Here is a 57,671-nt window from a genome sequence, read left to right on the forward strand (position 1 = left end):
CCAAAACCCAGGCCACCTCAAGAAGTATGCCGAGCGACTGGGAATCGATCCCGCCAACACTCCCTCCAAAGACACGCCTGGGCAATTGAATCCGTTCTACTGCGCCATGGTCGAGGAACTGGATTACTACGTCGGGAAGGTGTTTGACTACCTGGACGAAACAGACGACCCGCGCTGGCCGGGGCATGCGTTGAGCGAAAATACGTTTGTGATTTTTACGTCCGACAATGGCGGGATGGAGGGTGGACCTTCTGAACGATACACCGACAACCAGCCGTTGGCTCGTGGCAAAATCTCAGCGATGGAAGGCGGGACGCGAGTGCCGTTGCTGATCGCAGGGCCGGGTATTTCCCCTGGCGTGCAGACCGATGTGATGGCCAACGGACTCGATTTTTATCCCACCGTATTGGCGATGACAGGAACGCCGATACCGCCGCAAAAAAATCTCGATGGATGCGATCTGCTGCCGCTGCTGCAGAAAGACCCCCAGGATCCACGGCTCGTCAAACGCGCTGATGGCACGGTTCGCGACACCATGGTTTGGCATTTTCCACATGGCAGTGCGCTGGAAAGTACGATTCGTGTCGGCGACTACAAACTGGTCCGCAACTATGATCATGTGAACAATCCAGACACTGCGCCGTTGGAATTGTTTCGGCTGTACGATTCATCCGGCGGCACCACACGACGTGTCGATATCGAGGAATCTCGAAACCTTGCCCAATCGATGCCGGAACTGACCGCGAAAATGGATGCCCAGCTCACGACTGCGTTAACGGAAATGCAGGCCAGCTATCCCTATTACAACCACGCCTATTCGGGGCCACTACCGAACAAGGACAAACTTTGCACGGTGGAGACTGAAACGCGGAACGGACGGCATGTCAAATTGACCTATCGCGAGAACGGAGCCCGCGTCACGCAGGCTGATTTGATTTACTCACTAAATGGTGGCCAGCAGTACGAAGAATGGTTCCGGATGCCCGCCACGCTGCAGGGGAACAACACGGTCACCGCTGAGCTTCCTGCCGGAACGACACATTACTATCTCAATCTGGTTGACGAGAATCAATTTCTTCGCAGTTACCCCGAGGTTGAAGGCAACAAGAGGAGCAAGTCATTTGCCACTGCGGCACTCAGCACGAGCAACAAGAAAACGGACGCATCGAAGCCCGCCGCCAAAAAGGCCCAAAACGATCGCAACATTCCTTTCAACCGCTGGGACACAAACAAGGACGATCATTTGTCGCTGGACGAGTACCAGAGTGGTCTGACGGGGCGACCCGACCTCGAACAACGTTTTCAACGATTCGACAAAGACGGCGATGGGAAGCTTAGTCGCGAAGAGTTCGTTGGGAAAAAACAGTGACCTTTCAAACGGGGTCGGCGATGTTCAGACGGCAATCTCGGAACTTGGAATTCAATCAAACATGACCTTCCGGAACATTAACTCTACGATCCAAGCTTCACTCTGCTTGGTGATTCTTCTTTTTGCGTCTCATCTTGGATTTGCAGCGCAACCAAATGTGTTGTTTCTGTCCATCGATGATCTCAACGATTGGGAAGGCGGCATGGGGGGGAATCGCCAGGCCAAGACGCCCCATCTGGATCAATTGTTCGAACGAAGTGTTTTGTTCACGAACGCCCATTGTTCACAAGCCGTGTGTGCGGCATCTCGCAATTCACTATTGAGCGGCATTCATCCGAGTACTTCAGGATGGTACACATCAACCGCCTCGATGCGCAAGACCTATGACCAAGTGATGGGCGAACACAAGATGTTGCCGCAACATTTTCGCGACAGCGGGTATCAGACCTTTGCCGCGGGCAAAGTTTTTCACCAGGGCGTTTCAGACTACAAAGAGCGAACGCAGGATTTTTGGGACGAAACGGCGCCTGGTTACAAAGTCCCCAAACGACTCTTAGCTCGCGGCGATGGATACGGCGGAAAACATTTTTACCCGTTCCCAAAGAACGGCAGCCAGATCATTGATCGCTATGGTCAAGGGTTTTCGGACGGAAACTCGCTGTGCTACGGAGCACTGGATCGAGACGACATGCCGGGCGGAAAAATGTTTGACGAACTAATTGCCGATTGGGCTGTCGAGCAACTCGCACAGGAACACACCAAGCCCTTTTTCATGGCAATCGGTTTTGTCCGACCACACGTCCCCTACACCGCACCCAAAGAGTTCTTTGATCTCTACGATTTGGATGATATTCAAGTGCCGGAGGTCCCCGACGATGAAATGTCGGACGTTCCCATCATGGGCAAATCGATCGCGTACGGAACGATCAAAACGGGTGACCACTACGCCGTTGTTAACTTGAGTGATACGTATTGGAAAGAAATGGTCTATGGCTACCTAGCCTGCGTTTCGTTTGTTGATGCCCAGGCGGGTAGAGTTCTTGATGCACTTTCAAACAGCCAGTACGCCGACAATACGATTGTGGTTTTGTGGTCGGATCACGGCCAGCATCTGGGCGAGAAAAAGCATTGGCGGAAACAGTCGCTGTGGGAAGAATCGACTCGCGTGCCACTGTGCTTCCACGTGCCTGGCGCCGCGGCCGGCCAGCGTCACAACGCAGTGAGTCTGCTGGATGTCTATCCAACGCTGGTCGAACTGTGTGATCTGCCGCCAGCACCCAAGTTGGAAGGTGAGAGTCTGGTTCCACTCATCATCGATGCCTCGGTCAGTCGCGAGCATCCAGTTCTGAGCAGTTGGTACTATGGTAATTACGCCGTGCGTAGTGACCGCTGGCGCTACATTCATTACCGCGATGGTAGTGAGGAATTGTACGATCACCAAAGCGATCCAGGCGAGCACACCAATCTTGCAAGCAGCCCTGAATTCGAATCCGTCATCGCAGATCACAAGAAATGGTTGCCGCCAAACGGCGCCTTGCCTGCGGGCAAAGACAAATGGGAAGGCGACAAACTGGATCGACGCATTCGCGATTGGGAACAAAATGACTCGATTCCCGATTGGTTGAATTAAGGCATGAACGGATCGGTCCTAAGGTGTCCGAATCCGTGTGCCGGCGATATGACCGCTGCGATATTTTCAGCCGCTGGGCGCTAGCCCACGGTTCGGTGTCACCAACATTGCAAAATCCGAGGAACCCGGCGCTAGCACCAAACCCCAAGTCAATCTTTCTTCGTGATCAACATGCTCGCCCGGCAAGCAACACAGTCCCACTATCAACCCCACAGCCCCAATCAATGAGTCTCCGAATTCTTCCTGATGCCAAGAAATTCGTTGGTATGAAGATCAAGTAAGAATCATGGAACCGAATATGAAACCTATATACACGGCGTTATTGGCAATGGCTTGTTCTATCGGAGTCTTTCATTCGAATGTACCGCTTGCAGCGCAGGAGACAGAGGAAGCGGTGCAGGGATTCCGTGACGATTTGGCTTTCTTGAAGAAACACACTGACATCATCACGTTGACCGACGGCGATGCTGCCGTGGCCGTCGCACCGGCCTATCAAGGTCGCGTGATGACCAGCACGGTGGATCGCGAAAACGGCGTGAGTTTCGGTTGGATTAATCGCAAGGTGATCGAGGCAGGGCTGCTGTCGGACGAAGCACGAAAAGGAAAATTGGAAGAACACATCTATATTTTCGGCGGCGAAGAACGTTTCTGGCTCGGCCCCGAAGGTGGTCAATTTGCATTGTTCTTTAAACCCGGAACCCAATTTGAGTTTTCCGATTGGACAACACCACCGGCGATTGACACCGAACCGTTTGAAGTGCTGGAGCAGACCAACACATCGGCCAAGTTCAAGCGAGATTGTGAGCTGACAAATTTCAGTGGCACGCAATTTTCGATGGGAATCCAGCGCACCGTGCGTCTGCTTGATCGAGTTGCCATTGCCAAATCGTTGCAACTGGGATCCATCGACGATTCGATCAAGTGCGTGGCCTATGAGACGGATAATCGGTTGACCAATCGCGGACAGAATGCTTGGACGGCTGAAACCGGTTTACCGTCGATCTGGATTTTGGGCATGTACAACCCGTCACCTCAAACGACTGTCGTGATTCCCTTCAAACCCGGTGACACGGCGGATCTTGGTCCCAAGGTGAACGACACTTATTTTGGCAAGGTTCCGCAGGAATACCTGCAGGTCGACGACGACATTTTGTTTTTCAAAGGCGATGGAACACGTCGTGGCAAGATCGGGATCTCGCCGGAGCGTTCAGTGGGAGTTGCGGGCAGCTACGACGCTGACGGGAGAGTCCTGACGATTGTGACCTACAATGTTCAAGACGCACCCAATGGATTCGTCAATTCGATGTGGGAGATCCAGAAAGAACCGTTCCAAGGCGACGTCGTCAATTCGTACAACGACGGTTCACCCGCTGCTGGGGAACCACCGCTGGGGCCGTTTTATGAATTGGAGACCTCTTCCCCCGCGGCCGCGCTAAAGCCGGGCGAAACCCTGAAACATGTGCAACAGACCATACATTTTCAAGGAAGCGAATCTGCTTTGGATCCGATTGCCAAGCAACTCTTGGGCGCGAGTCTGGACCAGATTATCAACAGATTTGATTCCCAACCTGACGCGTGAGTTATGAAGCCAGCGTTTTCCAAAGCCCAGCGGGCGACTAAATGACTGCCGGCGGCTCACGCCGCCAGCACTTCGTGTATTCACTCGCCCGCCCCGCGGGAGAGTGAAGGGATTGAAGTGGCAATTGCCGGTCCACTTGGGTTGAAAAGGATGAAAAGCGCAACTTCAAAACTGACGCGTCGGGTTACCAAAACCAACACACTATCGAATCGAACCAACCGCCAAGGGCAATCGATGAAACTTGAAAACCATCACCAAGGTCGGCGCACGTTTTTAAAGGCGACGGGCGTTTCGATCGCTTTGCCGTGGATGCAGTCTGCCGTTTCCGCCGCCATGCCAAAGTCCGACGCGTCGATGCGGATGGTTTGCATTAGCAGCGCGTTAGGAATGAACCCCGAAGCTTTCTTTCCGACGTCGTTCGATGATGACTATGAACTTTCGCCGACACTGCGCCCGCTGGCTGATTTGAGAAACGATTTCACGGTGTTCTCGCATATGGATCACCCCGGCATTTACACCAAGCATGCGGCGATGAATTCGTTGCTGAGTGGCGTTGATGCAAAGAAATCCTCCGCCGGCGAAAACTGTTCGATGGACCAGGTTGCGGCAGCGCATGCCGGTTACCAGACGCGATTTCCATCGGTTCATATTTCGCTCGGTGGAAGCCAGGGGGCGTCCTGGACAGCCTCGGGTATCAAAGTGCGGGAAGAGTCTGATCCGTTGGATCTGTTTCGGAAATTGTTTGTGAACGATCCCCTGGCTGCCCGCCAAGCCCGTAAGTTGGAACTCGATCAGCAGGGTAGTGTTCTGGATCTCGTGCGCGGACAGGCAAAGCGACTCGCAAAGAGCGTCAATCCGACTGATCGCGAGAAGCTGGACGAGTATTTGACCGCAATCCGTGAAGCCGAATCAAGCATTCAAGGCATCCAGCGCTGGCAGGACGTGCCAAAGCCAGCCGTTGCGTTTGATGATTCGGTGAATGCACACGGTTCGATGGATTACCCCACACTCTCGCCGTTGATGTTCGACTTGTTGTTCCTTGCGATACAGTCCGACAGTAGCCGAGTCTTTACCGCTGGTTTTGGGATGCACAACCACGTCATCGAAATCGATGGAGTCAACACTGGCTACCACGGATTGACTCATCACGGCAATTTACCGGAGCGACTGAAACAACTGCGTATCATCGACGCATTCTATATCGAGCAGATGGCTCGCTTTCTGTCAAAGCTGAAAAACACCAAGACGGCGGGCAGCAATCTGCTGGACGAGACGATGGTGTTCTTTGGAAGTGGTCTAGGCGATGCCTCACGGCACTCCAACCGCGACTTGCCGATCATCCTTGCCGGAGGTGGATTCCAGCACGGCAAACACGTCAATGCCTTGCAACACACCGGCACGCAAACGCCGCTGAACAACCTGTTCACGACCATGCTGCAAAAGTTTGGCGTCAAAATCGATCGCTTCAACAACGCGACAGGCACCGTGAGCTTGTAGCGAATTACGTCCGCCCACACCTCGATCGTTCGACGATCCTTCCAGCGCACCCGTTCCAATGAAAACGACTGCATTTGTCTTCGCCATTCTATTGTTTGCACCGGTCGCTCAGCCGATCGCTGCTGAACCAACCTCTGCTGAGCAGCAGAAACCAAACATCGTTGTCTTCGTCGCCGATGATATGGGCTGGGGTGACTCGTCGACCTACGGCAACGAGCTCATCAAATGTCCCAATCTGGATCAATTGGCGTCACAGGGTGTGAAGTTCACACAATTCTATTCGGCCTGCGCTGTCTGTTCGCCATCGCGGTCGGCGATTTTGACCGGGCGGACGCCTTACCGAAATGGCGTTTGGCGACATCTTTCTGGAAACCATGAAGCCCATTTGCGTTCCAGCGAGATCACCTACCCAAAACTGCTGAAATCGATCGGCTACGAAACATGCCACGTCGGAAAATGGCATCTCAACTCCAAACTTCAATTCAACAATCCAGATTTCCCTCAACCCGGGCAGCACGGATACGACCATTGGATGGCGACTCACAACAACGCCGATCCCAGTCACAAGAACCCAGATAACTTCTACCGTAACGGTAAACCCGTTGGTGAATTGAATGGCTATTCCGCACCCCTGGTTGCCGCCGAAGCCTCTCACTGGTTGACACAGATCCGCGACAAGTCAAAACCATTCGCCTTGTCGGTGTGGGTGCATGAACCCCATTCGCCCATTGCGACTGATCCAAAGTTCTCGGGCATGTATCAAGGCCATCAGAACAGCAAGTACATGGGCAATATCACACAGCTTGATCACGCCTTGGGGCAGGTCATGCAGACGCTTGATGACGAAGGCGTCAGCGACAACACGCTATTCATATTCACGTCGGACAACGGTCCTGTCGCAAAATTTGGTGGCACGACTGGCGGATTACGCGGTGGTAAACGCAGCGATCATGAAGGTGGCATCCGGGTGCCAGGCATCGTACGCTGGCCGAACAAGATCAAGCCCGGATCGACGAGTGATGTTCCCGTTGTCGGAACAGATATCTTTGCCACAGTGCTGGATGTCACCGGCATTCCGCTTCCGACCGATCGCACCATTGATGGCGTCAGCATGGTTCCGGCATTGGCGGGCAAGCCACTCAAGCGAGAGCTCCCGCTGTTCTGGCGAACCCACGTCTCGCCTCCGGGCGACCGAGTGGCACTACGGATCGGCGACTGGAAATTGGTGGGCAACGACACGCTGACAAAATTCCAGCTCTACCAAATTCAGCAAGACTGGAAAGAGGAAAACGACCTTGCCGCCGCGATGCCGGAAAAGACTGAAGAGATGAAACGAAAGCTTTTTGCGGTGTGGAAGTCCATCGAGACCGAAGGACCCAAAGAGTGGTGGGAAACCGAACGCCAACCGCCAGCTCGGGGCGGCACGCTGAACTACTGATCGAGCACTTGCGCTGAACACGCAAACAACTCAGCAATATCGGTGTTCCAATGATCCTTTACTCATGAAGCACAACGTGAAAACATTGGCCTTGTTCGTCTGCCTCGTGATGCCCGTCTTTGCCACGGCGGCTGATGATGTTGCATCTCATCAGCAGTTCTTCACGACGTATTGCGTGCAATGTCATGCAGCACAGGATCCGCAGGGCGACGTTCGGCTAGACGATTTGTCGAAGCTTGATCTTACAACTTGGAAGCAGGTCTACGAACAACTTGCCAGTCAGACGATGCCACCGGACGAGAACCCGCAACCCACGGCTGCTGAACAATCGCTGTTGATGGAGTACGTTCTGAATCTCGCGCAGCAGGATTCAAGTGTGCCGTCGACCGGTTTACGGCGGCTAAACAAACGGGAATACGGCAACACGGTTCGCGATCTGCTTGGTCTTCGGCACGGCACATTTGATCCAAGCGAGTACATCTACGACGATGAGATTGATGCAGGGTTTGATACCAATGCTGAATCGCTTGTGATCTCTAACGAGTTGCTGCTTGAATACATGAATGCTGCTGAAAAGAGTCTTCGCCAGGCTCTGTTTTCTGCATCTTCTGAGCGACCGACATCTCAAGTTGTTCGAGTGGATCTGTCAAAAATGAAAGGCACCTCGCGTCGCTACATCAAGACAAACTCCGAGTACGCAATCATTCGTAGCGGCGGAAAGGCACAGCTTTTCGATGGTCAACCGTCACGCACGATGAACACTCCGGGGCGGTACACCATCACCGTGACCGCATCAGGCGTCGACCGTGATCGCTATCCGGTGAAATTCCAACCCGCCCATGGTCCGTTGATCATGGGATTTGGTATCGAGCAGGATACGCTTGCGAGTGTTTCCGCTACTGGGGTGCTGCTGAAGACATTCGAGTTGGATGATGACATTCAACAGACATTCACGTTTGATATCTGGATCGACAAAGGCCACTTCCCGTACATTTCGTTCGTCAATGGACCTGGCAAGCCGATCACGCAGATCCGCTCCAACATACGTCGGCGAAAACTCAAGCCATCCGCAATGCGGGAGCCGTTCGTCGGCCCAGGGATCAAGGTCAGTCAGTTCACGATCGAAGGTCCGTTCCACGACCAGTGGCCGCCGGAGTCGCTGGTCACCACTTATGATTCCAAAACGATTCCTGATCTGAAGAACCAAACGGCACGTGAGTGGCTGGTCGGTCGTTTCGCGATGCGGGCTTTTCGCCGCCCGGTAAGTCGACAAGAGATGGTTCCCTATTTCGAATTCCTGAATCGGACACAGACTGCCACCGGGAATTGGCACGAAGCGGTGATCAAGACGTTTGCCGCGATGATGGTGTCACCGGACTTTCTGTACCTGCGCGAAGAGCAAACGGAACTCGCTGCTTTCCCGCTGGCAAGCCGCTTGTCGTACTTTTTCTGGAGTACGATGCCGGACGCCGAGTTATTCTCGGTCGCCAAATCGGGACAGCTAAACGATCCGGGTGTATTGCAGCAACAAGTCAAACGACTACTCGACGACCCGCGTTCGGAACAATTCAGTTCAAGCTTTGCCAATCAGTGGCTGTCGCTCGACAAACTCGGCAGCATGCCTCCAGACGCCAAGGGTGAATTTCGCCAGTACTATCGACAGAATCTTGAGCCATCGATGCTCGAAGAGACACAGCGGTTCTTTCAGCACGTGCTGCACCAGAATCGCAGCATCCGCGAATTCATCGATGCGGATTACTCCTTTGTTGATCAGGGACTCGCGGACCTGTACGGCGTTCCATTCGATGGCGAAGACGCAAACGAATTTCAACGCGTCACTTTTTCCACCGATGCGAAACGCGGCGGGCTGCTGGGGCATGGCAGCATTCTTACCCTCAGCGCGAATGGAGTTGAAACGTCGCCGATCGAGCGTGGCGTTTGGGTGCTAGCCGATTTGCTGGGCACTCCACCGCCGCCGCCACCCAAAGAAGTTCCCGCGCTGACGCCTGATTTGAATGGTGCTCTCACCATTCGCGAAATGCTGGAAAAGCACCGCAGCGATCCCGCCTGTATGGAATGTCACCGACGGATGGATCCGCTCGGATTTGCGCTCGAAGCGTACGATCCCATCGGCCGCCTGCGAACAGAGTACTCCAGGCGACAGTCGGTCAGCACGCATGGCACCTATCTGGGCAACGAATTTGCGGACATCACCGAACTCAAAAAGATCCTGGTAAATGAGATCCGCCCGTTCGCCCGCAACATGATCATCCGCATCGCTGAGTACGCCAAGGGCCGAAAGCTTGTCATCGCGGATTATGCGACGGTGCAAGAGCTGCTCGACCAAGCAGCAAGCAACGAATTCAAATTCAAAGATATTGTTCTGAGCATTGCATCAAGTGATCTGATGACAAACCGCTAATAACAAGATGATTGTAGAACTGGCATGGTGAACATGCCTGGTCCGGATTTTTAGAACTGGCCACCGTGCCGAACCACGAAGAAACACAACGGGAGAAGCGATGAAACCAAACTATTGTCTCAATCGGATGATTGCACGACTGACCTCGTGTTGCTGCATTATGTTTGCGGTCGCGTTTGCCAGCGTTTCCCGCGCCCAGGATACAGCGATCCCACAAGTCCAGGCAACCTATTCCGAGGCGACGGGGATTGGGCCTCAGGACGGTGTGATGCGCCGCGACCCCAGCGATATCATCAAGGTCGGTGATTTGTTTTACGTCTGGTACTCCAAAGGGCCACAATCCTCGGGCTATAACGCGACGATCTGGTACGCAACTTCGGCCGATGGGCACCAGTGGAACGAACGCGGCATGTCGCTACCCAAAGGGCCGCCCGGCAGTTGGGACGAACACAGTGTTTTTACACCCAATATCTTGGTTGCCGAAAATCGTTACTGGCTTTTTTACACGGCCGTTCCCGAGCCATTCATCGGTAAGGGCCCACAGACCACTCCGACTGCCATCGGGGTGGCGGTCTCTGATTCAGCGGACGGACCTTGGCAGAAGATCGACTCCAACCCGGTCTTGAAAATCAGCGACGACCACGACGATTTTGACAGTTTGCGTGTCGATGACGCCTGCTTGGTTGTTCGCGACGGCAAGTACTGGATGTACTACAAAGGCCGTCAATGGAATAAAAGCCCGGCGGAAACAAAACTAGGCCTAGCCGTCGCCGACAAACCAGCAGGCCCATATGTCAAACACTCTGGCAATCCCCTGATCGCCGGAAATCATGAAGTGTTGGTTTGGCCGCAAGGCGAGGGTGTGGCAGCGATGATCGGAACCGTCGGCCCAAAATCGATCACACGTTCGATCATGTATGCAAGTGATGGACTACGATTCACCAAGACCCATGATGTTGCGAATGTCCCCACCGCAGCGGGTGCCTACCGCCCCGAAGCCTTCACCGACAGTGGCACAGGCGAACCGATCCAGTGGGGCGTGCACATCGGCAAACAAAAACAGTTCCTGCCGTTCATTGAGCGATTTGAGTTGAAATTCTCTGACCATCAGCGGCGAAACACTCCATGAGATACTTTTCATTCCAAACCCATTTTGTGTTTCTCTTTTTCGTGACCGGCCTTGTTGGATTGGTCACACAGGCCCGTGCGGATCATCCGCCACCAAACTTCGTCATCATCTTTGCTGATGATCTGGGTTACGGCGACCTGGGTTGTTTCGGATCGACGACGATCAAGACGCCGAACATCGATAAAATGGCGGCCGAAGGTATGCGGCTGACCAGCTTTTACGCACAAACGGTTTGTGGCCCGTCACGAGCCGCGCTGATGACGGGCTGCTATCCGTTGAGGGTCGCGATTCATCACAACAAAGTGGAAGTTCATCCGGAACTACATCGCGATGAAATCACTCTCGCGGAAGTCCTGAAACCGGCGGGTTACACTTCCGCCGCGTTCGGCAAATGGGATTTGGCAGGGCACAAGTCAGGCCACTATGTTCCATCGCTGCTGCCCTTGCATCAGGGTTTCGATGAATTCTTCGGAACATCGACCAGCAACGATTCCCACGTTGACCTGATGCGTGGTGATGACGTGATCGAAAAGCGCGCCGACATGCGACATCTGACTCGTCGCTACACGGACGAAGCAATCAACTTCATTCGGCGCAGCAAATCACAACCGTTTTTTGTCTACCTTGCCCACACGATGCCACACGTGAAATTGGCGGTCTCAGACGCTTTCGCCGGGAAATCCGCTGGCGGTCTTTATGGTGATGTGGTCGAAGAGATCGATGCGAATGTGGGACGCATTTTGGAAACGTTGAAGAACGAAGGACTCGATGAAAACACGTACGTCATTTTCACCAGCGACAACGGGCCCTGGTACTTCGGTCGCAGCCCCAGCCACCTGAAACGATTTGGCAAGAATGCAGTGGCACACGGTGGATCAGCCGCACCCCTTCGCGGCGCCAAAACATCGACTTGGGAGGGCGGCTTGCGCGTCCCTTGCATCATTCGCGCGCCCGGCAAAATTCCCGCGGGTTCTCAATGTGACGAAATTGCATCAACCATGGACCTGATGCCGACCTTTGCCAAGCTGGCTGCAACGAACGCTCCCACGGACCGAGTCATCGATGGGAACGACATTCGCGATCTGATCCATGGCGTGGCCGAGTCGAAGAGTCCGACCGAAGCATTCTACTATTATCGACGGACTCGGCTTGAGGCCGTGCGGTCGGGCAAATGGAAGCTCCATCGTGCGCTGCCCATCGATAAGGCCTGGGAGAAGTTCAGCAAAGCCGAAGACGTGGTCCAGACGGACCAGCCATTGTTGTTCGACCTGGATGCGGACATCGGGGAACAGAAGGATGTCGCCGCGGAGCACCCGGAAATCGTGGCCGAACTTTTGCAACTGATCGAGAAAGCCCGAGTTGACATCGGTGACGGTGAACAAGTCGGCAAAAACGCTCGCTTCTTTGATCCACACCCCCGAAATCTGTAATCACACCAACCGTGGCGACTCAGGCATCGCCAAATTGGCTGAAGGCTGCCGTTTACAAAGGCGAGCCCGCTGGCACGCCAAATGCCCAGCGGGTCACCGAGATCATTGGAAAGATCTGATGTCCTGGTCCGGGCGATGGATGTTTTTCCAACGCTCAGCCAGGCGGTGCATGCCCCAACCCTGGCTGCGCTCTCTGGCTGTCGCAAATCTTTAATGCTGCGACGCGTTTTCTCAACATTACGTGGCCAGCTGCAGCGACAATGCGGTGCTAAGGTGCGTTTCGGGCACATTGAGGTGACGCAATTTTAGCTCGCATCCGATTGACGCAGACACATCGCCCTGTCTGAAGACTGTCAGTCCGTCATTGGAAGCGGCGATACACAAACGAACGAACGAAGGACGGCTAGCTGATGGGACGCATCTTTCCGTTGATTGCAGTAGCGATCTGTTGGGCCGGGGGGGCGTTGTTGTCGTATGCGGCAGAGACACCAAAACAGAAGCAGGCGGCCAGTGGTTTGAGCTGGCCCGATTCTCATTGGGATCGGGTGCCTTTGAACATTCATTTTGGCAAACGGTCCAGCGACTTGACGGACGTTGAAATCGATTTCATTGCCAGCCACAGCAATTTAATTGCCTTGGAAAAGAGTCACGGGCTATCTGCCCATGGCAGCACCGAAGCGGGCATTGCTGATTCCGCGCGGCGAATTGTGGCTCGCAATCCTGATGCGAAAGTGCTGTTCTATTTCAATGCGTTCATTAACTGGCCAGGCTATGACGCATTCAAGACCTATCGTCCTGAATGGACGTTGCGAGATGCCAACGGCAAGATCGTCTCACATCGATCGGGGACACCTCGTCCAGATCCGTCGGACGCAGATTTCCGCGAGTGGTGGTCGGATGTGGTCGCTCAGGCGAATCGAACGGCGCCGCTTGGTGGCGTCTTCATTGACGCGCTGCCCCAGGCGTTGTCGCCGGCACTCGTGACGCGAATTGGCGAAACCAAGGCGCGACAGGTGATCGCTGGGCTGCGTGAAATGATCGCGCTGACGAAACGCAAATTGGGGCCTGACCGTTTGGTTCTCGTCAACGGACTCAGGACAACTGATTTTCGAGAGCTGCTCGATTGGGATGGCATCGATGGTGTCATGATCGAGCACTTCGGTGGATTCAATACCGCCGCTCCAGCCGACATCAAGGCTGACCTGGATTCGATCGAGTTGGCTGCGGCAAAGGGGAAATTCGTCGTCGTCAAAGGCTGGCCCGGATTCAACTGGCTAGACAAAGACATGATGAAGCGCCCGCAAGCGGAACTGTTAAAACTGGCGCGTGACCAGATCACGTTTCCGCTGGCATGTTTCTTGATCGGTGCGCAAAGTGGAAGCCACTTTTGTTACTCCTGGGGCTACACCGATCGACATGGCATGTTGGCGCCTTACCAAGAATTTGATCGCGCACTCGGTTCGCCAAAGTCGGCTGCATTGTGGGACGGACTGACCGCCACGCGAGAATTCGAACACGCATCTGTCTGGGTCGACCTTAACAAAAAAGAAGCCCGCATTGATTGGGATTCCAAATGAACATCTCTCATCATCTGAAAACATTTCTGCTGTACGGCATGTGCGCTTTGCCTCTGCTGTTTGTATCCACCGCAGTGGCGGCGGAGGATACCAAGCCGCACGTCGTGATCGTCGTGGGCACACAGCACTATTCACCCGAACTCAGCATGCCACTGCTGGCACAGGAACTGCAGCGATTTGGATTTCGCACAACGGTCGTGATGGGAGAAGGCAATCCAGAAAAGAAAACCGAGAATGTACTGCCGGGTATCGAAGTGTTGTCGGATGCCGACGTAGCCATTTTCTTCATGCGGTTCTTGAAGTTACCGGATGACGAGTGGCAGCCGATTGAAGCGTACCTGCGATCTGGCAAGCCAGTGATCGGTCTGCGAACAGCCAATCACTCGTTTAAGTATGCGCCGAATCATCCACGATTTTCTTGGAACGATGATTTTGGACGCCGTGCATTGGGCACGCCCTACATTGTGCATCAGTCCGGCGCGACAGAAATCAGCGTGATCGACAAAGCTCGAAAGCATCCGATTTTAACGCATGTTGAGAAATCGAATTGGGAGTCTCCCGGGACGCTTTATCTGACCCGGCTTGAAGCAGGCTGTATCCCGCTAGTGATCGGAACCGGAACGGGAAAGCCAAGGCTGCTGCAAAAGCCGTTTGGGCCGATCATGGTCAATCAGAGTGAAGCCGATATCGTCGCCTGGGCCTGGCAGAACGAATGGGGCGGCAAAGTGTTTGGCACCACTTTCGGACACCCTGGCGATTTTGCCGAAGAATCATTTGTGCGAATGCTAGTCAACGCGGTGCATTGGTCTGTTGATCGTCCGGTGCCGGATGCTGACCAGACAATCACGACCTGGGAAATCGAACGAGCCGATCGTTAACCATGAAAACAACCCCCTGCACCATTGCGATCCTGCTCGCTTGTCTTGCGGTTCCATCTGCTGTCGCCGAATCGCCGATCAAGTCGGGCGACCGGATCGCGATCGTTGGCAATACGTTTGCCGATCAATTGCGAATTCATGGTTATCTCGAAACACAGTTGATGCAACACTGGCCCGATAACCCGGTTTCGATCCGAAACTTGGGGTGGGGAGGTGACATGCTGACCGCTCGCGACCGACCCACGGGATTTCCAACCGAGCAGGAAACGCTCACAGAACATCACACCGATGTGATCGTCGCCTGTTTCGGAATGGGCGAATCGTTTTCTGGCGCGGCGGGGCTGTCTGATTTTCGCGATCAAGTCAATGCGTTCATCCAATCCCATGCCGGTAAAAAGTACAACGGTGAATCCGACGTTCGTTTGATTTTGGTTTCGCCAATTGCTCACGAACAACTGGGGGAATTGACGCCTGGCCAGGAGCAGCGCGACCAGGACTTGGCCCTCTACAGCAAAGCGATGGGGGATGTCGCTGTCGCTGCGAACGTTCCCTTTATCGATTTGTATCAACCATCACGTTACCTGATGGACGAGCGGCAAGGACCGAAACTGACAACCAACGGAATCCATCTGAATCCCTACGGCTACTGGGCCATCAGCCATTTCTTTTTTCGCGACCTAGTGCGTGACGATCTGGATTCGATTCAAGGGGCATCGATTCAGGGGCCATGGCAGATGTTCATTGACGCAGCCGATTTGGTGACGACAACTCGCGCCGTCGATGTCTCCGGTTTGACACGTACCGACCAGGGATTGGCGTTTCGCGTGACAGAGCGGGTCGCTCCGACGTTGCCGCCGCCCAGCGATCAGAAGCTTCCGCCACCACTGAATCATCTGCGTGACTCGTTGACGATCACCCACCTGCAACCTGGAAATTACCAACTGTCGGTCGATGGGAAACCGGTGACTACCGCGAGCGCTCAAGAGTGGGCTGGCGGTGTAGCGATTGATCAATCACCCGCTCACAGTGCAGCAGATGGACTTCGCCGTTCGATCAACGACAAGAATCTGCAGTTCACGTACAGTTGGAAAGCACTCAATCAAGTTCACATCGTCGGCGAAAGAAAGGGATCACCCAGTGGAAGGGCGCTGCCATCGGAAGTGATCGAGTTCAACAAGATCGCAAACGAACGCGACGCAAAACTTCGGCTCGGAATGCAACTCCAAACACGTGACTGGCGTTTGAATCGTGTTTTGGAATAACCCGCCAGACGCAATTCAGCGAAACACTTTTACAGTTGCCATGCTATGTAGTTTTTTCGCAACTCACTCTCCCGCCCCGCGGGAGAGTGAAGAGATCGAAGCGGCAATTTGCCGAGTCATTTGAATTGAAAAAGCTGTTTCGTGCACCTTCAAAACTCACGCTTCGGGTTACCAAGAACCAATGCCCTACGCAAAAGCGCAACTGCAAATCGCGTGAACTACAAACATCAGTCAATCGCAAGAACCGGTGAAACAATCAGGCGTCCAATGGCGATCGACCAAAACAGCATGACAAATTCGACCAACGCTCATCAAGCCAACAAGCCGATGGATACTTTATTTTCCCGTTTCGTTTGCTCGGTTCTACTGGTATGCGGCACGTTCGCTGGTTCGGGGGCCGCGCAAGACGCATCCGGTATCAAGAATATCAAGGGCGCAGACCTGGACCTGATGAGCAATCATGATCCAGCGTCAGAACTTGAGAATTTTGAGTTGCTCGACGGATACCAGGTGAACTTGTTCGCGTCGGATCCGATGCTCGCCAATCCCACCCACATGCACTGGGATTCTCGAGGTCGACTGTGGGTGTCGTGTTCGTGGGCCTATCCGCAGCTCAAGCCTGGCGAAGTCGCTAACGACAAAATCATCATCCTCGAAGATACCGATGATGACGGCGTCGCCGACAAATCCACCGTCTTTGCCGATGGACTGTACGTGCCAACCGGTTTGGAACTGGCCAATGGTGGATGTTATGTCGCACAATCACCTGACGTGTTTTTTCTAAAGGACACCGATGGGGATGACGTTGCCGATGTGAAAGAATTGGCACTCACAGGGTTCGGGATCGAAGACAGTCACCACTCGGTCAGTGCTTGGCGACGTGGCCCCGGTGGATGGATTTATTTCCAGGAAGGCATCTTCTTGCATTCCCAGGTTGAAACGCAGCATGGTGTCGTACGGAATTACAACGGAGGCGTCTATCAATACAACCCCCGCACTCAAGAGTTGCGAGTGTTTTGTACAGGGACCGGGGGCAATCCTTGGGGGCACGTGTTCGACAGATGGGGCCAGTCGTTTATGGTCAACAACCCCCGCATCATGTACCTGTCACATGCCACGGGAAACAGTGGCCAGCAGATACGGATCAACCCGTTGATCAGCACGGAAAAACAATGTGGTGGCGATCTCGCCACGGGGACTCATGTCGGAGACGATCTCCGTGACAATCTGCTCAGCGGCCGTTTTAAAAGTCGAGCCATTATCCGCTATGAATTCACCGAAGACGGTGCCGGATTCAGTGCCAACGTTCTGCCGCCGTTGATGACCTGCAAGCATCCCAATTTTCGGCCCGTTGATGTCAAGACTGGTCCCGACGGAGCGATCTACGTTGCGGATTGGTACAACTCGATCATTAACCACGCCTCCCATGATTTTCGTGATCCGCGACGTGATCACGAGCATGGCCGGATTTGGCGGATCACACACAAAGATCGTCCGCTGGTCAAAAAGCCTCGGCTCGATGGGATCACTGTCGCGGAGCTTGTCGATCACTTGAAAAGTCCCGAAGCCTGGACGCGGCACCAAGCAAGAAAGGAACTCAGTGAGCGGGACCCGGACGAAGTGCTGGCAACTCTCGAAACATGGGTTGATGGTCTTGATCAGAAGTCCGAACAGTACGACCATCAACTCGTCGAAGCGATGTGGGCCTGCCAGAATGTGGAACGCCCGAGCGAGAAGATCTTGGAATTGGTGTTGAACGCAGAAGACGGCCACGCACGTTCGGCAGGTGCTCGAATCATCCGGTACTGGCACAACGATCTGTCGGATCCAATTCAGATGATTGCCAAGGCAGCCGGAGACCCGTTTCCCCGCACTCGAATGGAAGCGGTTTTGTCGGCCGGTTTCATCCCCAAGGCCGAAGCCTACGTGGCGGCGCTGAATTCGATCGATCATCCCGGCGATGCCTTTCTCGACAAAGCATTGCCACAAACGGCCATGGCTCTGGAAAAGTTCTGGCGACCATCGCTGGATGCCGGAACACTTCAGTTCTCAAAAGATTCGCATCGGGCATTTGCCGAGCAATCAGCCGGGATCGGTTTTCAGGAGCGCATTGAGACGTTTTTGAGTCAGGACGCTCCGACGGACAAGGACATCACAGAATTTTGCAGCCAACTCCAGGCGGTCGGTACCCACAGCGATGTTCTGCAGATCGTCGGTGTTTTGACTGGAAAAGGATTGAAATCTACCGACGCCACCATCGCCTTGCTCGAAACACTCAAGGGAATGCGGAAGTCGCAGCCATCCAAAGGCTTCCAGCGACGGATCCGTCGCCTGACGCGATTGCTCGCACATGAAAATACTGTCGTCGCATCACTTGCCGCCGACAACCTGGCCGCCTGGCAAGCTCGCGATGTCACGGCTGAGCTTGTCGAACTGGTCGGGGACGGGCAACGTCCACCTGCGGTACGTCGTTCAGCCGCCGTCGCCTTGGCCAAACTTGGCGGTGCGAAAGAGAAAGAAACCCTGGTCGATCTCAGCAAGAATGGTGATTCACTCACTCGGTATTCCGCATTGGTCGGCATCGTAGCGATCGACGTCCAAGACGGCGCGCGACTGACAGCCGAGCTATTGTCTCAGGATCCGGGCGAGTCAGATCCAGTACCACTGATCCAAGCGACTCTCAAGCATCGAAACGGTGGTCGCGTACTTTCCGGTGCGATGAAAAATGTCGTGATTCATCCGCTGGCTGCCTCTCGTGTCACTGAGTTTCACCGTTCGACCGGGTTGTTGCCCGCGGATCTTGCCAAGTTGTTTCAGCCAGCCTCGGATTCCCCCTCGCTCAATTCACAATTGTTGGCGGAAGACCAAGCGAAACTAACCCGCGACGTCGAATCGCTGGGAGACGCGGTCCGTGGCGAAATGGTCTATCGGCGAAAGTCTTTGGCGTGCACCAACTGTCATGCCATCGGACCGGTCGGTTCGGTCATCGGTCCAAATTTGGTAGCGGTGGGTGCCGCGGCAAAGACGAGCTATGTCGTGGAATCGATTTTGCAGCCGAACAAAGCGATCGCTGAACATTACGAAAATCGACTGTTCCTACTGGAGGATGGGTCGACCCAGGTTGGGATTGTGGCGTTCAAAAGCGATGATGAGGTCGTGGTGCGAGATGCAGCGCAACAGGGAAAAGAGGTGCGTCTGGCGACAGAAGATATTGTTGCCGAGAAGGCTATGGTTTCCGCCATGCCGACTGGGCTGGTCGATCAACTCAACAATCGTCAAGAGTTTTTGGATCTAGCGAAGTTCGTCGCGGCCTTGGGCAGACCGGGCGACTTTGCCAATGATGAAAGCCCGGTCATTCGCAGGTGGCGTGTGATTGCCACTCCAGCAGACGATGCTGTTCCGAGAGACGACGCGGCCTGGGTCACAGCGTTCAGCAAAGTCAACGGTGAATTGCCCAGTAGTGAATTTCCGGATGCAGACCAAGTGCTTGTTCGCGGATACGTGAACGTGCTGACGTCTGGTGCCGTGCAATTGAAGATCAACGATGTGACAGGAATCCGGGTTTGGGTCGACGACAATGAACTCGCCAGTCCGTCAAGTGTTACCCCACTGACCAAGGGGCGACGGGCGGTCACATTTGCCATCGACCGAATCAAACGTGGCGACACGGGGCTGAGAGTCGAAATCTTGCCCGCAACCGCGTCCCCCGCAAAGTATCAACCCGAAGGTGGATTCTGACTGCTGTTCGTCACTCGTTCTGCCTCAATCGCGCCTGTTCGATTGCGTTAAATTCATCTGATCGAAGAACGACATGCGCGTTCGCTGTAGAGGTGATCATTTGACGCGTCGATCAACACGAATCACCAAAACGATCTGCCGGCCATGAGCCATTGACTACGATCGGTTCATTGTCATCACCCGAGAGAATCAAAAGCATATGAGAGCTAGAAACGTGATTTGCAAAAGTGTTGTGTTCGGGTTGTTAGTCGCGATTGCCACGACCGGTTACGCCCAATCAAAGCCCAACATCATCTACCTCATGGCCGACGACCAAAATGTCGGGTCGATCGGCTGCTACGGGAATCCCGAGGTGCAGACACCCAACATGGATCGGTTGGGGCACGATGGATTGATTTTTGACCGTCACTACAACACGACGTCAATCTGTATGGCCAGTCGTGCGAACGTGATGACGGGAATGTATGAATACAAAACCGGCACAAACTTTGAACACGGCAACATGAAGCCAGAGGTTTGGGCGAAATCCTATCCAGTGCTCCTGCGCGAAGCGGGTTATCTGACTGCGTTTGCCGGCAAATTCGGCTTTGAAATTGATGGATTGAATCAGACCAAGGGGCTTCCGGAAAACGATTTTGATTTTTGGGGCGGCGGTCCGGGGCAAACGTCGTACAAGACCGCCAGCAATCAATCGATGGCAAAGTATGCTGAGGACCACCCGCACTCCACATTGTCATACGGTGCATTTGGTCAAGATGTGATCAAACAAGCCGTACAGCAGGACAAGCCGTTCTGCCTGTCGATCAGTTTCAAAGCGCCGCACCGCCCCGTCACTCCCGACCCGCAATTTGACGCTGTCTACGCTGGAAAAAGATTTACGAAACCCGACAATTTTGGACGTGAGGCAGGACAGCATCTGTCGCAGCAGAGCAAGCAAGGGCGTCAGTATGTCCGTTTCGCCGAATGGGAATACGACAGCAACTACGACGCTGTGATGGCCAAATACTATCAGCTTGTCTATGCGATCGATGTGTCGTTGGGAATGATCCGCGCCGAACTCGATGCACAAGGAATTGCTGACAACACGGTGATCATCTACACCAGCGACAACGGCTACATTTGCGGGGCGCATGGCTATGGATCGAAGGTGTTGCCAATGGAGGAGTCGGCTCGCGTGCCACTGCTGATCTTTGATCCCCGCAGTCCGTCTGCGGGCAAAAAACAACGCAGTTCGGCATTGACGGGCAACATCGATTTTGCGCCCACGATCCTCGAGCTTGCCGGTGTGTCGGCGCCACAATCAATGGACGGCGTCAGTCTGTTGCCGCTGTTAAATGACCCGGCAGCGGATGTTCGCGAGCAGTTGGCATTCATCAATGTATGGGGGGCACTGCCAACGAAAAGTCTGACCTGTCTGACCAAGGAGTGGAAATACACGTACTGGTGGTATGGTGATGCGGAAATGGAGCCGACCGAGGAACTGTTTCATTTGAAAACGGATCCTCTGGAAATGAAAAATCTGTCTAGGGATCTTGAATCAGGAGACGTGCTAAACACCCTGCGCTCAAAATATGATGAACAGCTGGAGCGATGGAAACAGCAGGCCGTTTCCTACAACGATTATCAGCAGTACGGGGTCCTGTTTGATCGAACGATTCCGGTCGATCAGAAACAATTTCAGAGACCGAAACGAAACAAACCCTAAACGATTGCGGTTGATTCGATGCAGATAAAAATGATGAAACTGTTCGCGATGACGCTATTGGTCTTGATGACCGGGAACGCGTGTCTTGCTGACGACACGGCAGCGGACTTCTATGTGGCCGCCACCGGATCTGACACTTGGTCGGGGACACTGGCGGATTCCAATCAGCAAGCCAGCGATGGTCCGTTCGCAACGATACAGCGTGCTCGTGACGCCGTTCGAGAACTGAAGAAAAGTAAAGCGACGGACATCGTGGTGCTTGTTCGCGAAGGAAACTACACGCTCGACGAGACCCTTGTTTTTGGTTTGCAGGATTCTGGGGAAGGCCCAGCGACGATCACCTATGCGGCCTATCCCGGTGAGACGCCGGTATTGAGTTCCGCGCGAGAGATTTCAAAGTGGAGACAAGCCGATCCGAATCTTCCCAGGCTGGCAAAGCAGGCACGGGGCAAGGTCTTGGTCGCCGATGTTTCCGGAAGTTTCAAGTGTCTCTTTGACCAGGAAGGCCTTTTGCCGCGTGCCCGGTCGGCAGGATTCATCCCAATGAAGGGCAGTGGTCGCAGCGAGCTTCGTTTTCCAAAAGGCAAGTTGAAGCGTTGGCCGAACGTCAACGACGTAGAAATTGTCGTGCGTCCACATCACGCCTGGATCGTGAACGTACTGCCGTTGAAGTCGGTCGATGAAGTGAATCAGATCGCTTATACGTCCGTCGATGCGACCTATGCGATGAACGAACTCCATTTTTTGAAGGGAACTGAATCCTGCTGGGTAGAGAACGTCTTGGAAGAACTTGATGAACCAGGCGAGTGGGCGCTCGATACCACCGAAGACAAGCTCTATCTGTGGCCGCGAAACGAGACGACCGTCGTTGCTCCGCAATTAAAGGAACTCATTCGCATCGAAGGTGCAATTGACAAAGACGGTCCGAAGGACGATCCGGTGCGCAATCTGCACTTTCGAGGCCTCACATTTCAACATGGCGACCGTGACACGTTGACCGATGAGGATGCTGGCCTACAGCACGATTGGGAGATGCACGACAAGGCAACTGCCTTGCTGCGTCTACGCGGAGCGGAAAACTGCAGCATCGAGAATTGTCATTTTGCCAACAGTGGTGGAGGGGCGATCCGAGTGGATTTGCATGGGATCGAAAACACAATCTCAAACAACCACATCGAGCAGATAGGAGGTTCCGGCATTTTGCTTTGTGGCTATGGCCCGGGAACAAAAGATGTGAACCGGAACAATCTCGTCTTCAACAACCACATCCACCATACGGGACGAATCTATTCGCATTCACCCGGCATCATGGTCTGGCAGAGTGGCGAAAACCGCGTCGCGAACAATCTGATTCACCACACCCCTTACACGGGTTTGATTCTCTCGGGGTGCATGACCGACTTTTTTGCGAGATCCGGACGAGAGTTAACTCGGACCATCCGGTGGCATGAAGTGGGTGGCAAGCCATCCAAGAAAACACTCGATCAGGTGCGTCCTTTTTTGCACACGCATGACAATCGAATCGAATACAACGAGATCCATCACGCCATGGAAGCACTGGGCGATGGCAACGCGATCTACATTCGGGGTGCGGGCGCTGGAAATGTGATTCGTCGCAATTACGTTCATCATCTGGTTGCGCCCATGATCATGCAGTGTGCGATCCGAACCGATGGTGGGCAGCAAGATACTTTGATCGCCGAAAACATCATCTACAAATGCACGTCGCAAGGCATCATGCTGAAACTGAATACGCGCGTCGAAAACAATTTGGTGGTGGACGTGATCGCGCCGCCACGTGGTTACTACCTGTCGGTTCGCGAAGGTCCATTGACGGGGGCAACGATCCAGCGAAATGTCTTTGTCTCCTACAACCGAGAAAGCCGGTTTATCGATGAGCTGCCGCCTGGAAAGGGAAAGCAATCCGAAGACAGAAGAGGGCGGTTGTTGGCACGTTCGAAGGATGCCGACACAGATTACAACATCTATTACTGCGCGACTGATCCGATGTTGGGCGCCCAAATGTTGAAACAGCAGCGAGGCAATGGTGTCGACGCCCATAGCCGAGCGGTCGATCCGCTGCTGATCGATCCTGAAAACGGCGACTTTCGGTTCCACCCCGATTCCCCCGCCCTGAAAATGGGCATCCTTCCCATCGACGTTTCAGAAATAGGTCTAAGGACAGAAATTTCATCGGACTGACCAGCGAGGATCACCAGTGAACCACCCTATGCCGGCGAACGTTTTTGTACGTTCCACCAAATTACGATTTGAATTCGTTTTCCGTCACGCGTTGCGTGCATCGTCAACGATCGCGTTCTGCCTGTCGCGAATCAGCAACATTTGCACCAGCGTTCCAGTTGTGGTCTTTGTTCTGGCCTGGGGATTCTGTGTCTGGGGCGCGTGCGCCCACGCTGACGAAGTGCAGCGCAAGGCACCGGCAAAGGCCCCGGACGGCAACTCCGATGCACAGGGATTTGTGCATCCTGGAATTGCCCACAGCAAGGCCAATATCGATTTTGTCAAAGCCAAGCTGTCCGCTGGCCAGCAGCCATGGGCCAATGCCTGGGAAAGATTGCAGGAATCTAGCTACGCCGACTTGGACTACCAGCCGAATCCTAGGGCACATGTTGAACGTGGCGCATCCAATCACCCAAATATTGGATCCTCGGATTTCTCCAATGATGCCGCGGCGGCTTATACACAGGCGCTGCGATGGGTGCTCTCTGACGACCCACGCTACGCTCGTAAATCAGCAGAAATCATCGATGCGTGGTCGACCACGCTCAAGACGATCCAGAATCACGATGCGAGGTTACTGGTCGGCATGGAAGGACATCTGTTTTGCAACGCCGCCGAGCTATTGCGGCACACTTGGGATGGATGGCCCGAATCCAGCCAGCAACAGTTTCGCGCGATGGCGAGAAACGTTTGGTATCCGATCATCAAAGACTTCTATCCATCGGCTAACGGCAATTGGGATGCATCAATGTTGCAAACCATGATCGCGATGGGCGTCTTCTTGGACGATCACGAGATGTTTGATCGAGCGGTGAACTATTTTCTTGCCGGCGAAGGCAACGGCGCGATTGGAAATTACTTCAATGATTTTGGTGAGTGCCAGGAATCTGGACGCGACCAAACTCACACGCAAATGGGGTTGGAATTTCTAGCCAACACTTGCGAGACGGCTTGGAATCAAGGAACGGATTTATACGGCGCAATGGACAATCGTTTGTTACTCGGTTTCGAATACACGGCAAAGTACAACCTGGGATTCGACGTTCGCTACGAACCGTTCCGCAGTTTTGAGGGCCGTTACCACTACAAAGAAATCTCAAAACGAGGACGCCTGCGTCCGATGTATGAAAAAATCTATAGCCACTACCATCACCGCAACGACCTGCCCGCCGAGTTCAGCAAACAGGCTTTGCTCGAAATACGTGATCGCGAAAACTCTGGTTCGCGAAACGGCAACCGCAGTCGCAATGGCCGACGCAGCGGTGGTCGCAGTTCGCTGCGCTGGGACACGTTAATGTTCGCTCGCTAAATCTCAACCTCCTCCATTCATTCACAGCAACTCATGATTCAATCTCTACGCATCTGCCTGCTCACGGTCGGGCTGTTTGTTTCCGGCTCCCTCGCTGCGGCTCCCCCGAACGTCGTGTTCGTTATTTCAGACGACCAAGGATACGGCGATCTTGGATGCACCGGGAATCCGATTGCGAAGACGCCAAACATCGACCAGTTGGCATCGGAGAGTTCTGGGCTGAGCGACTATCACGTTGCGCCAACTTGTTCTCCCACACGTTGCTCGTTGTTGACCGGGCATTGGACCAACCGCACCGGTGTCTGGCACACGATCATGGGCCGGTCGATGCTACGGGAGAATGAAGTGACCGTCGGTCAAATGTTCGCCGACGCCGGCTATGAAACGGGTATGTTTGGAAAGTGGCATCTCGGTGATAACTATCCTTATCGTCCCGAGGACCGTGGGTTCACCGAGGTCTATCGACATGGCGGTGGCGGGATCGGACAAACCCCAGACCTTTGGGATAACGCCTACTTCGACGGTTCTTATTTCCACAATGGAAAAATCGTTCCCGCCAAAGGCTACTGCACCGACGTCTTCTTCGAACAAGCGGGCGCCTTCATCAGTCGGTGTGCCAAGCAACAGAAGCCATTTTTTGCCTACATCTCCACCAACGCACCACACAAACCGCTGCACTGCCCGCCAAAGTACCTTCGTATGTATGAGGGGCAGTCCGAGAATATCGCCGCGTTCTACGGCATGATTACCAATATCGACGACAATGTCGGAAAGACGCGCCGGTTGATCGAAGAGCTCGGGATCGCGGATGACACGATTTTTGTATTCACCACAGACAATGGTACGGCCAGCGGCGCAAAAGTTTTTAATGCCGGAATGAGGGGCGGCAAGGGAAGCCCGTACGAGGGCGGGCATCGTGTGCCGTTCTTTCTTCATTGGCCAGCCGGCGGCATCACCAAACAGCATGACGTCGATCAGCTTACACATGCTGTCGACATTGTCCCCACGTTGCTTGAGATGACGGGCGTGAAAAAGCCTGATGGAGTGACGTTTGATGGCGTCTCGATTGCCGACTTGCTCGACCCAGCCAAAGACGTCGATTTCCCCGAGCGTTTTGTCATCAGTGATTCTCAACGCGTGCGAGATCCGATCAAGTGGCGCAGTTCATCGGTGATGTCGCAGCAGTATCGGCTGATCAACGGCAAAGAACTTTATGACATCACCACCGACCCAGGCCAGAAAAATAATATCGCCAAAGACAACCCAGAAGTTGTCGCATCGATGCGCGAGTTTTATGAGCAATGGTGGGCCGAGCTCAAACCGACTTTCTCACAGACCACCGAGATCTATCTCGGACACCCCGAGCACCCCGTGGTCACTCTCACCGCCCATGACTGGATCCAAAAGGTTTATCCACCCTGGCATCAAGGGGCCATTCGCGAGGCCGACCGAAAACATCCCGGTGCGGACAAACTGACTCACGAAGGCCACTGGGCGGTCAAGGTGATTCAAGATGGAAAGTATCAGATCTCGCTTCGCCGCTGGCCGGCCGAGTCGGGAGCCGCGATCAATGCCTCGCTTCCCGCCGGAGAAAATGTGCCGGGTGCCACGGTGGCATTTCGCACTGTCACTGGAAACGCCATCGGAGCGACCGAAGCGGTCCTGCGGATTAATGACAAAGATCTCGACCGAAAGCCTGTCAGTGGGGACGCTGAAGAAGTCAGTTTCGTCACGGATCTCAAGCAAGGTTCGTATCAGCTTGCCCCGGTATTCCAAATTCCAGAAGGTGAATTGGGGGCCTACTATGTGATCGTCACTCATCTCGATTGAGAGTGGTTTATTGACGTGTCCGGCCCTCCGCCTCGGCTTTCTCAACCAGTGCTGCCAACTGTTTCGTCAGCTCGGGGCGTTCGTCGGACAGATCATTTTGTTCGCCGGGGTCGTTCAAGAGATCATACAGCTCGCGTCCACTGTCGCTGCCGTATCGAAAGATCAATTTCCAGTTTCCGGTGCAGACGGCGATCGCGCTGTCTTTGCCATTGCCCTGAATCAAGACTGCTTCGCGCCCGTCGACGTATTTCGATTTGCCGAGCAAAACCGGCAGCAGGCTGAAGGAGTCTTCCGCCGTATCGGGTGGAAGTTCACGGTCAAGAATCTCGGCCGAAGTGGCAAACAAGTCGGTCAGATTGATCGTGCAATCAGAAGAACTTCCGGCCGCGATTCGTCCCGGCCAGCGCGCGATGAAGGGGATTCGGTGGCCTCCTTCATAGGCGTACCCCTTTCCATCTCGCCAAGGGCCGTTGGTGACGTGGCCCATTTTCTTGGCATCCTCCTTGGCCGTTTTGAACTTCGTTCGGATCGTCCCTGAGTCGTCCGCAAGGTTGAGTTTAACCCCCTGTGTCCCTTTGAAATCCTTTGGTGTGGATCCGTTGTCACTGGTGAAGACAACCAGCGTCTTTTGCGAAAGGTTCAGTTCGTCTAGCGTTCGCAGGATCGTTCCCACGTGGGAATCTAGTTCTTGGACGTGATCGCCAAACAGTCCGGCTTGGCTGGAGCCGCGAAACTCTGCGGCCGGGGTGACGTGGGTGTGTGGAGCGCAGGGAGTGAAGTACAGAAAGAACGGCTTGTCAGCATTTTTGCGAATGAATGCAACCGCTTTCTTCGTAAGAGTGCTGTCGACTTGGTCCTCGACGCGCGGTTGAGCAAGCCCGTCTGGAAAATCCTGTCGTTTGACAATGCGGTAGTCTTCGCCTGGTTTGCGACCCACCAGATCATGATTCTCGATGAAGGCTCTCGTGGAATCATTGTGATTGGAGGGCACGCCGAAGTGGTAATCAAAACCGACTTCCAATGGGCCTGTGATCGGCAGCTTGTTCCAATCCTTGCTGTAACCGAGATGCCATTTCCCGATCGCGGCGGACGTGTAGCCCTGTCCCTGCAGGAACGACGCTATGTTCATTCGGTCGGGGCGGAGTCGATAGCCGTTGCCTTTTTGGTGGAGACGCCAGGGGGATTGTCCGGTCAGCAATCCGTATCGCGATGGTGAACAGAGTGAGGCCGCCGAATGGGCATCCGTGAATTTCATGCCTTCGCTGGCAAGACCATCGATATTTGGGGTTTGGATCTTGGTCGCCCCATAACAACTGACGTCACCGTAACCCAGGTCGTCAGCAAAAATAATCACGATGTTGGGATTTGACGGCGGCGTGTCCTCGGCCGACACGCCATGCATTGCGATGAAAGCGACCGTCAGGAAGACAGCCACAGATTTGTTGTTACTCATGATCGTCCAGAGGCACCGTTGATGCGAGAAGTGGGTCACCGCACTAAAGTAAAACCGGTGCCGGAGTAGATCGCCAGACAAATATTGAGAAACGGCTGTTCAAAAATCAATTTTGCAGGCGGGTAGGGCTTGCCGCAGTTTTGCGACGCCTGCTGCGGTGCACTGAGTGCCTTCGAGTGTGATCAGTTGCAGATTGTTCATCTGCTTCAGTTGCATGATGCCTGCATCGGTCACCTTCGTACCAGGCAAACGTAGGGTTTGCAGCGTAGGTATCTTCAGAATCTGGGGGATCACTGCGTCGGTCACATCAGGATTGTTCGTCAGAGTCAGTTCGAGAAGCTGGTTGAATTCCCCCAATTCAGCGAGTTCCTTGTCCTGAATACCTGCCGAGTAGAAGCCGAGGTTTTGCAGAGTTGGCACCAACGGATGCAGTTTTCGCAACTGTTCCTTCGTGACGTAGCCCGGCGCCAACGTGCGTAGGCTTGTCATTGTGGCGACCAACTCGAGTGTGTCTGAGCGAGCGTTTGTGAGTGAGATCTGCAACCTACCCAATGAAAGCTTTTTCAGATGGTGTAGGCCGTTGTAGTCCACCTTGTCCGTGTCAATGATCAGGGTGTGTAGTCTGCCGATCACCGCAACACCAGCAAAATCGGCTTCGGTAAAAGGCCGATGGGCTGGGGTTTGGATCCCGAATACGTACGCCGCAGGATCTGTTGGAATTTCGGAAACTTGGTTGCATTCAAAACCTTCTTTGCCGCGTTGGTACCAAACCTCAGCACCTTTTTCGATCAACTCTCTAATGAACTCCCGTTCGTTCCTTTCCGAAATTCGATCCACGGTTTCAGACGGCGACGCTGTATTCCCTCTCGTGATCATCGGAGCAACCACTGAAGCTTCTGACGGGTTTGGCTTCCACCTCACCTCAATCAATTCGATCTCGCCACTGCGGATCGTAAAGTGTTTGGTGAATGTCTCTAAACCGCTGTCGCTAGTCAGCACGACATATTGTCCCGGTTCAAATTCACGACGTTCATCGCGTGTCTTCAGATCGATCGTAAAAGTTTCACCGCTCAGTGTATTTTTGATCGTGATCTTCTTGCCCTGCATCAAGGTTGCGAACCGTTCACCCTTGGACCGGATCTCCAGTGTCCCCGCAGGGGTTTTGATCGTGAATAAACCGAATGCCCACAGCGCAATCAACCCGCATATCAGCAACCCGACGGTGCCGCCAACAATTCCTGTCGGTTTGGCCATCAAGCGATGTTTCCGCGGCGCGAGCGACCGCTGATCATTGTTGGTGATCGACGGTTGGGATAAGAGCTGTGTCGCTTCCTGCGTTGAGTTCAGCTCAAACCCCAGACTGTTGCCATGTTCGGACACGGTGTCGATCTCGGATGCCGGCAAGAAGGCCATCGTTGTTCGATCGGGTTCCGTCTGGCGCTCATGATCCGGCGCCGCTTCAGCTGCGTCCTGGATCAACTGCATCAGGTCCGCGCCCTGGCAATACGGTTGCAGAACGGTTCTTAGTTCCTTGGGGTCGGCGAATCGCAGATCCGGATCGATCATCAGCATTTTGTCGCACGCCTGGACCACGTCGGCTGGCAAATCAGGGCGATGAAGCGACACACTGGGGGCAGGCGTGGATGCTTTGGCCACCAGCTTTTTGATGGTTGTGTCGTATTGGGGCGGTGCGAAAGGAAACGTTCCGGTGAGCAGCTTGTAGAGCGTCATCCCCAAACTATAGATGTCCGATCGGACGTCGACCGCCCCCGATCCCGACGCTTGTTCGGGGGACATGTAATCGAATGTCCCCATGACCTGACCGGTGGACGTCAACTCCCGGGCGTCGGTGGTATTGAGCCGGGCCAATCCCATGTCCAAAATACGCACAACGCCATCACGGCTGAGCATCAGATTGGACGGTTTGATGTCACGATGCACCAATCCGTGTTGATGGGCGTGCTGCAATCCGTCGGCGGCTTGGCAAATGATCTCGCAGGCGTCGGCGACTTCGATCTTTCCAAGTCGCTTGATGACTTTGCTTAAATCCATCCCATCGCAGAATTCCATCACCAGAAAATGAATGCCGTCTCGGTAGTCGGCATCGCTGGCGGTCACCACGTTCGGATGTGATAGTTTCCCGGCAGCCTGCATCTCACGATCGAATCTCGCGAGTAGTTCTGCATCGTTGGCCGTTTCATGAGGCAGCATTTTGAGGGCAACGTAGCGCCGCAACCTGGAATGCCACGCCTTGAAGACGGTTCCCATACCGCCTTCGCCAAGTTTCTCTCGCAGTTCGTAAGGGCCAATCCGTTTCGGCATGGACTTTCGGGCATCGCCGACGACCTGTTCCATGACACCGACAAGATCTGGATAGCGTTGTTGGTATTCGGCTAGATCGATGGGCAGGTTTTTGCGGACGCGATAATCCACCAGCAGGGCGAACAGAGCGTGGAAGCAGGCGGTACGTTCATCGCCACTGAACGCATCGAGAAACCTACCCAAATCGGCATCGCCGCCGGCCTTGATCGAAGATTCGTATTGCTCGGCGACATCATCGATGCGTTTGAGCAGTTCGACGGGTTCGGTTCCAAACAATGGAGATCACTTTCGACAGGATTGAAATTGGCGGTTTGAGTTTTGCATCAATTAACTCACCCCAAGCACGTCGATCCCCTCAAAAAATGGGAAATTAGATTCCAAATCGCTGTCCAGCAGCCGTTGTTGCTCAATTCAAGCGAAACTGTGTCCACACGGCACGGATGTAGTTGAGATAACGCTCGACCGATTTCACGCTGCAATCGCGGCGGTCAGCGATTTCTTGGTTTTTGTACCCGGCCAATCGCATCAGAGCGACTTCACGGTGCTTTTCGTCGAGCTGTGCGAGCAGTTCATCGCAGGACAGCGTCAGCTCGTTGAATGTGGCGTCGTCCTGCGATTGAAGCATCTCGGCAAGGTTCGCCGCGGCAATGCCATTGACCAGTCCCGACTCGCCTCGCTCTTGTCGTGTCTTCTGCTTGCGGTGAATGTTGGCGACCTTTCGCGCTGCGATGACAACCAGCAGTTGCCAGAAATCGTCGCGATTGGACAACCTTTTGAATCGACCCTCGCGGGCTCCCTGCCAGATGGCGCCGAGCGCACTGGCGGCAACGTCGCTGCTGTCAACGACGGTGGTTTTCGCCCCGCCAAGCTTCTTGTTGGCGAAATCACGGAGGTTCGCAAAATATCGATCCCACAGCGCGGTCATTGCATCGCAGTCGCCGGATTTCATCCCGGCAATCCAAGCGGAAACACTTTCGTTTTCATTAATCTGCTGTGACATGTGCAGAAGTATACCTGCCCCCTTCATTAGAAATGCCTCGCCGGTGAATTTCGCGGAGATTTTTGAGAGGATCCGCACCCAAATTGTTTTTCAAGAAAGCCTGAGGGGTTGGGGGTGGGTGAGGTGAGTTAATCCCATAAGCGTGAAAAACGCACCCCCGCCCATTGTCCGACTTGACCGTCAATCGTCGTTTGGTTGGATCAAATTTAGGCCTGACACGTGAAGTTCAACAACAAGTTTGCTCGTTTGAGCAGAAGGTCCAGCACTCGTCGTCGACCCAATGTTTTCCAACGCAGAAGGTCGCTAATCGAGCAACTCGAATCGCGGCAATTGCTAGCCGTCGGCGGCAATCCGGTGGTTTTGATTCCCGGTTTTGGGGGAACGTTTGCCGACGTGGTGGGCAGCAATGGCGAACTGATCGCTGAACCGGAGCGAACGGATCGCTTGAATGAGTGGTACACCCACCGTGGATTGGAGCCCGGCAAGCTGGTTCTGGAACCGCACAGCCAGGTCTACCAGAGTCTGGTCAAAACGCTTGAAAATGTGGGCTATGTCCAAGGCGAATCGTTGTTCGTCGCGACTTGGGATTGGCGGGTGCCAATCGCACCGGTTGACGGTGTCGCCGATGGATCGTTGTCGGCGGACTATGACGAGATCGCTGATCCGACATTTGATACCGGTCTGGATTACCTGGCCGCGACACTGAAGGCGGTCAAAGCCGCCAAACCGCAGGCGACTGCTGTCGACTTGGTCACGCATGGCGCCGGGGGGCTGATCGCGCGGAGCTATTTGCAGAGTGCTGCGTACGACCAATCCGATCTATTGCCGGTAGAAAATCTGGTGATGGCCGGTGTTCCCAACCGCGGCGTCGCAGACGCCTGGAATCTGTCGTTGGACGACTGGGCGGGTTCGGACGCATCGCGGTCAACCGCCCGATTGGTCAACAACAGCTTCGATCTGCTGCAGGACACCGCCAACTTTGGCACCATCTTTGGGCCTGATCCGAACTCATCCGCCGACGACATCACCGACAGCGCGATCGACAAACAAGCCTTCGTCCAACAGTACGTCGGTTCCTTGCGTGGGTTGTTGCCTGAGTATCCCGAGATTGTTCTGGACAACACCCATCAGCCGAATTTGTTCAATGATCTGCTGATCGACCTCAACGCCGGCCCGGTCAATGGCTATCTCGATCGAGCCGACCACACGTCGATCCTCTATAGCACCGAGGTCGATACCAACGACCGCATCGTCACACGGATCGGGCCCAATGGAGCGCGGTTTTTCGAGAACGAGATCCTGCCGTTCACCGACTTCATCGGTCACGCGCCAGAAACCGGCGAAATCTGGTACCAAGACATCAAGACCACCGCGGGTGGCGACGGGACAGTGCCGACGCTTTCGTCACTGGCCCCGTTCGAAAACGACCCCCGCATTGCATCGGGGAAGCTTGACTTACTGCCCATCACGGCAGCGCTTGCCAACGCTAGCGGTACTCCGGTTGCGCATGCCGATTTAGTCATCAACGACTACGCACAAAGCCAAATCTTGGACCAAATTGGTGCCACCTATGTGGCAGCGGACATTGAATCGGGATTGCAACTGAGTCAGTCCGATTCGGTAGCACGCGCGATGCAGCTGGGAACCGTCGACTACCAAGCCTTGTTCGACAACCTGCAACTGACGCCCGCCGACATCGCGACGTTTGTGTTGCAATTGGGCGACTCGTTGGAAACGTTGGCAGCAAAGTTGGATGTTCCCGGCGGGATTCCGTTTGTAGACGAAGCGATTACGGCGGTCGCCAGCTTTGCGGACCAGACGGACAAACTGACCACCAGGCTGTATAAGAACGCGCAAATCACCGGAGCATCGGACATCACCGCAGGCAACGGTGTGTTGACGGCAGACGCCAACTTTCAGCTTCGGCTCGATGGCAAAGATCCTGTCACCGTAACCGTGTACGCGGCCGACACCGCGGACAACGCCTCGATCGATGATCTGTACAGTGACATCAACGCGGCATTGACCGTCGCCGAACTGGATCACCAAGTCGTTGCCGATCGGCCGATCGGTAATGACGCCAACAAGCTTTCGATTCGGACGATCGACCCGTCACAGGCGACCACACTTGACATCAGCACGCTGCAAATCACAGGGGATTCACCTGGACCCAGCAGCGGTCGTTTAGGTGAAGACGTCAATCTGCGATTCAACATCGCCACTAAGAACCTGGATGCAGCGGTTGACGTCGCAGTCATCCTGACGAAGGAAGCGACGGATTCGAACACACGGCTTAGAGATCTTGTTCGCGACATCAACACGGCAATGGGCGTCGATATCGGTGACGGCACACTGCTGAACGAATTGCTGATCGCAACGGTCGTCGGCCAAAGCATTCGCATTGCGGCTGTTGATAGCACCACGAACACGGTTTCGGTCAGTGGCGGCGTGGCACTGGGATTTGCCGATTCGCAAACGTCCGACGAAAACCCAGCTGAGAACCTGCTGGGGCTGGGAGTTTCGCGATCCGCGACGGCACAGCTGGCGATCACGGGCATACCGGATTTCGTCGAATTGCTGAACACGATCATGCCGACGCAAACGACCCTCGGATACGACGCGGTGAACCATCGGGTCACGTTCAATCTGAATTTGGAAGCAACCTACGATCAGTCGATTGATCTGGATTTTTCCCGCGCGATTGATCTGGGATTTGCTGACTTGAATCTGGTCGGAGGCGCCGATGTGATCTTCCAGGCCACCGCCGGCATCAATCTGGGGATTGGCATCGATTTGGTCCGCGCGGGGTCAGGCGGAAGCGTTGATGGAACGACAAAGCTGACGGATCTTCGTGATGACGTTGTATTCAAAGTGGGCATGACGTCGACTGGGGTGGCTAGTTCAACAGCCGGAACCCTGTCCCTGATGGTAAAAAAGTTCGGTGAAGCGGCCGTTCCCGTCAACGTCACCTTGGACGCTGCGGCGGTGGGTGACAACGCCACGGCCGAAGATCTGGCGTTTGACATCAGTGACGAACTGGAAGCTCAAGGGATCTTGATCCATGCCGAAGTTGATTCGAGCGACCACATCGTTCTGATTTCAGACGACCCGGCGATCAATCATCTGGCCGTCGTCGGCGCCGCATTCGGTTTTGCTGCAAGCCAAACCAGTAACCAAGCCGATTTGGTGATTTCGCTGGCCGACGGCGCGGCACCGATCGACATCGTTTTGGATGGCGCCGAGACGCTGGCCGATGTGAAGACAAAAATTGAAGCCGCTGCCAATGTCACCGTCACTTTCGTTGATGATCGGATCCAGGTCATCGACCAAAGCACTCCCGTTGACGAACATCGATTGATCATCGCCGCGGCTTCCGATTCCTTTGGCGCCAGTTCGGCAGGCGCGGGATTGAAACTTCTGGGAACGACCGAACCCACGGACAATCCTAATACGGCGGGCTTTGATGAAAAGACGACGTTGGTTGGCGATCACCTGCTGCTCGGCGCGATCATTGACCAGTTCTATATCGATACGACCAACAGTTCGATTTACGCCAATGCCACCATTGATGCGGCTGAGATTGACCTGACCGCTTCGATGGGACTGTTGGAGTTGGGCGTGGAGTCCGGTCATTTTGGTAATTCAGCGCTCTTGAGTGAAGCGAGCCCAATGGCGACCGGTTTTTCAATTGCCGCCGGTCTCACCCTGCCCGACAACGGTGATGGTGATGGAGTTCTGCGACTGAGCGATTTTGGCAAATCCGGATTAACCGATGCGCTGGCCAGCCAGGATCCGACGTTCACTTACGGCGGTTCTGCCACACTGCCACTGAGCATTCCACTGTTGCCGACGGAATTGCCCACAATCACACTGACATTGGAAAGCGATCCAGGTGATCTGCTGCGTCCCCGGTTTGGCATCGACGCACCGAATATTAGCGAACTGATTGGGGATTACAAAAATCTGTCGCTGTCAGACATTGCACGCATGTTGCGTCAAGCCGTCGAGGCATTGCGAAGCAGCGACATTGCGGGTTTGAATACCGACATCCCCGTCATCAACCAGTCACCCAACGATCTGCTGGGCTTCACCGATCGATTGTTGGTGGTGGCCGATAAATTGTTGGAGGGATACGACGTCGGTGACCTGATGGATGTTCACGATCAGATCATCCAAAAGATCCCCTTTCTCAGCGGTTCGCCCGAAGACATTCAGGCGTTGCAAGCTGCGGCGGCATCGGTACGGAACGAGATCACTGCCGCGCAGACGTATGAACTGGAAATCACCGATGGTGCAGAGAATGTCTATCATTCGGGGCCGCTGAGCGGATCGTCCACGGCGCTGGATATTCAAGCGGAAATTGACAACGCGCTCGGCGCGCCGGGACTAGTGGTTGTCACGGGAAAACCGCAAGGGTCGCTGACGTTCACGTTTGATCCATCACTCGGTGATGTCTCGCTGCGGGCAAGCAGTCCATCGGGATTGACCGTTCAGTTTGAGACCGCGACGGCAGGTGTGATCGATTCCACCGCGACGGTGATCCATGCCGAATTGGTGACGACAGCCAAACTGTCGGCTGCGATTGTGGGACTTCGATTGGCTGTGTCGAAGATCGCCGACTCGGGAGTGGACGTGACTGACGTGCTCGATAGCGTCAGCCAGTTGACCGACGGAGTGGTTTCGACCGCAAACTTGGGACCCTTTCTGACAAATCTGCTGCAGACGGAACTCGGGCTACCTGTCACAGTCGGCGTGTCATTCTTGGATGCCGACAGCGATGCCGCAGGCAATCAAACCACTTTGAAGTTGGAACTGGATATTGATCCGACCGTGACGCGCAACGTCGGCTTTGATCTGGCACTGGATGATTTTGGTCCCGTGACGGTCGGGTCACAGGGAAATATCGATGTGACACTGGCGGGCAACATCGATTTGGACTTGGGTTTCAATCTAGCCACATTGACGCCCTACCTGTTCGATAGCACCCGCTTTGAACTGACGGCGGCCATCGATTCACAACTGAACGTGAATGCCACTCTGGGCGGATTCCAAGTGGGACTGGATGGATCGGTCGCACTTGCGCGGGATGAGAATTCATCGGATCCCGCCAGCATCACGGTTTCCATAGACCAGACATTCACGCCGTCTGATGCCAACACGATTGGCGGGATTCCGATCGGTCAACTGTTCAGCGGCAATCCGGTCAACAAATTCGAGGTTGATATCCATGCCCAAATCAATGCGAATTTTGATGCGACCTTGCCAGGCGTGGGGACGATCGGCAATGCGATTGAAGTGGGATATTCGATCGATGACGCGATCAGCGGCGGTCTGCCTAGTGTTGATTACTCTCGATTGACCGACGGCGTGAACGACTACCTGGCCAGTTTGACCGATCTGAGCAGTATGAGTTTGGATCAGTTGATCGCAGGCTCGCGAACGGTTTTAACAACGATCGAGAACGGATTGTCGTCTGATCTGCTGACATCGATCCCGTTAATCGGTGACGGTGTCGATTTGAGCCATAGCTTTGTTGGTGAACTGCAATCGATGGTCGACCAGTTTGAAACGCTGGTCAACTCCATCGACGACAGCGTTGACGCGTTGATCGGCGACATCCAAAACCTGATTTTCACGTCACTGGGGCCGGCCGGTGCGAATATCCTAAAACTGGATCCGCTATTCCACAATGATCCCGCCCAAAGCGATTCGAACGAGAAAGTCGATCGCCGCGACGTCGAAGTTTCCATCAGCGATTTCGCCACCACGGCGCCAGCTGACATGGAATTCTTTATTAATCTGCAGTTGGCTGGCCGCGATGTGATCGATGCGGACTTTGACCTGGGGCTCGACGCGGTCGCGTTTGAGTTCGAAACCGTGGGCGGTGTTCAGCTGTCGTGGGACTACGATTTGAGCTTCGGTTTTGGCATCAACCTGCGAGATGGTTTTTTCTTTCAGTTGAACCAGAACACCGTTTTCGACGACAGCGGATTTGATAACGGGACGGCCGGATCCCCCGAAATCGCTCTCAACACAGAAGTGAGTTTGAAGCCTGGTACGAGTTTGAAAGGAGAACTTTTCTTCTTGAACCTGGGTGCCAAAAGCAATGTTCGTGAAGACTTCAACGCCAACGGGATTGCCGACGCGAACTTGAATGAAGCCGTCGACGGGATCGACTACAACCGCGACGGGGACAAAAACGATGTGCTAACGGAAACGGACCTCAACGGTGACGGACGACTCTCACGAGGCACCGGGTTGAGCGGTCAGATTTTTATCGACATCAACAACCCTGACAACGATCCGGCCAATCGACTGACGCTGGGTGAATTGCTTGCCGGCGGCCCTTTGTTCAGCGCCGGAATTCGCGCCGAAGCCTTTGCCGATTTGGCGCTGGCGGCGGACACCAGCGTGGGCAGCCATCTGCCCAAGTTGACAACGGATTTGACCGTTGATTGGGGTGTCAGCTACAGCACTAGCAAAGGCTTTGTCAGTGGCGCACCCGAGGTCGCTTTTCACGATGTCTCGCTGGACCTGGGCAGTTTCTTTGAATCGATCGCAGGCCCAGCGTTTGAACTGTTTGAAAAGTACATCGAACCAGCGAGACCGGTGATCGATTTTTTGCGTCAGGAAGTCCCCGGATTCAGTGACATTTCCCAGACAACCGGCGGGCCAAAAATCACGTTCCTGGATCTTGGTGCCTATGCCGCTGGGTTGGGTGATCAGGTCGCAAACGCCAAAAAGGTGCTCGATACCATCGACGGCATCCTGAAGGCCGTTGACGAGATCAAAGGGTTTTCCGGTGCCGATGGGATGATCATCAATTTTGGTGACTTTGTTGTTTCCGGTGGCACCAAAACGACCGTCACTGGCGAAGACCATGGGACCGGCGCCACGGCGAACTCGATCGTGATGCTGGGCAATGCGGCGTCGGCCGGTTCGGTCGCTGTGCGGGCGGGGGCGAACGTTCTGGGACCCAATGACTACATTGTCATTCATGGCCAAAACGGATCGACGCCGACAACTTCGATCAAGTTTTTGACGGATCAAGCGGGCCAGATCACGGTCGATTACCAATACACCACGGGAAAGATCGATGTCACCGATGCAACGACGCAGATCAGTGTCGGCGGCGGCACGATCAATTCGATGCTCAGCGGTTCCGGTGGTGCGATCTCCGACGACGTGTTCAACCAGATCGACGCTCCGAGCAACACTTCATCATCGGGCAATAAATCCAGCACGAAATCAAAGCTCAAGAAACTTGGTCGTTCCGCGGTCAGCGGCGGTTTCGGTCTGAACATTCCCATCCTGTCGGATCCATCCATTGCGTTCAAACTGTTGACCGGTGAAACAGTCGATCTTTTGGTCTGGGACATCCCCACCTTGGATTTAAATCTTCCCTTCTCGGCCAAATTTGGGCCGCTCGGACCAACCCCCATCTACGCCAAGGTCGGCGGCAATGTCGGTGCCAAACTTGATTTCTCGCTCGGGTTTGACACCCGCGGCATCTCCGATACAGGCAACTTCCTGGACGGTTTGTATTTTGGAGACCTTGCCGATGGTTCCACCGGCGCCGACATCGACGAAGTCGCGTTCAATTTGGGCGTCAACGCGGGCGTTGGCATCGACATCTTTATCGCCAGTGTTTTCTTAGTTGGCGGCGTCAGCGGAGACCTTGCGTTCAATTGGAACGACATCGACGGCAATGGCAAATTGTATTTTGACGAACTGCTGGCGCTAGCGACTCTACCCACCGATTCAGGCGTCCCAGGCGCTTGCGTGTTTGATGCACATGGCGAATTAAACGCGAAAGTGGCGATCGAATGGACGCTCGGTATATCGATCTTTAGCACCGGTGGAGAAATCCCAATCATCAATGAGGAGCTGTTCAGTTTTAATCATTCCTGTCAGGTCGGGGTCAACGTTGCCACACTGACTCAGAATGACCCGAATTTCGACGACGGAACTCTGGTGTTGAACGCCGGTCCATTCGCAGGTGGGCGGGATCCAGGTTCGAGCATCGATGACGCGGAAGTGTTTGCGGTGCGCCAAGTCGGGAGCACCATCGAAGTCGATTATGACTACGCATTCGATGAGAACACGACGCTGAAGGTGACGCGAAAATACTCAGCCGCAGACGTCAAAGAAATCTACTTCAGCGGCGGTGCCGGCAATGATGTGCTGGTCGTCGATCCAAGCGTCAGCGCCAGTATTCCGGTCACGATGATCGGTGGCGCCGGCAATGACACGCTGGTTGGACACGACGGCAACAATGTGTTTGTCGGTGGTGCGGGCGACGACGTGATCTCCGGCGGTGCCGGCAACGACACCTATCTGTTTGAAAATGGGTGGGGCAATGACAAACTTTCGGACGTCGATGGAGACTCGGATCGTTTTGATTTTAGTGCCATCACGGTCGATTTGAACGTCACGCTGGGCAGCGTTAGCGTGTCCGATGGCAGCGGTTCAAACAGTGTGCTCAGTCCCGACGGTGCATTGGTCGAAGGCATTGAATCGATGGTGGCGGGAGTTGGAAACGATACGCTTCACCTGAGCGACGCCGTGGGCACGACCCGATTGTGGACAATCGATTCGGTCGGCGGCGGCAACATCGATGATGAGTTCTATTTCTCGCGATTCGAGAACCTGGTTGGCGGTCCCCAAGACGACACATTTGCGTTTAACAACGGCAGGATCACGGGCACGATCGACGGTGGCAGCGGTGGAATCGATTCACTGAACTATGCCTCATACTCGGGTCCTGTCGAAGTCAATCGCGCCACGTCAACGGCAACCTCGCTGGGTCACTACGTCGGGATCGATCACGTCCGTGGCAGTTCATCGTCGGACACACTGATCGGTGCGAACGCTGCAGCGATGTGGAATGTGACCGGAACCGACTCCGGAAACATCAATCATGGGTTTGCGTTTCAGGGGTTCGAGAACTTGACCGGTGGCGATGCCGATGACCACTTTGTCGTTGCGGCTGGCGGGGTGATCAGCGGCAACCTTCGTGGGACGACGACGCTAAACCATGGTGATTCCGATACGTTGGACCTGTCGGCCAAGGCGGCGGCGCTCAGTGTGGCGATTCAAAGCATCAATCGCGGCGTCGTTTCAGGCGGTGCCAGCGTTCAATTTGAAAGCGTCGAAAGCGTGATCGGGGGATCGGCTAACGATCACTTTGTAATTGCATCGTTGGCGGGTCTAACAGGCACACTCGATGGCGGTCTCGGCATCGAAGACCATGTTGATTTCAACGCATGGTCGTCGGTGGTGAACGTCAACTTGAATGGCGGCACAGTCAACAGCGGCAAGTCCTACGCTGGCAACGTTGCGGAGATCGAGTTCATTACTGGCGGCAGCGGCGATGACACACTGGTCGGGAATGCAGCGGCCAATCGCATCATTGGACTCGGTGGTGCCGATGTCATTAGCGGATTGGGTGGCAACAATGTTTTGGTCGGTGACGCCGCAGTGATCACGGGGGCCGAGATCAGCACGACAATCAATGCCGATGACGGCGCAGATACGATCACCGCCGGTGATGGCAACAATATCCTGTTGCCCGGCAGCGGCGGCGACACCGTCACCGCCGGCAATGGCAACAACCGCGTGTTCGGCGATCAAGGCATCATCACCCTTTCCGGCGGCATCGTCGTCGACATGGAAAGTGGTGCGGTCGGCGGCGGCAACGATGTGATCACGCTTGGCGGTGGCGACAACTTGGTCATTGGCGGCGAAGGCAACGACACCCTCACGGCGGGATCCGGTGGCACCAATGGTGTGAACGTCATCATCGGCGATCGTGGATCGATCGACCGACTCGGCGGCGTCACGACGCGGGTGACCAGTGCCGGTGGCAGCGGGCTCGACACGATCACGACCGGCGGTGGCAGCGATGCGATCATCGGCGGCGGCGACAGCGACACCATCGTCGCCGGCGATGGAAATAACTATCTTCTGGCTGACGATGGAGCCATCTTTTTCACAGCCGGTGTGCCAACAACATCGACGTTGGATCCATCGGTAGCCGATGGTCATGACAAGATCACTACCGGCAACGGTCGCGACATCATCTTTACGGGAAACGGAGACAACACGGTCGTCGCCGGCGAGGGCAATGATGACGTGCTTGGTGGCAACGGCATCGACAACATCGATGGCGGCGGCGGCAACGATTGGTTGGTCGGCCTGTTGGGTGATGATCACATCAAAGGTGGCGCCGGCGACGACGTGATCTTTGGTGGACTGGCAATCGGTGTTCGCAGCGACTACGAACTCGGCACCAACGACTTCACCTTGCCGCCTGAATTCGACGAAAACGAACAGGCTCATCCGACCGGTTACACGCCATCGATTCTGATCACTCCGGCTTTGGTGTCGGGACAATCGATTGATGGAACGATCGGCGACGGTCGGGATGTGATCGACGGCGACCAGGGCAATGATGTCCTGTTCGGCGGGGCGGATGTCGATCAGTTGCGTGGTGGAACAGGCGTTGACTACATCGATGCCGGATCCGGTGCTGATTCAGTGGTTGAAGGTGGGGATGGTGACGACGTCGTTCGCGGCGGGGCCGGTGATGACGTCGTCAAAGGCGGCGAAGGCATCGATCAAGTTTACGGCGACAGTGGTGATGACACTGTCTACGGCGATGCGGGAGTAGGCGCCAGTCAGGCCGGTCAACGATTGTACGGCGGCGATGGACGCGACAACCTGTATGCCTTTGCACCCACCAACGTGCTGGCGACGGAGAGTTTGGAAGTTGGTGACCAATTATTCGGCGGTGCCGGTGGTGACTTCCTGTACGGCAACATTCGTCAGGAACTACTCTCCGGTGACAGCGGCAATGACTTCATCGGCGGCGACCAGTTTGCCGGACCGATGTACGCCAGCCGAACCGATGCCGACGTTTCCGGTGCGGACGACACCTTGCTAGGCGGCGGCGGCGAAGACCAACTGTATGGTGGTGGCGGGGATGACACGATCTGGGGCGGGGCGGGCACCGACTTCATCGACGGTCAACGCGGTAGCGACACGATGTACGGTGGCAGCGGCATCGATCTGTTTGTGTTACCAACCGCGCTGGGCACTCCACCGGTATTCGATGATGGAATCGATACCATCAACGGGCACTACGGCAACGTTGATCCCGATGACGTGCCGGATGACAATGCCACCGATATACTGACAATCAGCGGTACCGGTGGCGACGATCAAATCATGGTCGGCCAGATCACAACCGGTCCCCATGCCGGAAGCGCCGGTGTTTACTATTCCGACGGTGTCCGCGCTCCCGTGGTGATCCCCGTTCGGATGATGGACGCCACTGGGAATTTGTTGCTCGATCAGGTGCGTATTGCAGGGTTGACCGGCAATGACACCCTCGGCTTCTACTCGCCGCTGGCAATCACGGCAGGCGTGCTGAGCGCCGCACCGATGGCACTCAACGTGGTTGATGGCGCCGAGTCGATCACTTTGTCGGCGATCGACATCAGCCCCGCAACGACGGATTGGGTGGGCGTCTTCGACGGCAACAGCGGAGACGACGTGCTGGTCGGCTCTAGCGGTCGTGACCGACTTGATGGTGGGATCGGCAGCGACACGCTGTTCGGCTTTGGCGGAGACGATCGATTGTGGGGAGATGGCGGCGGTGGATCGACGGCTGATCATGACGTCTTGTTTGCTGGTCAAGGCAATGACGACTTGGTTGGCGGCCAAGGCAGCAATGATCTGTACGCATGGAGCTTTCAGCCGCAGCCGTCGATCGTTGTTCCGGGAACACCGGAAACCTATCCCGATCGCGGTTTCGGAGTCTTCGTGGATGAAAACGGACACCTATTCCACGACGATGGCGACTTGAACGACAACGACATTTTTGATTTAGACGAAAATGTCACAATCGGACCGGTTCGACTCGCTCGCATCCAAGAAAAGACGGGGCTCAATCGAATTCTTGGCAGCAACCAGGCCGACAACCTGTACGGCGGAACGACCCTGGACTTTCTGTACGGCAATGGCGGGGGCGACACTCTCTATCGCGCCAATGGCACGACATTCGAAGCCTCCGATGGCGGCTTGGCCGGAGACGAGTGGAAAGAGTACGCCAAAGAATCCGATCAAGTTTGGTATGTCGGCGGCACCAGTGCAGCGGACCAAATCAACGTCGATTTCGTGACCGAACCCGGTGTGATCGCTGACCACCACCTGATCACGCGGTTGACCAACAACAACGGCAACTACAGCTTTGCCGCTCAGGTGCGACTGGATTACAACGCTACCGATGGCGACGGAAACAACGTTTGGCGAGGCGACGACTTGAGGTTCAAACTGGACCAGTTGCTCTCGGAAACCAACCCAGAACAACGTGAACAGTCACTTACCAAGGTGGCAAGCGACGGTGTTCAACAGCAGATCGATTCGGAAACACTCGCAAGTTTGCTACCACCCGAAGGCGACTTTCTGGTGATCTTGATCGACGCGCTGGGAGGAAACGATCAAATCTCTGTCGGACCGACCGTGCAAAAGTCCGTTTGGATCGACGCCGGTGCCGGCGACGATGTGGTCACGATCGAAAGCGGCAATGCCATCCTGGTCGACAAGGCCGAAAACTCTCGCGGCAGTCAACCATTGGGCAGTACCGGTGCGGCAAGCCGTAACGATGTGCCACGTCAAGCGTTCCATTTAATGTCGGCCGATGGCGTCAAAGAGATCGCGTTTGACGGCACCGAGACCGAGTCGGGTGTGGTCGAATTCAATGGATTGTCCATTGATAGTGCCGATGACGTCGACTGGTACTCCTTCACGTTGGCCAGCAACGGTAATCCACTGGGATTGATCACCACTGCCAGTGGTTCGCCGATCGACGACTTGGAACTCTCGATCTACACCGCTGCGCAGCTGGATCCGATCGATGGGGCGCTCGAGGGCGAGACTGCGATCTTAAGTGTCCAATCGTCCGGTGACAGCGCGACGCTAAGCGATCTCAGTCTGCTCGCCGCGGGCATTCAGTACTATCTGCGGGTGTCCAGCAATCAGGTGCCAACGCTGTACGACTTGCGTTTCAACCTGGACGGCGGCAGCGTTGACGAAGATCATCCCAAGGTCAACCTGTCGCTGCGTGAAGACACCGTCCGACGCGATGTGATCCTGGGAGGCGACGGAGATGACATTCTGCAAGGTGGCAGCGGTGAAGATTGGGTGTTCGGCAATGCTGGCAACGACGTGTTGACCGGAGGCAAAGACCGCCAGGCCAGCGACTTGCTGTTCGGCGGTCCGGGCGATGACACCTTTCAAATCATTCCCGATGCGCTACCACTGTTGGGCAACCAAGCGAACACGCAGTTCAACTTGGCCAGCGAAACATTTATCCCGACGTTCAGTGATCAATTCATCGGCGGTGACGGTGACGACCGTGTCCTGTTCTTGGGCGGGAACACGGATCGTCGCGGGTTGCCCGTGCCGGACTATGCCACCGTCCGCTACAACACCGGCCTGCACCGCTATGAGTTCAGTAGTTTGGTTTGGGACATCGGTGCGCAAGATTTTCGCAAGACCACCGACGCCGCTGGCCGAGTCGTGTATCAACAAGAAGTCTTGTTCTACCAAACTCAAGATATCGAACGCACCGAAATCGAAATGGGCGCCGGCGACGATGTCTTTCACGGCGAAACAGATTTTGAATTCAAACCTTTGTCGTTGCCAGGGCTGGTTCACCAATACAGTTTCGATGCCGAATTTGACGGTGTCTTGGTCGACGCGGTGGGCGGGGCAAATGCTCGGATTGTCGATCAGTTCGGTTCCGGGCTGACGTCCGGCGGCGGCGGTCACGAAATTTCCGATGGATCTTTACGCCTGTACGGTGGCGATCCCTCGACAGCGGATTTCGTCGAGTTGCCCGATTCGATCGTCAGCGGATTGGACAATGCGACGATTGAGGTTTGGGCAACGCGCGAGAGTGTTCAGCCCGGGGGACGCATTTTCGACTTCGGACCCGATACCGGTCACGTTTTGTTTGCGTCCTGGTCGGGTGGACAGAACGGAAGTGGAAACCGCATCCGCTGGATTGGCGACGACGATGTGCTGGTGGACGATGCTTTCACAATTAGCGATCAAGCCGAAGTCCATCTCGCCTTTACGATCGCCGCAGGCAGCGGCACCGACGGCATGACGGTTGTGACGGCCTATCAAGACGCTGTCCAAGTTGGCTCGTTCGAAACCGCATCGACCCTCGATGATCTTGTGGGAGGAATGAACTGGCTCGGGCGATCAAAGTTCCCACTGGATTTGGCCGCCGATGCGTCCTTCAACGAGGTTCGGATCTACGATCGCGTCTTGACGACTCAGCAATTGGTTCTCAGCCACACACTCGGGCCTGATGTGAAGACCCTTGATTCCGCAGACCAGGATACTTGGGGAATCGACTTTGGTGACTTCGAACAAGGGGCGTTCGAAGCGGCGCTCACGATCAACTTGGGCGCCGGCAACGACATCGCGTTTGGTACCGTATTGGCTGACAAAATTTTGGGTGGTCCCGGCGATGATCGTATCGAGGGAGGACCGGGCGACGATCACATCGAGGGTGGTGGCGGTCGCGATACGTTGCATGGGTCTTATGACGCCCAAGCGAATTCGGCCTATCCACCGTCACGGCTGTATCCCTTCGGGTTTGTTCCTGGATCGTTCGAAAGTGAGCGTTTTCAGTTTGCATTGGCTACACCGACGTTGCCATTTGCGACGTCGATCGGCGGGGTGAATTTGACGGTGACGTCCACGACACAGGTTCCCGATGGTGGTGGCGGTTTCCTTGCCCAGCAGAAGGTGGATGATCCGATCACCGAAGCATTTGGTTTTGACACCGACGGCATGTTATCGGCACCGCTTAACATCGGCGACTTCAATGACGACGGCTACGATGATTTCCTCGCCTCGACCACGGCACAAAGCTACCTGTTCTACGGACCGATCACGATCGATCAGGTGCATGACGCCGCCACATATGCCGAGATCATCATCGATCATTCTGAATTCGGTGTGCCATCACGGACTGCGGGCGATGTCAACGATGATGGCGTCGCGGATCTTGCATTCTTGAAAACGGTCGGCGACCAAAGTGAAGTGTTGGTTGTCTTTGGCGGACAGGTGGCGTTGGACAATGGCACGACGAACATTGCCTGGCCGAAGAACTGGGACGCTGTGTTCTTGACCAACGACATCGTCACATCGGGTAGCCAATCGAACGCACGGATCATTGAAGTGGGTGATGCGTTGTCAAATCGTGGATCGATCGAGGTCAGTTTGTTGCAATTCGACGCGGACTCTCACAGCGACATCCTGGTGATCGCCAGCCAGTCGATCGGCATGGCGACCAGCCGCAACGGCGAATTTCGCATCGGACTGGCCTTTTCAGGGCAAACCGTATTTGATTCGACTGCGGCGGTCGGCGGAACCAATCTGACCGGCGACGATGCCTTCAATACGATTTACACTCATGGCGAGATGGTTGATTTGCAATCCCGCGTCGTCGGTGATACGAATGGCGACGGACTCGATGAGATCGTGTTCGGCGGTCAATCGGTATCAGTACGGACAGGCGGTATCTCGACACCGGCCGAAGCGATCTTCTACGACGCGGATCCGTCGTCACGGGTCGCTCCTGCGGGACCGGTGGCGGTGCGAATCGAGACTGCGGGCCAATCGAAAATTTTCCGCTTCGAAAACGGTATCAACCTGGCCAGCGATTTGGCTGCGGCGGTCGCCGCATCGTCGCTTTCCGAGATGGTCACCGTCAGTACGGACTCGGCGGGGCTCCATTACATTCGTTCGGCGGATGCGGGCAGCAACGTTGAAGTTTATGTCACCTGCCTTCCGCTCGATGGCGTTAACGTCCGCCCTAAAGAGCGGAACCAATTCGTCGGGCCGAGCAAATATGATTGTTCGCCGAACCTGTTTAACGGGCCCGATCTCACTTCTCGCTACGGACGTAACAATACAGATTTTCCATTTGTCCAAAACGCTCCGAACTCGATCACGTCAACCATTCAGGTGAACCCGGACACCGGTGAAAGTATTACTGGTAATCCGATCGTTGAATTGCGCGTTGGCCTTCGAATCGTTCATCAGCCGGGAACGGGTTTGTACGCGACACTGATCGCCCCCGATGGCCGGCGCATCAAATTGTTTAGCAATGTGGAGGGGAGCGGGAGTAGTAGTTCTTTTGGGGTAGCACTGCGTGACGGCGTTGGCCAGTCCATCAGTGATCCAGGGGCCAACTTCGGATTTGTCTCCGAATTCGAACCGGAACAACCGCTGTCGGCGCTACGCGGGCTCTCGCCATTTGGAACGTGGAAATTGGAGGTCGCCAACCACTCCGTAGTAGCAGGCGCGAAATTGGATCAGTGGGACTTAGAGATTAAGACTGCCTCCTTCAGTACAAAGCAAACCCAGAACACCGACGTTGCAATCAGCTCAGGCGCCCCCGACACCTACTTGTCGCCGTTGAATATCAGCGGGAACTCCGGAATTTTGTCACGGCTGCAAGTGCGGGTCAACGTCGACCATACCTATGACAAAGACTTGACGTTGTCGCTGATCGCGCCCGATGGGACTGAGGTTAAATTGGTCGATGCTGTGGGCGCCGGGGACGACAACTTCATCAATACCATTTTCAATGATTTGGCGATAACGCCCATCACCGCTGGAGTCGCGCCATTTTCTAACGTTTTCCAACCGATCGAGCCGCTATCGAAATTCGTTGGTCTATCGCCAAACGGACAGTGGCAATTGAAAATTGTTGACAACTATCATGGCGAGGGAGGAGCGTTGCGGTTTTGGGAGCTGGAGTTTGAAACGACGCAGTCGCCAACGGTGGTTGGCAGCACGTTGTATAACGTATCCGGCGGACCGATTCTGAGCCAAAACTTGCAAGCCGCGACGACTGATTTTACGATCGTCTCCAACTCGGCCGACCCGATCGGTCGGGTACTGCCGCTGGGCGACATCAACGGCGATCTGCTCTCCGACGTGGCGTCGGGGTTGCCCGATTCGCTGGATATCTATCTAGGCGGGTCCGGCGGTTTGTTTGACGGTCGACGATTGCGGATCGAGGGACAAAACCTATCGGCGGCAGCCGGCGATTTTGATTTCGATGGTCACGTCGATTTGGCCGTCACCCAATCAATCGCCGACGGCAACCGATTGTACCTGTTCGACCGCGTCGGCGAACTGAGCGGCAACGTATCGTTGACCGACGCCGATCGTTTCATGGAGCTCGGGGGAGGGCTGCGACAGCGGGTCGAACAGGTGGACTTCACTGACGTATTCAACGTTGACGCAATTCGAAACGGGAATGACCTTGTTGACGACCCAATTGATGGTTCCGCCAGCCGACTTGTGACCGACTCGTATGCCCAAAGCCAAAGCGGAGCTGGCAACGGTTTGCCCGATGACGGGTTTTTTCCCGCCACTCTTGAGCATCCCGATGTGCAACTCGGGTACCGCGACGATGTTGATGGCAATAACGCCGTATTACTGACTGCGGCGAATCCTTCTGTCACCGTTGCCGTAGACAACGCCACCGCCGATTCGTTGCACCTCTTTGCGTTGTCAACCGAAGGCAATACATCGTTGGATGTGACGTTGACGTATGCCGACGGAACACAGACTTTGCAAACCAAGGTTCCCGATTGGTATGCCGAACCATCGATTCGATCGGGAGATGCCCGCTTGTACTCATTGATCAATGGGATGGATCGCGTCGGGGGAAACTTCGACAACGCAAACAAACCGGCAGTCTTCGGAGTGCGATTCCCAGTTAACCCACTTCGCGAATTGCAAAGTTTCACGTTGACTCGGGCCAACACAAGCCAGCGTTTGGTGGTCTTGGGCGCCATAACTCAGTTGGGCCTCCGCGGTGTAGGCGCGGTCGATTTGAACGACGATGGCATCGACGACGTGGTGGTCCCCGGCATCGGCCGCACGGATCTGATCTATGGCAGTTCGGGATCCCGACAAGTCACGGGGGCATTTGACGTGCTCGAGAATTTCTCGGTCGCCGGCAGCGGTTCGTTTGTGATCGATCGCGGCACCGGACGGGCCGAGGTGTTTGACAACGGCGGCCAGCCATTCTTGTTTGGCGCTGCGGACGAGCGGCTGTTCCGGTTCACCCTCCTAGGCGATGGTGTTGCCGGCGATGCGATTCGGTTGCCCGAGGGCGTCCACGCGGAATTGTTGAATAGCGCCGGTGGTGTGATCGCCGGCGTTCGTCAAGTGTTCGATTTGCGACTGATTTCAGCCGGAACGTATTTCTTGCGGGTTGAGCGGGCGACGCCTGGTGGTCCGACCGACAATGCCTTCAAGATCGAATTTGACGCGCCGGGTCGTGGTCAAACTCATGCGTCACAGATGCATCCCGATCGCGACTGGATCTTGGGCGGCGACGGCGATGACGTGTTGGTTGGTGGTTCAGATCTGGATCGGGTGTTCAGCGGCAGTGGTGATGACGTGATTGTCGCGGAACCGATCGAAGTACGAGATCGAGAAACCACGGATATCATAATCCCCGTTTCGGTTAACGACGCGATCGCCGGCAATGCCCCCCCCTCCACCAACGCCGTGGTTTTGGTTGTCGACGACAACTTGCGGTCCGCGGTCGCCGACGCGTCGGGGGTCGCGCATGTCGAGCGTGATTCTCGTCCAACCGACTACGCACTATCGCTAGATGGAGACGGCGACGGCATCGACACGTCGGTGATGCTTAATTACTCCAAAGGAGCAACGTTTGAGATTTGGGCTAATCCTGCCGCAGCGAGCGGTCAAGGGCCGTTAATCTCGGTGCGACACGGTCAGTATCCGGGTTGGGCTCTAGGAATTCATGATTCTGGCGTGTGGGAAGCGATCAACCTGGGCATTGCTGGCGTCACGGCCGGTACCGTGGATGTGGGTCAATGGCAACATATGGTCGCAGTCTTTGATCCGGCATCCGGCATCCGACTCTTTAAAAATGGCGTGCTCGTGGGCACGCAATCTTCCATTGATATTCCCACTGACAGTGACAATGTTAACATTGGCAAGGGTTTTGTCTCTTTCCCCTCTGACTATGAGCACTTCGAAGGGTTGATCGACGACGTTCGTGTTTGGGACCGCGTATTGACGGAAGATCAAATACGGCGCCTGTACGAGGGCGTCACGGAGGTGGGCAGCGATGCCCTGTTGTATTACAACTTCGATGATGGTGCGGGCGAAACAGTCCCCGATGTGGGGCCCAACGCAAATGCCGGCACGCTCGCCGGCGACGCTGCCTATGTCGTCGAAGTACCGGCCCAGCCAGGCGTTCCGTTCATGCATGAACCACTGCGTCAGAGCCATCTGAATTCCTTCACCGAGCTGGCCGCCGCTGGTGTCAGCGATCTTTCGGGATTGGAGGAAGCGACGTTCTTGGAAGCTTTAGTCGTAACCGGAAACCAAGTGATTGCCGATCTGTCGGCATTGGAAACTCTTCCACGCCTCACTTCGCTTGATCTGGACGGAACGGGTGTAGAGGCTGCTTCGTTACAGACTCTCGAGACGCTTAGCAAACTTAACCTCAATCGGTTGTACCTTCCTACCGGTGTGGTTCCTGAAGGCACAAATCTGGTAGTGGATTCAGAGACTGCCGTATCGCTACCGTATTCTTTGACAGGCGTGGAATTCGATGGCAGCGATGACTTTATCGATTTGGGTGCGCCGGCGAATACGCTCGGTTTCAATGGCAGTTTCACGGCTTCTGCATGGATCAAGCCGGATGTGGTAACGGGCGACTTCGCTATTTTTGGTAGCGGAGAACCCCATGGGAATAAGGGATTGCATCTGATTATTCGAAACAGGAAATTTCATCTCGCATTCTTTGGAAATGACACAACAGGAAATACGACAGTCATCGCCAACGATTGGGTCCACGTTACGTTTCGTTACGACGCGACGTCGCTGGAACAGACCATCTTTGTCAATGGAGTCGTAGACGAAAAAACGGGCACTCATACGCCTCTACAGGGAAACATGCCCGTTTGGATTGGCAAGTCACCTTTGACAGGAGGGACTTTCTTTGACGGTACAATCGACAACGTACGGATCTTCAACCGCTCTCTCTCTGATAGCGAAGTTGCTGCGAACATGACCGGGATGCTGGACGTGAGTGGAACGGATGTCACTGCCGACTACCGTTTCAATGAGGGTACTGGGAGCACGGCCAACGATCGCAGTCATCTAAACGGCCGCGCAACACTCGTGGATGGTGTTTCATGGACGACATTCGCGAACCGACCTTGGACAGTCACCGATTTCGAAACCGGTAGCGAGATTGCGAGTGGATCAAGCAGTCCAATCGCCTTTACTGCTCCCACACAAGGAATCTCAATCATTTCGGTGCAAGGCGAACGTTTTCCCATTTTCGCCAGCAAAATAGCCAACGTTGCTCCGGTCATCAGTTCTGTGCCGAGCTTTGACTCCGCTCAGGGTGGAGTCCAGGTCTTCGAAGGGCATACCCTTTCGGTTGGTGCCGTTGTTGATGGCGCGAACCTGCAGATACCTGTCAACATCGACGGGGCACAAGGCAGTGGTGGCACCATCACCATCATCGACGCAGCGCCCGCTGACGTTGTCGCTACCGTCACGGTGACCGACCCAAGTGGTGTTTCTACAAGCCTGATTCGTCATGCCCTTGAGTTTGACGACAGCGCGGTTTCACTTTCTAATCTCGCGCTCGATGCCGCAACAAACCTAACGACTGCGTTCTGGTTGAAAACCTCTAAGGTGGACAGCCAGGTCATCCTGAGTGCCGCAAACTCGTCGGAGCTCAATGAATTTGTGATCAAGTTGGTCAGTCCAACGGAATTGCGGTTGGTGTCCAATGGCCAAGCGGTCAACTGGACGGGGCTGCCAAACTTGGCCAACGGTCTGGCCTACCGCCACATCGCAATCACCCGCAACTTGGCCACTGGCCAGGCGGAGCTGTTTAGCCAAGGCGTCTCCTATGGAACGCGAGAGCTGACCAATCAATCGACGCTGCAGATCGATGCTGGCGGCTTGGTTGTCGGTCAACAGCAAGGGATTATTGGTGGCGATTTTGATCCGATACAAGCCTTCGTTGGCAAGCTGGATGAATTGGCGATCTGGAATCGGGCTTTGACAGAGCAGGATCTGCGAGAACTGCTGCAGGGACGAGTTGATACGAATGAGAATGACCTGCGTCTGTATTTACCCTTCGATGAAGGTGCTGGATCGGTGATCGCTGATCGTGGGCCGCTCGGATTGGATGCGGTTGGCAGTTCGATCTCGTGGAGTGATGACACGCCACTGAATCTCGATTCTCGCTTGAAGCTGGTCGACAACGGCACCTACACGTTGACGGTGACGGCGGATGATGGTGATGGTGGGTTTGCCAAATCGGTGACGACGTTTGATGTCTTGAATGTGGCTCCGGCGATCGACAGCGGCGGGGGAGCCGCGGATCCGATTGAAATTCCTGGCGGTGATTTTGTTGGCGAAACGTTCCAATTTGACGCCGGTGATTTCAGTGACCCGGGCACAGAAGACAAGCTGAGCTACCTGTGGCAGGTGACCAGTGACAACGGTCAGGCAGTGCTGTCGTCCAGCGATTTCGATTTCGAATTCGTCCCCCGATATGCCGGACACTACAACGTCCGATTGATCGTCACCGATTCCGATGGCGCCGCGTCGTTGCCCCAAGACTTTGATCTGACGATTTTGCCCGAAGTGGTGATCGCCGAGTCCGCAGACAGCGATGCGATCCAAGGCAGTCGCGTTCGCCTGGAATCCGCCGGTTCGAGCCCCGTTGCCCCGGCGGGTTTGTTGCGTGGAACCAACCAAACGGTCACTCGCCAATACGAATGGACCGTCGTTGGGAATGGAATGACGATCGATCTGCCAACCGCCGATCAATCGACCTTGGAATTCGTGCCCACGACCAGCGGCAACTACACGGCATCATTGACCATCACCGATGTGTTTGCGACCGATGGCATCGAAGAATCGGTCATCGAAAACTCGCATACCAATTTTGAATTCACCGTCGACGCCGCTCCTGTGATTTCGATCGCCGTGCCAACGGCCGAGGCGTTCGAAGGCGATGTGTTGACGTTCTCGATCGCGGATTTACCGACGCTGGCCGAGGGTGCCACCCGCGTGGTCGCTTGGACAGTTCAGGGCGGATCTCTCGAGGTGGTCACGGTTGAAAATCCGGAAACGTACGCCTTTCGAGCGACCGAGGATGCGACTTACCAAGTCAATGTGACAGTCACCGATACGTTGCTGGGAACCGCCTTCCATCGAATCGCACCCGCTGCAAACGTGATCGTGAATAATGGTGCCCCGACGGTGACGGCTAGCGGGATCGCTGGCGTCGAAGGGTCGGCGCTTCAGTTGGTGGCCAACGTGTTCGATTTTGGCTCCGATGACACGCAAACCTATGTCATCGACTGGAATGACCAGACCGCCAATACCATTGGAACGGTTTCGGGTCCGATTGACGAATCGCATACCTATCAACAAAACGGAACGTACAGTGCCACGGTGACGATCACTGACAGTGATGGTGCGACCAGCAATTCGTTACAAGTACCGATCGTCATTGCGAATGTTGCGCCGATCGCGGTCGATGATGCAGGATTCACCACGACGGAAGATTTGCCGGCCAGCCATCTTGATCTGCTCAGTAACGACACCGATGTCGGACTCGCGGATATCAAGTCGATTGCCAGTGTTGATGCATTGTCGGCATCGGGTGCGAAAATCACTTTGAACGCCGATGGGACGGTCAACTATGATCCACGCACCTCGCTGACATTGAACCAATTGGCCGAGGGGATCACGGCGGTGGATACATTCCAATACGTCGTCACCGATGACTTTGGTGATCAAGACATCGGCACCGTTACGATGACGGTGACCGGCGTCAATGATGCACCGGTTGCATTCGCCGATCGGATCACCGGCAACGAGGATGTCGCCGCGTTGACTGGAAATCTCTTGACCAATGATCGTGATGCGGATCGCGACAGCGGCGATCAGAGTGAGATTGATGCTGGGACCATGCTGTCGGTGCAAAGCGTTGGCGGGTCGATTGATAACGTGACCGGGGCGTATGGTGATTTGAGGTGGAACAGCGACGGAAGTTACACCTACACGCCGACTGCTGCGGCGCAGAATCTGGCTGTGGGACAGGTTGTCAGTGAGGTGTTTGCCTATACGGTGACCGATTCGCAAGCGACGAGCACGTCGGCATTGACGATCACAATTGTCGGGGTCAATGATGCACCCGTGGCGGTTGCCGATGCAGGCAGCGTCGATCTGAGATTGTCAGACGCCACCACAACCAGCGCCTTGTTGCTGGAGAACGACAGTGACGTGGACAGCGCGTTCGCGGTGACTGCGGTCAACGGGGATGCGACTCTCGTTGGTACCGAGTTCAGCTTGCCACCGGTTGGGACGCGAGCATCGGGCGCACGATTGCGGGTTAAACCGGACGGTGAATACGAATACAACACCAATGGCGCATTCGCGGACTTGCCAGCGGGGCAAACCGCAACCGATTCATTTACCTACACGATTCGCGACACCGAGGGCGTTGCTTCGACGACAACCGTCGCGATCACGGTTATCGGCAAGAACGATGCGCCGACCGGCGTCAGTTTGTCGGCCAATCAGATCAAGGTGATGGCTGACAATGGTACCGTTGTTGGGACGTTCAATACGCGGGATCCTGACCTGGGTGATACGCACTCGCTGGCGATCACACAGGATCCAAGCGGCGCGTTTGGGATCGTGGGAAACAATCTTGTTGTGATTGATCAAACCAAGATCGATCTGGCGCTGGGAGCGACACAGTACGTCACGATCAGCAGCACTGACGCGGGCGGATTGATGATCAACCAAACGTATTCGATCCAGATTCAAGCCGTCGAGGATTCGACACCCCCGACAAGCAGTCTTGCACCGCTGCCGGCCAATGCCAATGACTTGGTGATCCCGATCCTGTTCACGGGGAACGATCTGCAGGGGGAATTCGATCGATCAGCAACAGGAATCAAAGAGTACCAACTGTATGTCTCCCAAGACGCCGGGCCATTCACTTTGTATGAAACGGTGCCAGCCGATGTCGCAGGCGTCGATTTTGTTGCCACCAGCGGTCACAATTATTTTTTCCGCAGTCTGGCGGTGGACTTCGCCGGGAACGTGGAAGTCAAGGCGAGCGTGGATGCTCAAATCGCCGTGGGCGATTTTGATGCACCCGAAACCAATGTCGTCACGGCTGTTGCAAATACCGCCGGGCTATTCAACATCACGCTGACCGGGCGCGACACCGGCGGTGGCGACCTGGTTTTCTTTGATGTTTATGTTTCAGTTGATGGATTTGTGGCGCAGTTTGTTGGTTCAGCTGTGGCGGGGGCTCGCGACGGTGTTGGTAATTACCATGCATCCGCCTCGTTCCAAGGCAAGACCGACGGGCTGGAACATACCTACCGATTTTTCAGTATCGGTCGCGACTCAAGGAGCAATATTGAATCGGCCCCGAAGCGGTCCAGCGATATCATTTTGTCGGAAACCTTCCAAGACAATGGCCTGCAAGCCACAGGAATCGACGTCCAATTGGGAGCATTGCAACGGTCCTATATCAGTAAATTGGATATCCTGTTCAGCACCGACGCCGGACTTGCCGCGCTAACCGCGCCAGGGCGCGTGGACGTTGAAAGGTTTGCCCTTGATGCAACTGATGTTACCGCCGGTACCGGCGTTGTAATTGATGATTTCACAGTTGATAAAGTCGGAGACCGTCTGCGTTTGGATTTTGGATCGGAAGGTATCACGGGAAATAGGAACAGCGCTGACAATAACGGCTTCTACCGAGTTAGGATCGATACCAATCAAGACGGCGATTTTGACGACATCGGAATCGATAGCACGTTTGAATTTCATCGCATTCTCGGTGATGCCAATGGCGATGCGATCGTCGATGCCGCTGACCTTGCCTTAATCGCCTCACAAAACGGTCAAGTAGGTTTTGGGCTCGATGGGGACATCGATGGAAATGGCACAATCAATGCGCTCGACCGAATTCGCACAAGTCAACAGCAAGGAATTGCGTTGGACGCCGCCCTGAAGGCTTACTTGGACGATTGATTAACGACAGACTTCCGAATCATCTAGACCCACCCAATCAAGAACTGACTAGTCAACCAGAAAGGATAGCCCCAATGAAACATCTTCTCGTACTCCTGACGGTCGTTCCGTTATTGGTCAACCATGGCAACCGCGCGGACGCTGACATTGTCGTCGAGTTCGGTTCCGCTCAAATTCGCTCCGGCGGATCCGGTTTCATTGATGTGTTTGTAAGTAGCTCCGATGGAAGCGATGAGCTATTTGGATTTGAAGCAGATTTTTCGCTGCTTGGCGATAACACGGGCGGGTTTTTGGAATTTAAACCGTCGTTTAACCCAGCGAATCCGACCGGCCCGGACACCCAAAGTTCCGCTGAGACTCAAGATCCCGACTATGTCTTTCGGGGCGATTCGACGAGTTTCTCGGCGACGCGAAACGGTCCGCCAAACCAGATGATTCAATCTGATTTTGCAAGCGCCAACAAACCGCTTGGTTCAGATCGCTTTTTGTTAGCACGGTTGGATTTCTTTCACATCACACCGGTGCCTGTGAACACGGTGTTTTCGGTCGCGCTCAATCCGACGGGCAACACAAATTTCTACCACGATGACTTAAGCACCGCATCGATTGATGCGGTCTCATTCACCAACCTAGGGTCGATCAACGTCACCGCTATTCCCGAGCCATCAAGTCTGCTGGTACTG

At 55.0% G+C, this 57,671-nt stretch carries 21 protein-coding genes (1 of these 21 running past the window's edge); 18 read left to right on the forward strand and 3 right to left on the reverse strand.

From position 1 onward, the window contains the following. The 16 genes from NHH03_RS17055 to NHH03_RS17130 all read left to right on the forward strand — a co-directional run. A partial coding sequence (locus NHH03_RS17055; RefSeq protein ID WP_253158196.1) for a sulfatase-like hydrolase/transferase occupies window positions 1–1,369 on the forward strand: 1,369 nt, incomplete at its 5' end. A gap of 160 nt (window positions 1,370–1,529) precedes the next feature. Continuing rightward, window positions 1,530–2,999, forward strand: coding sequence for a sulfatase (locus NHH03_RS17060; protein ID WP_253158197.1), 1,470 nt, complete (start codon window positions 1,530–1,532; stop codon window positions 2,997–2,999). Window positions 3,000–3,297: 298 nt separating this feature from the next. Further along, entirely contained in the window at window positions 3,298–4,578 is a 1,281-nt protein-coding gene (locus tag NHH03_RS17065; protein WP_253158198.1) for a DUF6786 family protein, read from the forward strand. A 234-nt stretch (window positions 4,579–4,812) separates the two neighbouring features. Next, the gene (locus NHH03_RS17070; protein ID WP_253158199.1) at window positions 4,813–6,075 is read left to right on the forward strand and encodes a DUF1552 domain-containing protein; all 1,263 of its coding nucleotides are present in this window, start codon (window positions 4,813–4,815) and stop codon (window positions 6,073–6,075) included. A gap of 58 nt (window positions 6,076–6,133) precedes the next feature. Further along, window positions 6,134–7,513: a sulfatase family protein gene (locus tag NHH03_RS17075; RefSeq protein ID WP_253158200.1), complete on the forward strand. Its 1,380-nt coding sequence runs from the start codon at window positions 6,134–6,136 to the stop codon at window positions 7,511–7,513. Window positions 7,514–7,577: 64 nt separating this feature from the next. Further along, window positions 7,578–9,935 (forward strand): DUF1592 domain-containing protein, encoded by a 2,358-nt coding sequence (locus NHH03_RS17080; RefSeq protein WP_253158201.1) that lies wholly within the window; start codon window positions 7,578–7,580, stop codon window positions 9,933–9,935. 100 nt (window positions 9,936–10,035) lie between these two features. Next, entirely contained in the window at window positions 10,036–11,064 is a 1,029-nt protein-coding gene (locus tag NHH03_RS17085; protein WP_253158202.1) for a family 43 glycosylhydrolase, read from the forward strand. Beyond that, window positions 11,061–12,494: a sulfatase family protein gene (locus NHH03_RS17090; protein ID WP_253158203.1), complete on the forward strand. Its 1,434-nt coding sequence runs from the start codon at window positions 11,061–11,063 to the stop codon at window positions 12,492–12,494. The genes NHH03_RS17085 and NHH03_RS17090 overlap by 4 nt, the downstream gene beginning before the upstream one ends. 410 nt (window positions 12,495–12,904) lie before the next feature. Then, window positions 12,905–14,071: a putative glycoside hydrolase gene (locus NHH03_RS17095; RefSeq protein ID WP_253158204.1), complete on the forward strand. Its 1,167-nt coding sequence runs from the start codon at window positions 12,905–12,907 to the stop codon at window positions 14,069–14,071. Next, on the forward strand, window positions 14,068–14,949 hold the full coding sequence (locus NHH03_RS17100) for a ThuA domain-containing protein (RefSeq protein WP_253158205.1): 882 nt from the start codon (window positions 14,068–14,070) through the stop codon (window positions 14,947–14,949). Before NHH03_RS17095 ends, NHH03_RS17100 begins: the two co-directional genes overlap by 4 nt. A gap of 2 nt (window positions 14,950–14,951) precedes the next feature. After that, window positions 14,952–16,211: an SGNH/GDSL hydrolase family protein gene (locus NHH03_RS17105; protein WP_253158206.1), complete on the forward strand. Its 1,260-nt coding sequence runs from the start codon at window positions 14,952–14,954 to the stop codon at window positions 16,209–16,211. Between the two features lie 288 nt (window positions 16,212–16,499). Then, window positions 16,500–19,949 (forward strand): PVC-type heme-binding CxxCH protein, encoded by a 3,450-nt coding sequence (locus NHH03_RS17110; RefSeq protein ID WP_253158207.1) that lies wholly within the window; start codon window positions 16,500–16,502, stop codon window positions 19,947–19,949. 217 nt (window positions 19,950–20,166) lie between these two features. After that, complete coding sequence (locus tag NHH03_RS17115) at window positions 20,167–21,654, forward strand: sulfatase family protein (protein ID WP_390895585.1); 1,488 nt, start codon at window positions 20,167–20,169, stop codon at window positions 21,652–21,654. A 33-nt stretch (window positions 21,655–21,687) separates the two neighbouring features. Next, window positions 21,688–23,856 carry a right-handed parallel beta-helix repeat-containing protein gene (locus NHH03_RS17120; protein ID WP_253158287.1) on the forward strand — a complete coding sequence of 723 codons (2,169 nt, stop codon included), beginning with the start codon at window positions 21,688–21,690 and terminating at the stop codon, window positions 23,854–23,856. Window positions 23,857–23,884: 28 nt separating this feature from the next. Further along, complete coding sequence (locus NHH03_RS17125; RefSeq protein ID WP_253158209.1) at window positions 23,885–25,204, forward strand: alginate lyase family protein; 1,320 nt, start codon at window positions 23,885–23,887, stop codon at window positions 25,202–25,204. Window positions 25,205–25,318: 114 nt separating this feature from the next. Then, window positions 25,319–27,034 (forward strand): arylsulfatase, encoded by a 1,716-nt coding sequence (locus NHH03_RS17130; protein ID WP_253158210.1) that lies wholly within the window; start codon window positions 25,319–25,321, stop codon window positions 27,032–27,034. 7 nt (window positions 27,035–27,041) lie between these two features. Here NHH03_RS17130 and NHH03_RS17135 read toward each other — a convergent pair whose 3' ends face one another. The 3 genes from NHH03_RS17135 to NHH03_RS17145 form a co-directional block, all read right to left on the reverse strand. Beyond that, window positions 27,042–28,487 carry a sulfatase family protein gene (locus NHH03_RS17135; RefSeq protein ID WP_253158211.1) on the reverse strand — a complete coding sequence of 482 codons (1,446 nt, stop codon included), beginning with the start codon at window positions 28,485–28,487 and terminating at the stop codon, window positions 27,042–27,044. Window positions 28,488–28,586: 99 nt separating this feature from the next. Then, window positions 28,587–31,085 (reverse strand): serine/threonine-protein kinase, encoded by a 2,499-nt coding sequence (locus tag NHH03_RS17140; RefSeq protein ID WP_253158212.1) that lies wholly within the window; start codon window positions 31,083–31,085, stop codon window positions 28,587–28,589. 130 nt (window positions 31,086–31,215) lie between these two features. Further along, on the reverse strand, window positions 31,216–31,809 hold the full coding sequence (locus tag NHH03_RS17145; protein WP_253158213.1) for an ECF-type sigma factor: 594 nt from the start codon (window positions 31,807–31,809) through the stop codon (window positions 31,216–31,218). A 330-nt stretch (window positions 31,810–32,139) separates the two neighbouring features. Between NHH03_RS17145 and NHH03_RS17150 the strand changes: the two genes are divergently transcribed. Together NHH03_RS17150 and NHH03_RS17155 are read left to right on the forward strand one after the other, a co-directional pair. Next, window positions 32,140–56,988 (forward strand): LamG-like jellyroll fold domain-containing protein, encoded by a 24,849-nt coding sequence (locus tag NHH03_RS17150; protein WP_253158214.1) that lies wholly within the window; start codon window positions 32,140–32,142, stop codon window positions 56,986–56,988. 74 nt (window positions 56,989–57,062) lie between these two features. Then, window positions 57,063–57,671 carry the 5' portion of a PEP-CTERM sorting domain-containing protein gene (locus NHH03_RS17155; RefSeq protein WP_253158215.1) on the forward strand. 78 nt of this gene lie beyond the right edge of the window, so the window shows 609 of its 687 coding nt (coding positions 1–609); it begins with the start codon at window positions 57,063–57,065; the stop codon falls past the right edge of the window.

Origin of the sequence: Stieleria tagensis (assembly GCF_024129865.1) — a bacterium.
In the GTDB taxonomy this organism is placed as follows: domain Bacteria; phylum Planctomycetota; class Planctomycetia; order Pirellulales; family Pirellulaceae; genus Stieleria; species Stieleria tagensis.

What these genes read in the sequence shown, in the direction of transcription:
- NHH03_RS17065 (WP_253158198.1), top strand. Translation starts at nt 3,298, where the DNA reads ATGAAACCTATATACACGGCGTTATTGGCAATGGCTTGTTCTATCGGA.
- NHH03_RS17070 (WP_253158199.1), top strand. Translation starts at nt 4,813, where the DNA reads ATGAAACTTGAAAACCATCACCAAGGTCGGCGCACGTTTTTAAAGGCG.
- NHH03_RS17075 (WP_253158200.1), top strand. Translation starts at nt 6,134, where the DNA reads ATGAAAACGACTGCATTTGTCTTCGCCATTCTATTGTTTGCACCGGTC.
- NHH03_RS17080 (WP_253158201.1), top strand. Translation starts at nt 7,578, where the DNA reads ATGAAGCACAACGTGAAAACATTGGCCTTGTTCGTCTGCCTCGTGATG.
- NHH03_RS17085 (WP_253158202.1), top strand. Translation starts at nt 10,036, where the DNA reads ATGAAACCAAACTATTGTCTCAATCGGATGATTGCACGACTGACCTCG.
- NHH03_RS17090 (WP_253158203.1), top strand. Translation starts at nt 11,061, where the DNA reads ATGAGATACTTTTCATTCCAAACCCATTTTGTGTTTCTCTTTTTCGTG.
- NHH03_RS17095 (WP_253158204.1), top strand. Translation starts at nt 12,905, where the DNA reads ATGGGACGCATCTTTCCGTTGATTGCAGTAGCGATCTGTTGGGCCGGG.
- NHH03_RS17100 (WP_253158205.1), top strand. Translation starts at nt 14,068, where the DNA reads ATGAACATCTCTCATCATCTGAAAACATTTCTGCTGTACGGCATGTGC.
- NHH03_RS17105 (WP_253158206.1), top strand. Translation starts at nt 14,952, where the DNA reads ATGAAAACAACCCCCTGCACCATTGCGATCCTGCTCGCTTGTCTTGCG.
- NHH03_RS17110 (WP_253158207.1), top strand. Translation starts at nt 16,500, where the DNA reads ATGACAAATTCGACCAACGCTCATCAAGCCAACAAGCCGATGGATACT.
- NHH03_RS17120 (WP_253158287.1), top strand. Translation starts at nt 21,688, where the DNA reads ATGAAACTGTTCGCGATGACGCTATTGGTCTTGATGACCGGGAACGCG.
- NHH03_RS17125 (WP_253158209.1), top strand. Translation starts at nt 23,885, where the DNA reads ATGCCGGCGAACGTTTTTGTACGTTCCACCAAATTACGATTTGAATTC.
- NHH03_RS17135 (WP_253158211.1), bottom strand. Translation starts at nt 28,487, where the DNA reads ATGAGTAACAACAAATCTGTGGCTGTCTTCCTGACGGTCGCTTTCATC.
- NHH03_RS17145 (WP_253158213.1), bottom strand. Translation starts at nt 31,809, where the DNA reads ATGTCACAGCAGATTAATGAAAACGAAAGTGTTTCCGCTTGGATTGCC.